Here is a 57,374-nt window from a genome sequence, read left to right on the forward strand (position 1 = left end):
CGCGAGAGCGCTGACCGTGGCACCAAGCTCTTGTCTTTCCTGGGCGACGTGACCGTCAACCGGCCGCACGGTCCGGGAACAGGCGCGATCGACCCGCGGTACAAGCTGCCGGAGATCGATCTTGGCGCACCGGCGCCGGCAGGATCGCGACAGAGCCTCCTCGAGCTGGGCCCCGAGGGCTTCGCGCGTGCGCTGCGAGCGCAGACCGCGGTCGCCGTGACGGACACGACGTTCCGTGACGCCCACCAGTCGCTCCTCGCCACGAGGGTGCGCACCCACGACCTCGCGGCGGTCGCACCGCACGTCGCACGGATGCTGCCAGGACTCTTCTCGGTTGAGGCGTGGGGCGGCGCGACCTACGACGTCGCGCTGCGCTTCCTGGGAGAGGACCCCTGGGAACGACTGAGCAAGCTGCGCACAGCGCTCCCCAACGTCGCGCTGCAGATGCTGCTGCGTGGTCGCAACACGGTGGGCTACACCCCCTACCCGACCGAGGTCGCGGAGGCTTTCGTCCGGGAGGCGGCCGCCACAGGTGTGGACATCTTCCGCATCTTCGACGCCCTCAACGACGTGGAGCAGATGCGCCCGGCGATCGAAGCCGTCCGGGCGACCGGGACCGCCGTCGCCGAGGTCGCGCTCTGCTACACGGGCAACCTGCTCGACCCGGCGGAAGACCTGTATACGCTCGACTACTACCTCGCTCTGGCAGACCGGATCGTCGCCGCCGGCGCCCACATCCTGGCGATCAAGGACATGGCAGGCCTCTTGCGGCCCGAGGCCGCGACCCGCCTCGTCCGGGCACTGCGCGAACGGTTCGACCTGCCGGTGCACCTGCACACCCACGACACCACGGGCGGGCAGATGGCGACCCTCATGGCAGCGATCGCAGCCGGCGTCGACGCGGTGGACGTCGCGAGCGCAGCGATGGCCGGCACGACGAGCCAGCCGTCGATGTCCGCTCTCGTCGCCGGGCTGGAGCACACGGAGCGGGCGACCGCGCTGTCGTTGGACGCGGTGTGCGATCTCGAGCCGTACTGGGCATCGGTCCGCACGCTCTACTCCCCGTTCGAGTCCGGCCTCGATGCACCGACAGGCCGCGTGTACACCCACGAGATCCCCGGTGGACAGCTCTCCAACCTGCGCCAGCAGGCGATCGCGCTCGGGCTGGGGGACCGCTTCGAAGAGATCGAGTCGACCTACGCCGCCGCTGACGCGATCCTCGGACGCCTCGTGAAGGTCACGCCCTCGTCCAAGGTGGTCGGCGACCTCGCGCTACAGCTCGTCGCACGAGGCGCCGACCCGGCGCAGTTCGCCGAGAACCCCCAGGACTTCGACATCCCGGACTCGGTCATCGCGTTCCTCGGTGGCGAGCTCGGCGACCCACCCGGTGGGTGGCCTGAGCCGTTCCGCACGAAGGCGCTCGCGGGGCGGACCGTGCGCGGGGGCGTGGTCGACCTGTCGGACGACGACCTGCAGGACCTGGCCGGTGCGTCGAGCGTGCGGCGTGATCGTCTCAACCACCTGTTGTTTGCCGGGCCGACGAAGGATTTCCTGGCGACACAGGCTGCGTTCGGCGACCTGAGCGTGCTGGACACGTCGTCGTACCTCTATGGTCTGCAGGCTGGTGACGAGCTGGAGATCGCTCTCGAGCGGGGGGTTCGGCTGCTCGTCGGGCTCGAGGCCGTCGGTGAGGCGGACGTCCGTGGGATGCGGACCGTGATGTTCACGCTGAACGGTCAGATCCGTCCGATCCAGGTGCGTGACCGGGGGATCGACGTGGACTCGAGCGACGTCGAGAAGGCTGATCCGGGTGCGCCGGGGCACATCGCTGCGCCGTTTGCCGGTGCGGTCACGCCGTGCGTCCAGGAGGGACAGCGGGTCGAGCCTGGTCAGACTGTCGCGACCGTCGAGGCGATGAAGATGGAGGCTGCGATCACGACGCCTGTCGGGGGAGTCGTGCAGCGGCTGGCGATCGGTGCCGTGCAGCAGCTCGAGGGCGGCGACCTCGTCCTGGTCATCACGTGAGAGGGGCGTCGCCTCGTGGTGCGGTGGCGCGCGATCTGCAGCGCGCCTAGCGTGAGTGCCACACACTGACGGAGGACACGATGAACGAGAGCTCGACGTCCGAGGCATTGCAGGCACCGGGTACAGGCGCAGGGTCCGGTTCGTCTGGTGATCGTGCGCGCCAGGTCGCGCACGACCTGCACGACGCGCACCCCGAGTTCGACGAGGTGCCGCTCTTGGAGGACGACGAGACCGTTCCGCCTCGACCGGAGGAAGAGGTCGCTGACATCGCTCGCCAGGATCGTGGCGTCTGAGCCGTCCGGGCGAGCGGTTGCTCAGAGGAGCGGGCTCAGCGGTGTGAGGACGATCTCGCCGAGCTTTGCGACGGGGGAGCGCTGCTCCCACTCTTCGAGGTGGAGCTGACGGCAGTTCGACAGGTCGACGGTGAAGATCTCTTCCATCTGCTGCGCGATGGTCTGGTCGTAGATCGTCATGTTGATCTCGTAGTTGCCTGTCAGGCTGAGCCGGTCGATGTTGGCGGTGCCGATCGTGGTCCACTCGCCGTCGACGGTCGCGGTCTTGGCGTGGACCATCGCGTTGCGGTAGAGCCAGATGGTCACCCCGGCGCGCAGGAGCTTGGAGTACAGGCCTCGTGAGAGCCAGTCCGTGAGGACGTGGTTCGAGGCTTCGGGCACGATGATCCGCACGTCGATGCCGCGCTGGGCGGCTGCGAGGATGACGTCGAGCAGCTCGCGGTCGGGGATGAAGTACGCCTGGGTCAGGTAGATGTGGCTTGTGGCGCGGCGGATGGCTTCGAGATAGATGTTGCGGATCGGGTAGACGCGACGCGCCGGGGCGTTGCGGGCAGCCTGGAATCCTGGGTCCCACAGGTCGGTGCCAGGGGAGGGGATGCTCGGGTGGCCGCTGCGCAGGTTGAGGTTCCAGAAGTCGATGAACGCGCTGGAGAGCTCCCAGGCGGCCGGTCCTTCGATCCTCAGGTGCGTGTCGCGCCACTGGGTCGCGTAGAGCGTGCCGATGTTGTACCCGCCGACGAACCCGATCGTGTCGTCGACGACGAGGATCTTGCGGTGGTCGCGACCGGTGTGCTTGATCGACATGAGCAGGACCTGGGGGCGGAACACCGGGTAGGGGAGAACGTGGATCCCGGCGGGGAACTGGAAGAAGCTGCGGGGGACCACGAGGTTGGCGAACCCGTCGTAGACGAGGAAGACCTCGACGCCGCGTTCGGAGGCTGCGACGAGAGCGTCCTTGAACCGTTGGCCGAGCGCGTCGCCCTTCCAGATGTACGTCTCGAGGAAGATGCGTTCTGTGGCGCCGTCGATCGCTCGGATCATCTCTTCGTACACCTCGACGCCGAACGTGAAGATCGTCGTGGACGTCTCGCCGACCGTCGAGTGCAGAGGCTTCTCGTGCGGGAAGGCAGCCTTGCGTGACTTGGTGCGCTTCTGCCAGTGGTCGAGTGCGACGATGGCGCCGGCGGCGGCCAGCGGAACGACTGCGTAGGCGATGAGCGTCCGCTTGATCGTCAGGCGTGCGAAGGTAGCGGCGCTGAGCTCGAGGTGGTCCACGGGACCGACCATAGACGCAAGTCGCGCGCTCGGCAGGGCGACGCACCAGGGGCCACCGAGGGGAGTCCTCAGAGACCTCCACAACACCGCATAATGTCATAAGATACATTATCGGCGTTTCAGCAATGCGGTCAAAAGGGGCGCTGAACAGGCCCGACAGCCCACGACGGCTGCCGGACGCCCACGCGCATCGCACGCTTCGTACGAAGCGCGCGATCACGCACTGTCACTGCACGCCAGGTTGCTGTCCGGACCGGCAGCAGGGCGACCGACACCCAAGGCCGCGGTCACCGGGCAGCAGGTACCTCGGGCGCAACGTCGTCGCAGTCGCTCCAGGCGCCCTCCGCCGTCGTGAGGTTTTCACCGAGCGTTCCCAGCGCCCCAGGAACCAACATGTAGAACGACCAGACGCCGCGCTTGTCCCGCTCGATCAACCCAGCGTCGACAAGGATCTTCAGGTGGTGCGACACCGTCGGCTGCCCCAGCCCCAGCGGGCCGGTGAGATCCGTGACGTTCGCCTCACCGTTCTCGTGCGCAGCGATCAACGACAGCATTCGCAGACGGGTCGGATCGCTCAGCGCCTTGAACGACCGTGCAAGCGTCGACTCCCCGCTCGTGAACGTCCGAGGCGCTCGCAGCCTCGCCGACCCAGAGGTGGCACCCGTGGGCGCGACGTCGTGTCCTTCTCTTCGCATTCGGACATCTTACGCATTGACCATTCTCGATGCGAACTTCGGTGCGTCATCCGGGCGCATCGTGTGTCTGGCCTGCTGTGGATGGTGCGCTCGACCCACAAGGACCTGTGACCAGCGGCGCAGCAGCTCGTCCGTGACAGGAGGATCGAGCCATGGCACACCACGAGAGCTCCGCACCATCACCGTCGCAGTCGTCGTCGACCAGAGATCCTGATCCCGCGTGGGAGGTGGCGTCGTGCGAGCCGCTCTCGGAGCGGCACTCCCCTGGTCTTCCGGGGAGCGCTCTGACCTCGTCGGACGAGATGCTCGATCATCTCGTGGGTCTCGTCGGGCCAGAGTCGGGTGGTCCTGCATCTGTGTGGATCTCGTTCGTCACCCAGGACGACACGATCTTGCCCGTCGCGATTCCGGTCGAGGATCTTCCGTCGTTTCCTGACGAGCGCACGATGGAGGGGATCTCGGCGCTGGTGCGTTCCGTGGTCGCGGAGAACTTTCCTGGTGCCGCGGCGCTCGTCGCGGTCGTCCGGGCTGGTGGTGGTGACTACGGGGCGCACGAGCGACGGTGGGCGGGAGCGCTGTGGCGGGCGTCCGAGGCCGGCGGGTGGAGCGTGCGTGCGATGGTCGCGGTGGGTGACGGTCGCGCGCGCGTCCTTGTCCGGGAACGGTGCCTGTAGGAGATCGTGAGCAACCTAACCGGTGCGAGGCGGCCCGCTCCCCTGTGCTGAGCGCTACCATGGGAGGGCTGTATGGGTCCGACCCATCGCCGAAGCTCGCCGACATCGTTGTGATGTCCCGGTTTCTGACGCGACCTGAAATCGCATTCACGATACCTTTACGGTCTCGTGGAACACGTGACCGGTTCCGAGCGTTGAACCATCGAGCGTCGAACACTGAGAACCTGTACCGCGATCGAGGACGTATCCGCCGATGAACCTATCGTCCGTGACGTCACCGTCCACACACTCTGGAGGCCCACATGGCAGACCGATCCTTGCGAGGGATGAGCATTGGTGCCAAGAGCATGGAGTCCGACGAGGGCGTCGATTTCGCCCCTCGGTTCCAGGCGCACTACGACTGCCCGAACGGGCACACGATCATCCTGCCGTTCTCGACCGAGGCTGACGTCCCGGTCGTGTGGGAGTGCCGCTGCGGCGAGGAAGCCCTCCTGCGCGATGCCGACCAGCCTGAGCCGAAGTCGGGCAAGCCGCCGCGCACGCACTGGGACATGCTCCTCGAGCGTCGTACCGTCAAGGAGCTCGAAGATCTTCTCGACGAGCGCCTGACTCTTCTGCGTGCTGGAAAGCTTCGCCGCAGCGCCTGATCGTCACGACCGACCGCGCCGCACGCTGTCGCGACTCACAGCCCCTGCTCTTCTCCGGAAGGCAGGGGCTGCGTCGTGCGCGCAGAACGACCACCGAACATCTGACGTACCTGGCGGGCACGCCGGGCCACGCCCCAGGTCGTGACCTTCCACAACGCTTCCTTGACGATCCCTCGGCTCATCTTCGACTCCCCTGCCGTGCGTTCGACGAACGTGATCGGCACCTCGACGATGCGTCCGCCGGCCTGAGCGACCCGCCATGCCATGTCGACCTGGAAGCAGTACCCCTGCGACTCGACGCTTCCGAGGTCGATCGTGCGCAAGGTGGAGGCCTGGAAGGCTCGGAAGCCTCCGGTCGCGTCGCCGAGGTGGAGGCCGAGCGCGAGACGCACGTAGGTGTTGCCTCCGCGGGAGAGCCACTCGCGGTGCCTGGGCCAGTTGACGACTGCGCCGCCGGGGACCCAGCGTGACCCGAGGACCAGAGCTGGTGGTGCTCCGCCCGCGAGCGGAGCGAGGAGCTCGGGAAGGTCTTGTGGGCGGTGCGACCCGTCGGCATCCATCTCGACGAGGGTCGCGTACCCGCGCTCGAGCCCCCAGGCGAACGCGGCGATGTATGCGGTCCCGAGGCCTTGCTTCCCGGTGCGGTGCATGACGAAGACCTGAGGGTCGTCGGCGCTGAGGGCGTCTGCGACGTCTCCGGTGCCGTCGGGGCTCGCGTCGTCGACGACGAGGACGTCCGCGTCCGGCGCGTGGTGGCGGACCCCGGCGACGATCGTGGGCAGGTTCGCACGTTCGTCGTAGGTCGGCACGATCACCAGGACGCGCTGGGGGTGCACCTGCGCGTGGGGTGCGTCGGTCAGGTTCTCGTGTGCATCTGTCATCGTGTGCTCGACTCCGTGGCGAGCGCGGTACGGACCGCGGGTCGTGGGACGGACGGTCGGCCGTCCCGGGTGGGGCGCCGGACGACAGCCAGGACGAGCAGGCCGAGCGCGAGGAGCATGACGAGGCGGGCGGGCCACGGCCCGAGGACCACTGCTGGGGTCATCGAGGTCCGCAGGGCGACGTCTGCGACCAGCTGTTCGGTGGTGAACAGTCCTGTGCGCTCGATGATCGTCCCGTTCGGTGCGACGACGGCGCTGACTCCGACGGTAGAGATCTGGATGGTCGTGCGTCCGGTCTCGATCGCGCGCAGCTGGGTCATCGCCAGCTGTTGGGTGGACTCGTTCGTCGGGCCGAAGGACGCGTTGTTCGTCTGGACGACGAGCAGCTCTCCCCCGGCCTGGATGGATTCCCTCACGAGCTCGTCGTAGGCGACCTCGAAGCAGATGATGTCGCCGACGATGACGTCACGCTCGAGCCGTGGAGACTCGAGTGTGATGATCCCGGGCGTCGTCCCCGGGAGCATGTCTGTGTGGACCAGGTCGACGGCGTCAGAGAACGGGCGGACGAGGTCGCGGATCGGGATGTACTCCGCGAAGGGTGCTGGGTGCTGCTTGGCGTAGCGGTCGACGACACCGACGCCGGCCTCCCACAAGAGGGCGACGTTGTACCGTCCGCCGTCGTCGGGGAACTCTTGGGCGCCGAGCAGGAGCGGCGCGTCCACGGCGCGGGCGGCCCCGTCGATCGCGGCCTCGGCTGCGGCATCGACCTGAGGGTCGATGTCGGTGCCGTTTTCTGGCCACAAGACGATGTCGAGGTATCCCGGGTCGACCTGCTCCAGGAGCGCATGCGTTCCCTGGACGTGGTTGTCGAGGACCTCGCGCCGGATGTCGAAGGCGTCCAGGCCGCCTTTGGCGACGTTCCCCTGGACGGCGCCCACCCGCAGGGTGCCGGCCTCAGACCGGGTGTCGAGCGGCACGATCAGCCCGACGGCGACGATCACTGCCGCGACGATGATCGTCGTGCCGAACGTGAGGACGTCGAGCCGGCGGATCCCGGCGAGCCCGAGGGCGAGCAGGACCGCGACGACGACCGCGGCGAAGGACACCAGGGGCATCCCTGCAACCCATGCGAGCCGACCGATCGGTGACTCTGCCTGGGAGAACGCGATCCTCCCCCACGGGAACCCGCCGAACGGGACGCTGGAGCGTGCGAGCTCGGCGCCCACGAACAAGACAGCGAAAGCACTCACGTGCAGGGTCCGGCTGCGCACCACCACCGGGACGCGACGCACGAACGTCCAGACGAGCGCGACGACCGCGACGAACAACGCTTCGAGGACGCTCAGGGCAGCCCACGGCACGTTCCCGACCGCGTACTGTGCCCAGCCGATGTGCTTGAGGAAGAACACGACCCCCCACACGAACCCCATGAGGAAGTTCCACCACGGGGCGTCACGACTCAGCGCGAGGTAGAGGAGGGACACGCCGGCGATCGCAGCGAGCCAGATGCCGGTGTCCGGGAACCCCAGATCTGTGAGCAGTCCGCCGCTCAGGGCAAACAGGAGGGTCAACCATCGGGGTGTGTGTTGCGCAAGCACCTGTGCAGGCTACGTCACTACGAGACGTGTTCGGGCCTCGGTCCGTCCGGCTGGTCGGTTCGCGTGTCCTTCGTGCCGTCGCACGCTGACGGGCGTGTGACGTTTTCTACTGAACACGCGAACCAACCGATGGTGCACGAACAACGACACCAGCACCGCGAACGGTGCCAGTCCCCTAGATGCCGGGTGAAGTGCAGTGCACACCGAGCAACCTACCCGCTTCTCGCCACGAGGTGTCAATGGCCGCTTCCTGCGGATCCGGGTCCCCGGACCGGTCAACGGCAGAAAACGGCGGGATGGCGAGCGGGTGAACTTTTGAACACGCCGATGGTTGGACAAATCGTGCCCGGGCGTGTCATGGCGCTCGCGGACGGCGTGGGTCGGGTCACTGGTCGAGAACGTCGAAGAGGGTGACGCCGTCGCGCATGGTGTGCAGGCACCGCGGTGCGGTGGCACCTTCGCTGAGGTCGGGCAGCAAGGGGGTCCCGGACCTCGCGTCGGTGCTCCAGGAGGACAGGCCTGGGGCGGCGGACTGGACGCCGAGGTGCTCGGCGCGCCACACGGCGAGGTGTGCGGGGCTGCCCACGCGCAGCTCGCCTGCACCGGTGTGGTCGAGGCCGGCGATGCGCCACCCACCTCGGGTAGCAGCACGGAACGCCGCTCGGGCAGAGATGCGCTGTGCTGGTTGGTGGTGAAGCATCGCGGCGCGCACGGTGGCCCACGGGTCGAGCGGGGTCACGGGCGAGTCGGACCCGAACGCTGTCGGGATCCCGGCTGAGGCCAGCGCCGCGAGCGGGTTCATCGCCGTGGCGCGCTCGCGGCCCAGGCGTGAGGCGTAGAGCCCGTCGGGGGCGCCCCATGCTGCGTCGAAGGCAGGTTGGAGGCTCAGGCGGATGCCGAGGGCGACGAACGTGTCCATCGCTGGGGCGTCGACCATCTCGACGTGCTCGAGGCGGTGCCCTAGGCGGCGCATCGCGCTGCGAACCTGCGCGGAGACGTCGGCTGCTGCGCGCAGACCGTCGAGGGCGGTGTCCAGGGCCCGGTCGCCGATGACGTGGAAGCCGCCCTGGACGCCTGCGGCGGTCACGGCCAGGACGTGATCACGCACGTCGTGCGCATCGAGGTGCAGCGTCCCGGACGTCGTGAGCTCGTCGCTGTAGGGGGCTCGCAGGGCTGCTGTCCGAGCTCCGAGGGACCCGTCGACGCACAGGTCACCACCGATGCCCTGGAGTCCGGGAACGGCTGTGACGAGCTCCTGAGCGTCGTCGGGGGTGCGGCACAGCTCCCCGCGGTAGCCGACGACGAGCGGCAGGGCGCTGCTGGGGTCGCGTGTCAAGGCCAGCAACGTCGCGAGCCCTTCCCGTGTGTCGATCCCGGGTGCACTGTTCTCGTGGACTGCCACCACTCCCCTGGCGGCGGCCGCCTGGAGGGCACGGACGTACATCGCGTCGCGTCGCTCGGCGGTGATGGCGCGTGCGTGGTGGCGAGCAGCGGTGTTGGCGTCGAGGGTGACGAACCCGTCGTCGTGCCATCCGGGCAGGCCGCGGAGCCCGGCGAGGTCAGCGAACCGGCTCGAGGCGACCCCGCAGTGCACGTCCGTGCGGGCCGCGTACACCGGTGCGCCGCCGGTTACGGCGTCGATCTCGGTCATGGTGAGCGGCCGCGGGTCCTCCCACGTGCTCTCGTCCCACCCGTGGGCGAGGACCACGTCGCCGCGGGGCGTCGTGCGGGCACGGACCGCGAGCGCGTCGAGGGCGCTCGCGCGCAGGGAGCGTCCGGGTGTGGGCAGTGCACCGGCTGAGAGGTCGAGTCCTTCGTCGGCGAACGCTGTCTCGAGGATGTGGACGTGCGAGTCGACGAACCCGGGGGTGACGAGGGCGCCGGCGAGGTCGATGACGCGGTCGGCGCGGTCGGCGAAACCGTCAGCGGTGTCGTCGGCCCCGAGCCAGGACACCACCCCGTCGTCGACGAGCAGCGCCTCAGCGAACGGGTCTGCGGGTGAGTGGATGATGCCGTTGCGGAAGAGGATCGAGGTCACGACCGCCACGATATGTCACGCCTACACGCTCGAGTACGCGACTACCCCGCGTCGTAGGGAGGCGATGGCTTTGTGTGCTGTGGTTCGCATCTGTTCCTGTGGTGCCGCTTTGGTCAGCTGGTCGAGGACGTCGATGACCTGCTTGCACCAGCGGACGAAGTCTCCGGCGGCGAGCTCGGTGTCTTTGAGGACGACGTCGAGGCTGCGTCCGGTGGACCAGCGGTGCACGGCTTCGACGAGGCCGAGGTCGAGCGGCCCGGTCGCTTCGATCCGGTGGGCGGCCTCGATGTCGTCGATCTCGGACCACACCTGCACCGTCGCGTCCAGTGCCCGGGCCAGGACGCCGGTGGGTCCGCCTGGGACGCGGGGTTCTGCTCCGGTGTCCCTGCGTGCTGAGTACACGAGGGTGGAGACGGCTGCCGCGAGGCCGGCGGGGTCGAGGGTCTCCCACGTGCGCCGTCGGATGCACTCCGAGAGCAGCAGGTCGCTCTCGGCGTAGAGCCTGCGCAGCGTCTCCCCCGGTGCTGTGACGAGGGTCTCGGAGTCTTCTCCGGGTACGAGATACCCCAGCGATCCGAGGATGTCGCAGATCCGGTCGAAGACCTTCGCGATCGATCCTGTCCGCCCCTCGATCCGGCGCAGCAGAGCACGGTGCTCGGCTTCGAGCTTGGTCCACCGTTCGGCCCACCGTGCGTGGTCTTCTCGGTCAGGGCACCCGTGGCACGGGTGAGCGCGCAGCTCGGAGCGCAGACGAGCGAGCTCTGCGTCGTCTCCTGAGGATCCACGACCTGCTGCCCCTGGCCGCACGCCTCCACGCCTGGTGTTCTTCCCTCTCCCTGCCCTGGCCCCACCAGCGTGGTCGTCGATCGATCCGAGCGCGGTGCGCAACGACCCGACGAGCTCCTTGCGAGCCGCGGGGTTGCGCGGGTTGAACCCCTTCGGGATGCGCACCTCGGAGACCGCCCGCACGCCCTGGGGCACGTCAGCGAGCGTGAGCTTCTTCACCTGGCGCTCGCTCGTGAGGATGGTCGGGCGCGGACCGTCGAAGCCCGAGTCCTGTCCTGGGTCGAGCACCACCGCATACCCTGCACGACGCCCCGACGGGATCTCGATGACCTCACCGCGGCGCAACCGTGACAGCGCCGAGACGACCGTGGCCCGCTGCTCGTTCGACGACCGTTTGGACAGCTCTGCTTCACGTGCCGAGATCCGGCGCCGCAGCCGCGCATAGTCACTGAAGTCGCCCTGGTCGCACTGCATCGCCCGCGCATACCCCTCGAGCGCCTCACCATGAGCGGTGCTCTGACGAGCGAGCCCCACCACGCCACGGTCGGCCTGGAACTGCGCGAACGACGTCTCCAGGACGTCCCGGGCGCGCTCGCGGCCTACCTGGGAGACGAGGTTGACGGCCATGTTGTAGGTCGGTGCGAAGCTGGACTTGAGGGGGTAGAGGCGTTTGGACGCCAGTCCGGCGAGGGCGGCGGGGTCGAGGCCGGGGTGGTCGACGACGACGGCGTGACCTTCGACGTCGATGCCGCGTCGTCCGGCGCGCCCAGTGAGCTGGGTGTACTCCCCTGGTGTGATGTCGACGTGGTTGGATCCGTCCCACTTGACGAGCTTTTCGAGTACGACGCTGCGGGCGGGCATGTTGATGCCCAGTGCGAGGGTCTCGGTGGCGAAGACGACCTTGACGAGCCCGGCGCTGAAGAGTCGCTCGACGGTCTCTTTGAACAGCGGGAGCATCCCGGCGTGGTGGGCGGCGACGCCGCGGCTCAGGGCGTCGAGCCAGCCCCAGTAGCCCAGGACGGTGAGGTCTTCGGACCGGATGGCTGCGCACCGGTCTTCGACGATCTCGCGGATGCGCACTTCTTGCTCGGGGGTGGTCAGGCGCAGTCCTGCTGCCAGGCACTGGGCGACGGCTCCTTCGCACCCGGCGCGGGAGAAGATGAAGAAGATCGCTGGCAGGAGGTCTGCTTCGTCGAGGGCGGTGACGGTCGCGAAGCGGGGTGGGCCGCGGCGCCCGGTGTGCTGGGGGCCGGCGGGGCGTTGCCCGCGCGGTCCTCCACGGCTGCCGCCCCGCCCGTGCCCCCCGCGCCCTGGGCTGGTGAACGCGTCGCTGCTGCGGTGGTCGCTGGCCTGTCGCATGATCGCGAGCAGGTCGGGGTTGATGGGTGGGTGGGTTCCGGGGTCGGTCGGGTCGACCGCGTGGGCGTAGAGATCCAGGAGCCCGCCCGGGTTGGTCCCGCGCCCGGAGACCACGACGTGCTGGGACAGTGGCACGGGCCGGTGCTCGCTCACGACGACGGCTGTGTCGCCGCGCACCATCTCGAGCCAGTCGCCGAACTCTTCTGCGTTGGAGACGGTCGCGGACAAGGACACGAGCTGGACGTCGGCGGCCAGGTGGATGATGACCTCTTCCCACACGGCGCCACGGAACCGGTCGGCGAGGTAGTGGACCTCGTCCATGACGACGAACCCGAGGCCGTCGAGCGTCGAGGAGCTTGCGTAGAGCATGTTGCGCAGGACCTCGGTCGTCATGACGACGACGGGCGCCTCACCGTTGATGGTGGTGTCACCGGTGAGCAGGCCGACGTTCTGAGCCCCGTAGCGACGCACGAGGTCGGAGTACTTCTGGTTGCTCAAGGCCTTGATCGGTGTGGTGTAGAACGCTTTGCGCCCACCGGTGACGGCCAGGTGGACGGCGAACTCACCGACGATGGTCTTGCCTGCCCCGGTGGGCGCTGCGACGAGGACACCTTGCCCTCGTTCGAGCGCCTCGCACCCCTCGACCTGGAACGTGTCGAGCTCGAAGTCCAGGGTGCGTGAGAACGCCCCGAGCTGAGACTTCTCGCGTGCTGCGCGCTCGCGGGCTAGGGCGTAGCGCTCGGCGGGGCTGGGGTCGGCGTTGTGGTGGGACCGTGCTGGGGTGACCATGCGTCCAGCGTAGGGGCGTGGCGCGGTCCACACCTCACGCGAGACCTCACGCGAGCAGGTGCAGGATCCCGGGGTGGATGTCGGCGCGCAGGGGGACGCGTCCGACGGGTTCTCCGTCGGCGAACGCGACGGGTGGGGTGGCTCCGGTGGTGGTGGCCTCGATCGTGACGCTGGTGGCGTGCGTGATGGTGACGGCGCGGTGGCGTGCGTGACGTCCGGTGTAGATGCCGGGGAAGATGCGCAAGATGCTCGTCCGGGACAGGGGGCCGGCGTGGACGACGTGCAGGAGCCCGTCGTCGACCTGGGCGTCGGGTGCGATGCGCAGCCCACCACCGAAGCGGGGCGCGCTGGAGACAGCGACGAGGGTAGCGAGCGTCTCGCGGGTGGTCCCGTCGATCGTGATGCGGTACCCGTAGGGGGCGAAGGTGCGCAGGCACGCCAGGACGGCGCGTAGGTACCGGCCGTGACCGCTGGGCCACCGGTAGGTGTTCGCCGTGGCGTTGATGGCGGCGTCGATGCCGACGGAGAGGGTCCCGGCGTACCACGTGCCGGTGAGCGGGTCGGGCGCTCGCGGGGTGGGAGGCCCGGGTGCTTTCTGGGGTGGTTGCTGGGGTGCGGTGATGGGTGTGGGGGGTGGTGGTGCGGTGACGTGGACGGCGTCGACGCATCGGGTGCCCGTGGTCAGGGCTGTGCACACGGTGCTCAGGGCGCGTTCGGTGTCGTGCAGGGGGAGCCCGAGTGCGGCGGCGAAGTCGTTCCCGGAGCCGACGGCGACGATGCCGAGCGGTGTGCGGGTCGCGACGACGGCGTTGACGCCGAGGTGGACCATGCCGTCGCCGCCGACGACGACGAGCGCGTCGATCCCGTCCGAGCACGCGTCGCGCGCCTGGGTGAGGGCGAGGGCACCGGTGGGTGCGGAGAGATCGATGACGTCGTGGCCGGCAGCTGTGAGGAGCTGTGCGGTGCGCTCCCCTGCCCGGCGCCCGCGTCCGTGCCCTGCGGTCGGGTTGACGACCAGACCGATCCGCCGGGCAGCAGATGGTCTCGCGGTGGGCGCGGAGCTCTGGGGTGGGTGGCTCTCGGGCGGGGGCACGCGATCAGACCTCGTACCCGGCGATCTCGGCGTCGAACGCTGCGGTGCGCTTGTCCGCCCGCCTGTCGTGCAGGACGCACACGCCCAGCGCCATGAAGTACAGCAGGCAGATGGGCAGGGCGACGAGGATCATCGTCAGGGCGTCAGGGGTCGGCGTCATGACGGCAGCGAACCCGAACGCGATGACGATCGCCCACCGCCACCCGCGCGCCCACGTCTCGGCGCGAACCATGCCGAGAAAGTTGACAGCCACCATGACGACGGGCATGACGAACGCGATACCGAACGCGAGCAGCAGACGCATGACGAACCCCAGGTACATCTGGGCGTCCTGAAGGTTCGTGGAGTCCTTGGGCAGGAAGTCGGTCAGGATCCGCACGGCGTGCGGCAGGACGAGCCATGCCAGGCCCGCCCCGGACAAGAACAAGGGCACCGCCGCACCGACGAACCCGACGGTGTACCGCTTCTCGCGCCCCGTCAGCCCCGGCGTGATGAACGCCCACAGCTGGTACAGCCACCAGGGGCTCGTTCCTAGGACGCCGATGAACACAGCGATCTTGATCTTCATGTCGAGCGCGGTCGCCATGCCACCGAAGTTGATCGAGACGACCTGGTTGCGGCGCGCCGCCGCATCGAGGATGGGCTGCTGCAGCAGCTGGAACACCGGGTCGTACAGGAACCACCCGGCGACCGCACCCACCGCCACACCGACCGCACCGAGGAAGAGCCGCTTGCGCAGCTCGAGCAGGTGCGCTCGCAGGGGCATGCGCCCCTCGCCGTCGCTGCGCCGGGTGCGTCCGGGCGCCGTGCGCGGTGTTCCTCGCGCCACCTCAGACCTTCGGCGGGGTCGTGCTCTCCGGCGAGGAAGCGGGACCGGTCCTCGTCGCAGGGTTCGTCGTGTCTAGCGGTATCGCCGGACCACCCGCTGCGGGTGCCCCGGGCACGGGGTTCGCCTGCGGCTGCTGGTACGTCTGCGGCTGGACGGGCGCAGGGGCGTCGTCCTCGTTGAGCTCCTTGATCTCCTTCTTGAAGATCTTCAAGGACTGACCCACGCTCTTCGCGAGGTCGGGCAGGCGCTTTGCACCGAAGAGCAGCAGGAGGATGACGATGAAGACGAGCCAGTGGATCGGCTTGAGTGCACCCATGGGTGAACCTCCGGTGTGTCAGGTGCTCAGGTGAAGTACGTGAACAACGATCGTAGACGCTCGTGCGTGCACCGAGCGTGAGCGCACCGTACCCACGCCTGGTGAACAGCAGATGACACGCTCGACCGCCCCGACCCCGACCGCCACCGCACCCGCGCGATCCCTGCGACCGTCGCGGGTCAACGGTCGATCATCCGCCATGCGGCATACCGCGACGCATGCTGCGACCGCCGCGAGAGCGCCCGACCCCGCCGCACGCCACGACGCTCCTGCACGAGAGCGACCAGCTCGCCACGCTCCCGCCCGACATCCACGCCACGGCCCACACCTGCAGCGCTCGCAGCGATCCGCTCCTGCACCCGACCCGGTGCACCTGCGGCCGCAACCCCCAACCCGTCCAGGGCACGCGTGAGCGCCTTGACCTTGCGCCACAGGGACCGCCCGAGGAAGAACGCCCCCGTGAGCGAGCCGACGACCAGGGCGCACCAGATCCAGAACCACATGGACGCGAGCCTAACGGTCCGTGCCCACGCCGCGACCGGCACCACCCGCACCACCACCCGCACCACCGGCCGGACCCTGGTCGGCGCTCGCGGGCTCGAGCATGTCGAGCGCGGCGTACTCGGCGAGGGCACGGTCGGCTGCGTCGGCGACGTCGCGCAGGACGTCGGGCGGGTCGACGGCCACGACCTCACGGGCGTTGCGCAGCAGGAGGTGGCGCAACCACATGGCGTTGCCGACCCGCAGCGTCACGACGAAGTCTGATCCGTCGAGGGTCCGCACGGACTCCACGGGCACCTGTTCGGCGATCCAGCGTGCACGGCTCGTGAACGTGATCTGCGCGACGGTCCCGGTCGTGGGCCGGTACGTACCAGGCGCGGGAACGCGCGTGGCTGTGCGGGTCCCGTGCTCGGGGAGCACGTCGGCGGACAGGATGCGGTCGGTGCGGAACGTGCGTTCTGCGTGCGCTGACGTGCACCACGCGTGCAGGTAGGTGAAGTCGTCGGAGGGCAGGAGGCGGATGGGTTCGACCACCCGGGTGGAGGTGACGTCGGCGTTGTTCACGTACTCGATGCGCAGGAGCCGGTGCGTGGCGAGCGCACGCGTCACGGCTGCCAAGACCTGCGGGGACGCATCGACCGCCACCCGCACGTCGAGCGCCGCCGCCCCCTCCCCCGACGCCGCAGTGAGCTTTGCCAGCGCCGAGCCGACGACCGCAGCCTGCTCAGGATCCCCCGCCTGGGCGACGACCTCGCTCATCGCCCGCAGGGCGGCGATGAGCGTGATCGCCTCCCGGGTCCCCAGCCGCAACGGACGCGTCATGCCGCGCGAGCTCGTCAGGTGCACGATGCCCCGTTCGATGGAGTCGGCATCGAAGTCGATGAGGTCCTCAGGCCAGTACCCCGGCGTCCCCGAGATCCACAACGTGTCCACGTCCGCAAGGATCTGCTTCGCGCTCACCCCGAACCGGCGCGCCAGGTCCTCCACCGGCACCGGACCGCTCGTCTCCAAAAAGCTCACCAGCCCGACCAACCGCACGAACCGTTCCGACGCCCGCTCAGCCACGGTGATCCCCCTCGACGCGCTCAGAACCCTCGACCGCCCCAGCACCGGTCACCCCAGTACCGTCCGCCCCGTGCCCACCCGACCCGCGCAGGCTCGCAGCCCTGCGCAACCGGTCCAGCACCGCCACCCGCAGCGCGCCCGGCTCCACCACCACGACCGCATCACCGTAACCAGCGATGTCGTCCGCCATCACCTCGAACGACGAATACGCCACCGCAACCATCTCCCGCCCCGCCACCGCAACACCCGACACCGCAGGCACACCGTGCGCTCGCAGTGCGCTCGCCCGCTCAGGCAGGAGCGCAAGGAGTGCGACCTCATCGAGCTCGGGGGCTCTGCGCCCGACGAGCGCGTCGACGTCGATCGTCGTCGGGACCTCGTACGCGCCCTCGTCGCCGCGTGCGCGCACGAGCCCCTCGATGCGGTTGAGACGGAACGCCCGGGGGGCGTCCCGGTCCTGGTCGTGCCCGAGCAGGTACCACCCACCTGCACGGACTGCGACCTTCCACGGTTCGACGCGACGCACCCGCACCTCGCCCGTGCTCGCAGCCCGGTAGGTGAACGTGACCACCCGGCGAGCGACGATCGCGTCGAGCAACGGCTCGTACGCACCCGCACCGGCCCGCACCCGCGGCGCCAACCCAGCCACCGAGTCCGTCCCCTCTCCCCCGCCCGGCACAGCACGCAGCTTTGTCACAGCACGAGAGGTGTCCACCTGCAACGCGCTGTCCTGCCAGAACTGCGCCGCAAGAGAGAGCACACCCAGCTCAGCAGGCGTCAGATCGATCTCCGCGAGGGCATACGCATCCTTGTCGATGCGATACCCCGCATCCTGAGCGTGCCCACCACCGTCGACCGTGACGATCGGCACACCCATCTCACGCAACACATCCTTATCCCGCTCGAACATGCGTTCGAACGCTTCAGGGGTCGGGGCATCGTCATACCCAGCAACCGACGAACGAACCTGCGCCTTCGTCATCCGCGCAGGAGCATTCATCAAAGCGATCACCAAGTTGAGCAGCCGAGCTGCAGGGGGCGTCTGAGGAGGCATCGCCCTAACGCTAGCGTCGAGTAGCGTTGGCGCGGTGATGACGCGACGCACAGCACGGGTGGTATCGCTCGGGCGACGCTGGGACGGTGCACAAGAACTCACCGTCGAGCTCGACCACACCCCACCAGACCCACCACCGCACCACACCGTGCGCGCCCTCGCCTACCCCACCCTCGTCGGAGACCCCCACCCCGGCGACACAGTCCTGCTCAACACCACCGCACTCGACCGCGGCCTCGGAACCGGCGGCTACGCCCTCGTCATCGCCGTCCTCCCACCACCCGACCAGCACCACACCACACCCACCACCCAGCCCGACACCCGACCCAGCGCCGGCCACCTCGTCAAAGCCCGCTACACACCCCACCAGACCATGGTCCTCGGCGTCGACGAACAAGAATCACCCCACCACCACCTCCTCCGCGACGCAGACACCCTCGACAACATGCCCGTCATCGTCGCCGACCTCCACTCCGCACTCCCCGCCATCATCGCCGGCGCACGCCACACCGCCCACGAACACGGCAGACCCACCCCCCGCATCACCTACGTCATGACCGACGGCGGCGCACTACCCGCCTGGTTCTCCCGCACCATCTCAGGCCTCCGCGACGCCGGATGGCTCGACGCCTGCATCACCGTCGGCCAAGCATTCGGCGGCGACCTCGAAGCCGTCACCACCCACACCGGCCTCCTCGCCGCACACCTCATCACCCACGCCGACATCACCATCGTCACCCAAGGCCCCGGCAACCTCGGCACCGGCACCCGATGGGGCTTCTCCGGAACCACCACAGGCGAAACCATCAACGCCACCAGCACCCTCAACGGCCACCCCATCGCCTCCCTGCGCATCTCCGGCGCCGACCCCCGCCCCCGACACCACGGAATCTCCCACCACTCACTCACCGCCTACACCCGCGTCGCCCTACGCCCCGCAGACATCCCCCTCCCCACCCTCGCCACCACCCCCACCACCTTCACCACCACAGACCACGACCCCCACCACCTCGACACCCTCATCCACCACCAAGCCACACCCCTCACCACCTGCCCCGCCCACCACACCCTCATCCCCCTCGACGCCACCCCAGCGCTCGCAGCCGCACTCGAACACACCCCCGTCCCCCTGTCCACCATGGGACGCGGACTCACCCAAGACCCCGCAGCATTCCTCGCAGCCGCGCTCGCCGGCACCCACGCAGCCACCCTCCTGAGCTAGAGCACCCCCACACCGATGAACACCACAACCACACCCGCGCGCACCACCCCGCACACACCGCTCACCCCCCTCCTGCTCACACCCCTCCTCATCCTCCTCATCCTCATCGGATCAGCCCTCTCCACCCCCTGGCAGACAGACCGCACCACCGCCTCAGACCCCGTTCCACGCCCCACCCCGACCGAGAACGCCACACCACCACGCACCCCACCACCCACCAGCGAGACCGACGACCCACCCCTCGACCCCACCACCACCCTCCTCATCCTCGGCACAGCCCTCACCGCCGCGATCATCGCCTACCTCCTCTACCGCACCGTCAAGAAGATCCGCCACACGACACTCCCCCAACAAGGCCGACCACACACCGCACGATCACCCGGCGACACCACCGAGCACGCAGCCGTCACCACCACCCCCGAGCTCCGCACCGGCATCGAGACCGCAACCGCCCGCCTCCACGGCGCAACCACCTCCACCGACGCGATCATCGCCGCATGGCTCGCCCTCGAAGAAGCCGCCGAAGCCGCCGGCACCACACACACCGCCGCACAAACACCCACCGAGCTCACCGTCGCCGTCCTCACCACAACCCCAGCCTCACCCGAGACGATCACCAACCTCCTGCACCTCTACCACCGCGCACGCTTCACCACCACACCCCTCACCCCCCACGACGTCGTCGACGCCCACACCTACCTCGCCGACCTCGCCCACGCCCTCACACCCACCACCACCAACCCAGAGACCACCACCCCATGAGGCGCCTGCTCACCTACACCGCCATCGAGCTCGTCACCCTCACCCTCCTCCAGCACGAGCTCAACCTCGACCCCACCCACCTCGCCATGCTCACCCTCAGCACCCTCGCCCTCACCATCACAGCCACCCCCACCCACGCACCCACCACACACCCCCGCTGGCCCCGCACCAGCCGCGACCGCCGCCCAGGATCCCGCGACGACGTCGCCTCCCTCGCCTGGACCTTCTTCGGCCGCGACGGCACCATCACCGCCCAAGCACTCCGCACCACACGCACCATCGCCGCCACCCGACTCCACGCACACGGCGCCAACCTCTACGACCCCGACGACACCACCACCTGCCGCACCCTCCTCGGCCCACACGCCCACCACCACCTCGACCCCACAACCCCCACCACCACCCCACGCCCCAGCGTCACCGAGCTCGCCCGCATCATCACCACCCTCGAAAACCTCACACCACCCACCGACACACACCCGCACACAAGGACCACCACCACATGACCACCCAACCCCCCACACCCACACCACTCACCGTCCCCGAGATCGCACACCACACCACCCGCATCCTCACCGAGGTCTCCACCGTCGTCGTCGGCATGACCGACGCACTCCGAACAGCGCTCGCAGCGATCCTCGCCGGCGGCCACGTCCTCTTCGAGGACGTCCCCGGCCTCGGCAAGACCCTCGCCGCGCGCAGCCTCGCCACCGCACTGGGACTCGACTTCGCGCGCCTGCAGTGCACGCCAGACCTCCTGCCGTCAGACATCACCGGGTCCTCCGTCTACGACCCCGCCACCCGGACGTTCGAGCTCCGGCGCGGCCCCGTGTTCACCGGGCTCTTCCTCGCCGACGAGATCAACCGCACCGCCCCCAAGACGCAGTCGGCACTCCTGGAAGCCATGGCCGAGCGCCAGGTCACCATCGACGGGACCACCCACCAGCTCGCGCTCCCGTTCCACGTCATGGCCACGTCCAACCCCGTCGAGTACGAGGGCACCTACCCGCTGCCCGAGGCCCAGCTCGACCGCTTCATGGTCCGCCTCGCCGTCGGCTACCCCGACGCCGCCGGCGAGACCGACATCCTGCGTCGCCGCCTCGACCGCCAGCACGAGACAGCGACCGTCACCGCGGTCGTCGACTCCCAGACCGTCCTCGCGATGCAGTCCGGCATCGAGCAGGTGCCCGTCGACCCCGACGTCGTGCGCTACTGCGTCGACCTCGCCGCAACCACCCGACACCTCGCGGAGCTCGAGGTCGGCGCCTCCCCCCGCGGCTCCCAGACCCTCCTGCTCGTCGCCCGCGCCCTCGCCGTCATGGACGGACGCGACTACGTCCTGCCCGAGGACGTCAAAGCCGTCGCAGTCCCCGTCCTCGCCCACCGGCTCACCCTCAGCCCCGGCTCCTGGGCCAGCGGACAACGCACCGACGACCTCGTCCGCAAGCTCCTCGACCGCGTGCCTGGACCCACCACCGTCCCCGACCGCCAGCCCACCTCCGCCCGATGACCCCACCCTCACCCTCACCACCGTGGCGCCGCGACAGCTCCCTCCTCCTCATGGCCGTCACCGGGATCGCGTTCGCCACAGCAGGGCTCCTCCTCGCGCGCCCCCACCTCGTCGCCATCGCCACACCGCTGCTCCTCGGCGTCACCTGGAGCGCATGGAACCGCCCCGACGGACCAGTCCATGTCACCACCAGCTCGACCACCACGACGCTGCGCAGCGACGAGCTCGACACCACCCTGACCATCACCGCACCCCCAGGCGCCACCATCGCCCGCGTCCTCGTCGCCAGTCCCGGCACAGCCCGCACCGAGACCATGGTCCACATCGACAGGACCCGCGACCTGCGCGTCACCACACCCTCCGTCCGGACAGGGACCCGCGAGCTCTTCACCACCGACCTCATCGCCACCAGCACCCACGGCGGATGGCACAACGGCATCCACCACGTCCAGCCCGAGCACGTCCTCGTCCTCCCTGCAGCACACCGCACCACCGCGCTCCCCGTCTCAGAGCACCTGCGCGGCCTCACCGGCGAGCACCGCTCACGCCGGCTCGGAGACGGCAGCGAGCTCCGCGACATCGCCCCCTACAACCCCGGCGACCCCCTCCGGCGCATCGACTGGCGCGTCACAGCACGTCGATCCCCCGACGCCGACCACCTCTACGTCCGACGCACCTACGCCTCCGCCGAAGCCTGCGTCGTCCTCGCCGTCGACTCACGTGACGACGTCGGACCCGAGATCGCCACCTGGGGATCCTTCGGCGCAGTCCGCCCCGACCAGCAGACCTCCCTCGACATCGCCCGCGAGGCCGCCGCCACCATCGCCCGGGCCGTCATCGACGCAGGAGACCGCGTCGGCCTCGAAGACCTCGGACGCCTCCACACCCCCGTCCCGCTCGCCGGCGGCAAACGCCACCTCCAACGCATCTACCACGCGCTCGCGCTCTCCCAGCCCCACGGTGCACCGCGCATCCGCGAACGCGCCCCACAGGTCCCCCACGGTGCACTCGTCTACCTCTTCTCCACCTTCCTCGACGACAGCTCCGTCACCATCGCCCACCAGTGGCACGCCCACGGACACCGCGTCATCGTGATCGACACCCTCCCCACCGAAGACTTCTGGGGACTGAGCGAACGAGAGCATCTCGCCTGGCGCCTCACCGAGATCGCGCGACAAGACCGCCTCACCGCACTCATCAGCAACGGCATCACCGTCTTGCGATGGACCGACCCCACCACCCGCGCCGCACTCCAGGCCACGGCCCGTGAACGCAGGCCCCGACGATGAGCCGCACCCCCCGCACCGACGTCGGGCCGTCCACCCACATCCACACCGGCCCCACCGTCCCTGCCTGGACGCTCCACGCGGGCCTCGCCGTCGCGGCAGCCGGAGCCGTGTGCGCCGCAGCCGCAGGGACGACGCTCGACACGTCCTCGCTCCTGCTCCTCCTCGCAGGCCTCCTCCTCGCCATCGCTCACGCCGCCCGGCGACCGACCCTCGTCCCGACAGTCGCCGCACTCGTCGCGACAGGCCTCGCCTGCATCGTCGTCCTGCCGGCCGCCGACACGTGGCGCATCCCCCTGATCATCGTCTGCGTCCACGCACTCGTCAGGCTGTCCTGGTTCACGTCCAGCTCTAGGCCCGGCGGACGCATCGAGGTCGACGTCCTGCGCCGAGAAGGACGCACCTTCCTCGTCCTCGACCTCGCAGGCCAAGCCGTCGGGCTGCTCGCACTGGCCCTTACCGAGCTCGACGCCGACGGTCGGCTCGGACACAGCGGAGCGCTCGGCATCGTGGGAGCCGTCGCGCTCTTCGGGCTCGCTGTGCTCGTGCGTGGCCCGCGTTCGCGGGTCGCGTAACTTCTGCGCCGAACGGGGTCGACGTGCACGATGGGAGCGTGGCAATCCACCACCTCGAACTCATGGAGGAAGCACTCATGGCGACCCGCAAACAGCTGCCCAAGTACACCGTCCCGACCCTCACGCCCGACGAAGGCGCCCAGGTCGCCGAGGTGCTCCAGCTGCGGCTCCACGCGCTCAACGATCTTGCACTGACGCTCAAGCACGTCCACTGGAACGTCGTGGGCCCGCACTTCATCGCCGTCCACGAGATGCTCGACCCGCAGGTCGACGCCGTCCGCGCGATGGTCGACGCGATCGCTGAGCGGATCGCCACCCTCGGCGCAGCCCCCAGCGGCACGCCAGGTGCGATCGTCGCCGCGCGCACGTGGAACGACTACTCCCTCGGTCGCGCCACAGCGATCTCCCACCTCGGCGCGCTCGACGAGGTCTACCAGGGCGTCATCACCGGCCACCGCACGGCAGCGACGGACGTCGAGGAGCTCGACGACGTGACCAACGACCTGCTCGTCGGGCACCTCCACGAGCTCGAGCTCTTCCACTGGTTCGTCCGAGCACACCTCGAGTCCGCCGGCGGTGCACTGAGCACGGCAGGAGCGACGACAGAGAAGGACGCCGCACAGCAGGCGACGAGCGCTACCGAGTAGCGAACCTCGCTCCACGAGAGAGGCCTTCGTCCAGCAGGATCACCTGCCGGACGACGGCCTCTTCCGTGCCCGCGGGGGTACGCTCGCCCGCGTGACCTCAGCGACAGAGCCTGCCCTCAGCGGGCGAGAGCTGGAGCTCCAGTCGACCGTCGCGGGCCACGCGGCCTTCGACCTCGTGGTCAAGCGGTCCCGCTTCGTCACCTCGCTCACCCACGTCGCCAGCATGGACGAGGCCGAAGCCACGATCGCGGAGGCCCGCCGGGACCGCTGGGACGCCCGTCACCACTGCGTCGCCCTCGTGGTGGGGCCGCACGCCGAGATCGCACGGTCCACCGACGACGGCGAGCCTGCGGGCACAGCAGGCATGCCTATGGCCGAGGTGCTCCGCCGCCACGAGCTCACCGACGTGGTGGCCGTCGTCGCGCGGTACTTCGGCGGTGTGCTCCTGGGCACCGGTGGCCTCGCCCGCGCCTACGGCGCAGCGGTCGAGGGTGCGGTCAGCGCAGCGCAGGTCGTGCGGCGTCGTCTCGTCGACCGCGTGACCGTCTGCTCACCGCACGAGAGCGCCGGGCGCACCGAGCACTTTCTGCGGGACTGGTCCACGGCGCACGAGGCCGTCGTCGTCGGGGTCACCTACACGGGAACGGCGGTCCTCGAGATGCTCGTCCCGCCCGACGTCCGGGCGCGGCTCGACTCCGACCTCGCGTCGTTCAGCGCCGGGAGGCTCACGACGGAGACCGTCGGCCCCGAGATCATGGACGTCCCCACGCAGTGAGCCCCAGGACGCAGACCCCACCGCTCGCGTCCGGTCACCACGACCATCCACGAGCACCGAGCTCCAGCTCCTGGTGCATCCGGTGCTCCTCGTCCACAGACCATGGAGCAGGCAGCGCGCCGGGCTGCGGGCGAGCGTCGTCGTTCGGCGGCGGGACAGGTTCCGCAGCGTCGAGCCCAGCGAGCCGGCACGCCTCGGACAAGAGCGCGTCATACGCATACTGAGACGCTCTCAGGTGGTGCGCGACCGCGATCTCGTGCGCCCCCCGCTCGAGCGACTGGATCTCTCGCGTGATCGCCGCGAGCCGGAGCTGGAGCCGGAGCGCGACGAACGGGTCGGGATCACCGGGGGCGAAGAGACGCTGGTGCATGCTGCGCGGCAGGAACGGTCGGGAGATCCCAGCCCGGAGGCGCGTCGATCTTCTGGACGACCAGTCGCGTGTCACGAGGTCGACAGCCCACCAGAAGCACACGACGACGGACACGAGGATGGAGATCGACAACATGGGTGTTCCTCCGCGCTGAGGTGGCTCCAGCGTAGGCCAGTCTCCCGAGCGTCGCCGAGCAGCAGATCGACTCAGCCTCGTACCGGAGACCACCGAGCGCCGTAGCGCCGCGTCAACCCGGTCGGCTGGAGCTCTGCGAGTGCTCTTGTCGTCGCACAGACGTGGTCCGCGGTGCGTCGTGCGTGAGCGTCGTCGTCTGCCGTGAACCGGACGGTGATCCGTGCCTCGCCCGACACGACGGCGACGTCGAACGCTTCGACCGTCGCGAGCTCACGAGCGGCGGCCGCGGCAGCGGGCAGGAGGTCTGGCGGCGCGACCCCTCGAGCAAGACGGCCGATGGTTGCGGTCACACGGAACGAAGGCACCCGAGCAGACTAGGCCAGGCGCTCGGACGCGTCGCTCTCGTCGTCGGTACCGGGCTCGTCCGGCACGTCCCCGGACTCGCTGGGGTGGAGGTGCGCCCACCAGGCGCGTCGGAGCTGCTCGAACCGGGTGGGCAACGGGTCCCTGAAGCCTGCATGGCGTGCGTTCGTCCGGTGGACGAACCGTCGCCACGACAGCACGAGCCCCTGCTTGGTGATCGGCAGGCCGGCGATGACGGTCACGCCGTTGTCGTGGGTGTGGTGGACGGTGAGCAAGAGGGCTCTGGGCACCGAACCCTCCAGCTCGGCACAGAGCTCCTGACGGACGACGAACCAGCGCCGCAAGACGAGACCCACGTCAGGGTCCAGCGGGTGCACCCGCGCTGTGCGGTGCTTGCCGTGCGTGACCACCACGCTCCCCTGGTCCGCCGAGAACGAGTCCATGGTGCAGCGCAGGAGGTCGCCGTACCGTGCACCGGTCGCACGCGAGAGCCCGACGATGACAGCGAGCCGCACGGTCTCGGGTTTTGCGTCTGTTCTCAGTGCTTCGACAGAGAGCTCGCGCCACACCCACTCGGCTTCGGCGTGCGTCACGGGAGGTCTCGGGTATCGGGATGTCCCTGCTTGTTCTGGTGGTGCGTTCATCGTCTGAGTCTCCCTGGAGCGCACGTCAGCGCTTGGCACACTATTTATATCAGAAGAGAAGCTATGAGAGTGATCGAGGTCACGGGAATATGCGCGCCACCTCTGTAGTTGAAGGCTAAACTAGATGCAAACGCATCGATCGCAAACAGAGGAGAACGCCATGCAGTTCGGAATCTTCACCGTCGGAGACGTGACGACGGACCCCACCACCGGGTACTCCCCTACCGAGAACGAACGCATCAAGGCGACCATCCAGATCGCGCTCAAGGCCGAAGAGGTCGGTCTCGACGTCTTCGCCACCGGAGAGCACCACAACCCTCCGTTCGTCCCCTCCTCCCCCACCACCACCCTCGCGTTCATCGCGGCACAGACGTCACGGATCCTCCTCTCGACCTCGACGACCCTCATCACCACCAACGACCCCGTGAAGATCGCCGAGGACTACGCGACGCTCCAGCACCTCGCAGACGGCCGGATGGACCTCATGCTGGGGCGCGGCAACACCGGGCCCGTCTACCCGTGGTTCGGCAAGGACATCCGTCAGGGCATCCCGCTCGCAGTCGAGAACTACGCACTCCTTCACCAGCTGTGGCGCGATGAGGTCGTGAGCTGGGAAGGCACGTTCCGGACCCCGCTCCAGAGCTTCACATCGACCCCTCGCCCGCTCGACGGCGTCGCTCCGTTCGTGTGGCACGGCTCGATCCGGAGCCCCGAGGTCGCCGAGCAGGCTGCCTACTACGGGGACGGCTACTTCCACAACAACATCTTCTGGCCGGTCGAGCACACCGCACAGATGGTTCAGCTCTACCGCGCCCGGTTCGAGCACTACGGTCACGGCACAGCCGACCAGGCGATCGTCGGGCTCGGCGGTCAGGTCTTCATGCGCAAGAGCTCCCAGGACGCCAAGCGTGAGTTCCGGCCGTACTTTGACAACGCCCCCGTCTACGGTCACGGCCCCTCGATGGAGGACTTCACCAAGCAGACGCCCCTGACAGTCGGCAGCCCGCAGGAAGTCATCGACCGCTACGCCACCATGCGTGAGCACGTCGGGGACTACCAGCGCCAGCTCTTCCTCATGGACCACGCCGGGCTCCCGCTCAAGACGGTCCTCGAACAGCTCGACATCCTCGGCGGCGAGGTCGTCCCCGCTCTGCGCAAGGAGTTCGCCATCGGCAGGCCCGCGCACGTGCCCGACGCGCCCACGCACGCCTCCCTCGTCGCACAGGCCGGCGGTCCCGTCGCGCACGCCGTGCACGGGGTCGACGACGTCACCGGCGCGTCGCCCGTCGACGCCCTCGCGCACGAGGGGCTCCGATGAGCGCCGACGTCCTCTCCCCCGCCGGAGAGCGCCCACAGGCCTCCACAGGCCGGCATGCCACGGTGGCAGCTGCACCCGACTCTCACGTCGCAGCACGCTCGTGGGAAGCACTGTTCCGAGCCCAGGTCACCCTCATGCGGCGGTTCGCCGCCGAGGACGTCTGGGCCCCCTTGACCGTGCGGGAGTACGACGTGCTCTTCACGCTTTCCCGGGCACCCGAGCACGGCCTGCGCCTGCACGAGCTCAACGAGGACATGCTCCTCAGCCAACCGTCCCTCAGCCGCATGGTCGACCGTCTGGAGGCGCACGGTCTCGTCTCGAGACGGCCGTCCGTGGGCGACCGTCGCGGGCTGCTCATCGTGCTGACCCCGCAGGGCGCCCAGCTGCAGAAGTCCATCGGTCGCAAGCACGTCGAGAGCATCCGCGCGTACGTCGAGCCCGCGCTGACGCTCGAGGAGCTGCGCACCCTCGAGCACCTGTGCACCAAGCTCCGTTCAGCGCAGACAACCATCGCGACCCGTACCCCTCACACACCCGCCCAGGCGGAGGAACGAGCATCATGACCACACGCACGATCGTCGCTGTCACGGCCGGACTGAGCCAGCCGTCGTCGACCCGCCTGCTCGCCGACCGTCTCGTCGCCGCCACCGTGGCAGCGATGGACGCATCGGGCGACCCGGTGACCGTCCGCACCATCGAGCTGCGCGATCTCGCCCACCAGATCACCGACAACCTGCTCACGGGGTTCCCCGCACCAGAGCTCGCCGACGCGATCGACGCGCTCACCCGAGCCGACGGGATCATCGCCGTCACACCGATCTTCACCGCGTCCTACTCGGGCCTCTTCAAGTCGTTCTTCGACATCGTCGACTCGTCCGCGATCACCGGCACCCCGGTGCTGCTCGGTGCGACGGCAGGCACAGCCCGGCACTCTCTCGCTCTCGAGCACGAGATGCGTCCGCTCTTCGCCTATCTTCGAGCGCTCATCACCCCGACCGCGGTCTTCGCCGCCTCCGAGGACTGGGGCAGCGGAGACGGGACCACCACGGGGCTGCACCAACGGATCACGCGAGCCGCAGGAGAGTTCTCAGGACTGGTTCGTGGGAGCGGTGTGGCACGTGTGACGACGGACCCGTTCGCGAATCTCATCCCTTTTGCGCAACAGCTTGCTGGGAAGTGACCCGACCCCTTTACTCACGGCAGATCGCGAGTAAGGTTGCGCCTGCGAGAGCGTCCGGAGTCTGAGACGTCATTCTTCGCACCCCCGCCACACCCCCCACCGCACAACGTCCTCGGCACCGCGCACCCTCGGCACCGCCCCCACCGCACGTCATCTTCAAGCAGGGACCCCTTGACTCTCAACATCTGGCTCAACCGCACCTACGCCACCAACTACTGGTTCCTCCAGATGCTCAGGAACAATCCGGATCATGCGGACGTGCGACTGTTCGCCACCCACACCGACGAGACGTCCCCCGTCCTGCGCGCAGCCGACGTCGCACTCATGGAGCCGTCCCTCGGGGGCGAGGACTACGTCGACTGGGCTCTCGAGTTCTGCCGTACCCACGCGATCGACGTGCTGCTCCCCGGCAGAGGGATCCGGCGGATCGTCGCGCGCAGCGAGGAGTTCGAGGCCATCGGGGTCAAGGTCCTCGCCTCACCATCGGCGTCGATCGCCTTGCTCGACGACAAGGACGCGGCCTACCGGTCGGCGCGCGGCCTCGGGATCCCCGTCCCGCCGTGGCGCACCGCCCAGGGCGCCGACGAGCTCGAAGAAGCCTATTCGTCGCTGCGCGACGAGCTCGAGCCCGACGAGAAGATCTGCATCAAGCCGATCAGCGGGGTCGGCGCCGAGGGATACCGTCTCCTCGACGACCGACCGATGAGCGTCTCAGACCTGCTCGCGGCCCCGGCCCACCGTGCCCGCCTCGACGAGGTCACCGCTGCGTTCCGCGCCGCCGAGGCCGCGGAGCGTGAGGTCCCACGTCTCATGGTCATGCCGTACATGGCGTCCCCGGAGATCAGCGTCGACTGCCTCTCCACGACGTTCGGCGAGACGCTCGTGGCGCTCCCCCGTGCCAAGGCAGGCCGTCGCAGGACGTTCCTCGCCGACACTCCCGAGGCAGCGCGGATCGCCCACCGCGTCGTGGACTCCTACCAGCTCGCCTACCTCACCAACACGCAGCTGCGGTGGTGGCGCGGAGAGCTGACGCTGCTCGAGGTGAACACCCGCCCGTCGGGTGGCCTCTATGCCTCGTCGCTCACCGGCGTGAACCTCCCGTGGGCCGCGATCCAGCTCGCGCTCACCGGGCAGACGACTCTCGAGGTGCCCGAGCTCGGTGCATCGTTCGTCACCGTAGAGACCCTCGTCCCGCTCCCCCGCGAGACAGCCGCACCAGCACTGCTGCGGAACGTCAACCCTGGGCTCGTCAAAGAGCCGTCCGTCGACGACCTCGAGGCCAGCGCGCGAAAGCTCGCCGACCTCCTGCCCTGACGAGGGAGGAGACCGACGAGCCGGGTCGAGCAGGTCTCAGAGGTCGAACTCTGCCGGGGCGATGCCCACCGCGAAGCACGCGTCCTTGACCGCCTGGCGCTCGTCGTCGTCGAAGTCACCGTCGGCTCCACCGATGATGATGCCGATCTGCACGACGGCGCGCGCCTGGTCCTGCTTCGGCTTCAGCCTCGAGATCGCGGAGACCGCCTCGACCTTGCCGAAGTCGTAGTCGCGGTCGAGCTTGTCGCAGTAGAAGTCGAACTTCTGGCGCAGGTCGTCTGGCGCGAAGACGGACAAGACGTCGTTGCTCATGATGAGACCGGCGGTCTTGCTGCGCTCCGAGGGATCGATCTTGCCGTCGGCCGCCGCGATGAGTGCGCACATCGCCATGCTCGCGTTCGCAAAGTCCTTGTTGGCGAACTGCTTGGCCTTCGTCTTGAGCTGTCCGTTCATCTCGGTCGTCTTCGACTTGAGGTTGTCCCAGAACGCCATCAGTTCTCCTTCGCTCGGTGTTCAGCAGGGTGGGGACCCGTGCCGCTCGATGGTGAGATCCTATCCGGGCGCTCACCGCACGCCGCGCTGCGTCGTCACGTGCACCTGCAGGGACGCGCGTCGGACACCCGAGGATCGAGAAGCCCATGACACAGACCCGCAGCGCCGGTGGACGCAGTCCGCAGACGAGATCGCAACGGCTCGACAGCCTGCCGTTCACCGCCGAGCACCGCCGGCTCGTCGTCGGCTCCGGGACGGGGTGGGCTCTCGACGCGATGGACGTCGGGCTCATCTCCTTCGTCATGGCCAGCCTCGCCGTCCAGTGGGGGCTCACCGACACGGAGCTCTCGTGGATCGCGTCGACCGGGTTCGTCGGGATGGCGCTCGGAGCGAGCCTCGGCGGGCTCCTCGCCGACAGGTTCGGCCGGCGTCAGGTCTTCGCCCTGACGCTCCTCGTCTACGGCACGGCGACCGGTGCGTCAGCGCTCTCCGCATCGGTCGGGATGCTCGTCGTGGCACGTCTCGTCGTCGGGCTCGGGCTCGGCGCCGAGCTTCCTGTCGCGTCGACGCTCGTCAGCGAGTTCGCACCCGCGCGCATCCGCGGCCGTGTCGTCGTCGTGCTCGAAGCCTTCTGGGCCGTCGGATGGTTGCTCGCGGCGCTCATCGGCTTCCTCGTGATCCCGCTGAGCGACGACGGGTGGCGGTGGGCGCTCGCTCTGGGCGCGGTGCCGGCCGTGTACTCGGTCGTCGTCCGCCGTACCCTGCCCGAGTCGGTGCGGTTCCTCGAGAGCGTCGGCCGCCACGACGAGGCCGAGAAGACCGTGCTGCGGTTCGAGGCATCGGCCGGCGTCACGGCCCAGCCCACGGATCCACGAGTCTCCCCCGATACACCCCCCGATGCCGCAGACCCCGGCCACGGGACCGGTCCGGTGGCGCCGCCACGGCTCTGGTCGCCGTCGCTGCGCCGACGGACGGCGAGCCTGTGGACCGTCTGGTTCGGGGTGAGCTTCGCCTACTACGGCGCCTTCATCTGGCTGCCGACCCTGCTGCACGCATCGGGCTTCTCGCTCGTCCGGTCGTTCGGGTACACGCTCGTCATCACCGCCGCCCAGCTCCCCGGCTACGCAGTCGCGGCCGTCCTCATCGAGCGGTGGGGCCGGCGTCAGACCCTCGCTACCTTCCTCTCGGGATCCGCCGTCTCGGCGATCCTCTTCGGGACTGCGGACAGCACCGTGGCGATCCTTGCCGCAGGCATGCTCCTGTCCTTCTTCAACCTCGGTGCATGGGGTGCGTTGTACGCCGTCACGCCGGAGATCTACCCGACGAGCATCCGTGGCCGTGGTGCAGGCTCTGCAGCGGCCTTCGGACGGATCGCATCGATCGTCGCCCCGTTGTGCGTGCCGTTCCTCCGAGACGCTGGCGGCACGCAGGTGGTCTTCGTCGTCTTCGCGGCAGCGTTCGTCGTCGCTGCGCTAGGCGTCCTGGGCATCCCGGACCGTCGTGGGCGTCCTCTGGACGAGTGAGGTGGTCCTGTGGTCGCGCGCGACGCCGGGCTCGAGGAGCCCTGCCGCGTGCAGCGCGTCGTGGAGCGCGACCGGGGTGAGCACGCCGAGCTTGGTGTAGACGCTGTCCAGCAGCACCTGGACCTTGCGGGGGTCCAGTCGCACGAGGTCCGCGGTCTGGGCGACCGTGCGGAGCAGGCTGGCGTGCCGCGCCACCTCGATCTCGCGAGCGGTGAGGATGGTTCGCAAGGCGATGTTCGAGCGCCGGGACGCGATCCACGGCCCAGCACCTCCTCCGAGGATGATGAGGTCTCCGGTCCGGCCCTCCCAGGTGCTCGCGGCGTCCACGCCTCGTGTCTCCCGGACGTGCTCCGCGATCCTCGCCGAGACGTCGGCAGCAGCAGAGAACATCCCGTACTGCTCGAGCTCGCTGACGATCTCGACTGATCCCTCGTAGTCGCCCTCCATCGCTGCGACCGCGTTGCGGTAGAGCATGCGCGCGAGATGCCCCCCGCTGAGACGGTCCACGCGCGCCAGGTCGTCGATCACGAGGTCTGGGCGCCCCAGCCGGACGACGACGTCGAGGAGGAAGGCTGCCAGGGTCGTCTCGCCACGGGCGAGGACGTTGCGACCACCGATGCACGCGATGTTCAGCGCCTCCGCGAGCCGTCCGTCGGCGTGAGCCTGCCGGGCCTCGGACCACAGGAGGAGCGCATCGACGCGGGGGGCGAGCCGCATCTGCGGGGTGAGGTGATCGAACGCAGACCGAGCCCCTGCGGCATCTCCGACGGCGACCGCGGCCGCGACCGCGAGCGCGTAGGCGACGGGCTCGTCCTCGTGCTCGAGAAGACCGTCTGGCTGCTCGGCGGCGGCCTCGCGGAAGTATCCGCAGGCGTCGAGCGCGAGCTCCTGTGCACGGGGGGCGCTCCCACCGAGCAGCTCGAAGAATCCCAACGACGACGCCCAGAGCCCAGCGCGCATGGGTGGTTCGTCGGGGTGCCCGAGGCGTCTGTCGACTCGTGTGCGGGCTGTCATGAGGTCGCCGCTCAGCGCTGCGAGGGACATCTCTACGAATTCGAAGTACGCCGCCGCGTCTGGTCGCTCGTCGACGAGAACGGGTGTGAGGGAACGCCCGGCCTCGATGGCTGTCCGGGCGAGGATGAGCGGTCCGGTGGTGATCCCGCGCATCGCCTGCGTCATCACGCTGTCGAGGCGTTCGATGCTCGAGGTGCCGGTGCCCTCGCCGAGGCTGGCGTCGAGGATCGTCTGCCAGAGGTCGCGGGTCTCCGCGATGGTTGCTCGGCCCGCTGCGGAGGTTGCGCGGCGTTGGAGGGCGTCGATGTGCGCGACCGCGGCGCGTGGGTCGCTGTGCCTGCTCCCCCAGTTCACGCCCATCCAGTGAGCGACTGATCCGAGCTCTGCGTCCGTCAGTGCGGTCTGGGACGCCGCGAGAAGTTCTTTGTCTGCGGTGGCGATGTCTCCGAGGACCGTCGAGACCGTTCCGAGGACCTCGTGAGCGAGGTGCGAGGGGACGCGGTGGAGCGCGACGCGGGCGAGGCGACGAGCGAGCGTGTACTCGCGTTCTTCGAGCGCCCAGGCGGCTGTCTGTGCGAGGAGCTGGGGTGCGATCGATGCTCCGGCGTCGACGTCGATAACCACCGCGCGGTAGAAGGCTGAGCGGTCGTCGACACCTGGGTGCGTGCGCAAGATCGTCACGGCGTCTTCCTGGGCCGCGCGCCATCGTTCTGCAGAGGCGTTGCGACGTGCGACCGCTGCGTAGACCGGGTCGGCGAACCGCATCTGGCTGGCGGGAGCGGGAGAGACGACGACGATGCCTTCGAGCTCGAGCGCATCGACGAGGTGGGGCTCGAAGGCGCTGGCCGGCAGCGGCTGGCCGGCGGCGAGCACCTCGATCACGTCGATCTGGTCGGCTGGTACGGAAGCGAGGTGGAGCGACGTGGCGTCGTTCACCCGGGGGCCGGGGTCGAGATACCCGGTGAGCTCGTGCGCTGTGCCGTTCCAGACGAGCACGCCCGACGCTGTCGAGGCGTCGAGCGACTCCCGCAGGGCACGTGGGTTGCCGTGGGCGTGGGCGACGACGGTGCGCCTGGACCGCGGCGAGAGGGGTCCGCCGAGGTAGGTGATCGCGAGGTACGAGATCTCGGACGGGCTGAGGGGGGTCACGGGGGTCACACCGAGAAGGTCGACCGAGCGGAGCTCGATGAGCTCTGGCGGCAACGGCTCGCTGTCCGTGACGCTGAGCATCATCCGGCACCCGCCGTGGCGGACCAGCGCGACGAGGGGCTGGAGCAGCTGGACGTCGAGACCGCCGACGTCGTCGACGAGGAGCACCATGCGTTCGCTGGCGCGCGCGCGCAGGGAGTCGAGCACGTAGGCCATGTTCTCGATCGCCTGCGGGCTCGTGGTGCGCCCTGAGACGCGGTAGACCTTGTACCCGCGCAGGACCATCGCTTCCCCGACGCGCTGGAGCAGCCAGGTCTTGCCGGATCCGACCGGGCCGGTGAGCAGCGTCGTGCGGTACCGGGCTCCGGGCTCGAGAGCACCTGCCAGCTGCGCTACGAGGTCGCCCCTCGTGATGAAGCGCCAGCTGGAGTGTGTCATCGGCAGAATGTACCAAGTCTTGTGGCAAGCATTTCGATAACCCCGGCCGAAGACGGGGTGAACTCGCCGCTGCCCTGTCCACCGACCGTGCCTCGGACCTCGGCGCTGCCCCGCCCGCGAGCGCTGGCACGGCCTCGTGGGGTGGGTGCCGGATGGTGGTGGGGGGCTGGTGGGGTGGGTGATCGTCGCGGGTGGGTGGTGGTGCTGGGTGGTTGGTGTGCGGTCGACGGGGACGGGGACGCGAACTACTGTGAGGCCGATCACTCACCCCTGCTGTGGTGCGGTTGTGCATCGTGCACGGTCGGCGGGCAGGACGTTGCCGGGAGCGCGCATGAGCACCATCGACCTGTCAGAGATCGACGAGCCGGGCACGCCTGGTCTCGGTGGGGACGAGGTGGTCCGGCGGGTCGGTGTGGTGGCGCGTTCGCTCGCTGAGGAGTCGGGGCTCCAGCCGATGTTGGACCGGACGGTCGAGCATGCAGTCCAGCTTCTTGAGGGGTGTCATTCGGCGGGGATCTCGCTGGTGGTGGCGCGGGGGCGGATCGAGACGGTGGCGCTGACGGACGATCTGGCGCGGCGTGGCGACGAGCGTCAGTACGAGCTGGACGAGGGGCCGTGCTTGACGGCGGTCCGTGATGCGGAGATCGTGTGGGCGCCTGATCTGGCGAACGACGCGCGGTGGCCGCGGTGGGCCCCGTGGGCGGTGGAGAACCTGGGTGTGCGGAGCATGCTGTGCATCCAGCTGTACACGGCTGTGGACAAGCACGGGGCGTTGAACCTGTACTCGCGGGACCGTGATGCGTTCCCGCTGGTGGATCATCCGGTGGCGACGATGTTTGCGACGGTTGCTGCGATGTCGTTGAAGAGTGCGCGCACGACGGAGGAGCTGCAGTCTGCTCTGCACACGCGCAACATCATCGGTCAGGCTCAGGGGATCATCATGGAGCGGTACTCGGTCGGTGCGGAGCAGGCGTTCTCTGTCTTGAGCCGTGTGTCCCAGGAGACGAACATGAAGCTCAGCGTCGTGGCGACCCAGGTTGCTGCGCAGCGTGTGATCCCGGGGCTGGCGTGAGCGTCGTGGGGATCGTCGACAACGCGGTGTATGCGGACGGGGTGCGGGTCGCGGAGCCGGCGTCGTTGGCGTCGACGTTCGAGGCTTTGCGTGCTGAGCGTGGGCGGTCGACGGACCCGATGGCGTGGATCGGTCTGTACCGGCCGGACCAGGAGCAGGTGCAGGCGGTCGCGGACGAGTTCGACGTCCATCCGTTGGCGGTGGAGGACACGATCAAGGCCCACCAGCGGCCGAAGCTCGAGCGGTACGGTGACGTGCTGTTCACGGTGCTGCGGACGGCGCGGTACATCGACTCGGACGAGCGTGTGGAGTTCGGGGAGCTGCACGTGTTCACGGGTCGGGACTTCGTGGTGACGGTGCGTCATGCGGAGTCTCCGGACCTGGCGAGGGTCCGGGCGCGGATGGAGGGGAACCGGGATCTCTTGCGGCACGGTCCGCACGCGGTGCTGTACGCGATCCTCGACGAGGTCGTGGACGAGTATGCGCCGGTGGTCGCGGGGCTGGAGAACGACATCGACGAGATCGAGGACGAGCTCTTCGGTGGGAGCCCGGACGTGTCTCGGCGCATCTATCAGCTCATCCGTGAGGTGATGGAGTTTCAGCGGGCGACGCATCCGTTGCTGGACATCCTCGAGGCGCTGGACGCGGGCGCGGTGAAGTACGGGATGGAGGAGGAGCTGCGGCGCAACCTGCGGGACGTGAAGGACCACGTCGTGCGGGTGGTGGATCGGGCGGACGCGTTCCGGGCCGTGCTGCAGAACTCGCTCACCGTGAACGCCACTGTCGTGGGTGAGCGGCAGAACGAGGAGATGCGTGCGATGACGGAGGCGAGCCTCGTGCAGAACGAGGAGGTCAAGCGGATCTCTGGCTGGGCGGCGATCTTGTTCGCTCCCACGTTGGTAGGGACGATCTACGGCATGAACTTCGAGCACATGCCTGAGCTCACGTGGTTGTACGGGTACCCGGCTGCGCTGGGGTTGATGGTTCTCGGTTCGGTGGTGCTCTATCGGGTCTTCAAGCGCAAGCAGTGGCTCTAGCCGCACGACGAAGGGGATCTCCCGGACGGGAGATCCCCTTCGTCGTGCGTGGTGAGCGTGGTGTCAGGCGTGCCCGACGCCGTCGTTCGTGGTCCACGGGTCGCCCGCAGGTGCAGCCGGGGCAGGTGGTGTGCTCTGGCTGTGGTCTTTCGAGGTGACGTTCTTCACGGCCTCGGTGACCTTGCCCTTGAGCACTGCTCCTTGGTCTTTGGCGACCTCGGTCGCCTTGTCCTGGAACGTGGTCACGGTCGACTGGACCGAGTCGCTGGCCCACAGGTCCTTGGCGTGGCCCTTGATGACCTCGAACTGACGCCGACCTGCACGAGTTCCCAGCACATAGCCGATCCCTGTACCGACGATGAAAGCAGCTTTGGACTTCATGGAGTGTCTCCTCCGTGTCGAGGGGGTGAAGTCTCGAGCCTAGGTGGAGGACCTGGACCTCGCACGGCGAGGCCGGGCGGGTGCCTGGTCTCGCCGTACGGGAGCAGTCATGGCCGGCCGAGCGCCCGGTAGGTCCATCCTGCAGCGCGCCAGGCGATCGGGTCGAGGACGTTGCGACCGTCGAGGATCCTGCGGTGGGCGACGAGCTCCGCGAGGGCCGTGGGATCGAGGTCGCGGTACTGCTGCCACTCGGTGAGCAGGAGCACGACGTCCGCGCCGGCGGCGGCTTCTTCCGCGGTGCGCACGTACTCGAGCCCGGGGACACGACGCCGGGCGTTGACGACCGCTTCGGGGTCGGTGGCCACGACGCGCGCTCCGAGGGCGTGCAGCGAGGCTGCGACGTCGAGCGCCGGGGAGTCGCGGGTGTCGTCGCTGTTGGGCTTGAAGGCGAGCCCGAGGACGGCCACGCGTGCGCCGGCGACCGGCTGGTCTCCGAGCACCTCAGCAGTGAGGTCGACCATGCGCTGGCGGCGGCGCAGGTTGATCGCGTCGATCTCGTGGAGGAAGCTCACGGCCTGGTCGGCACCGAGCTCTTCAGCGCGTGCCATGAACGCCCGGATGTCCTTGGGCAGGCATCCGCCGCCGAAACCGAGCCCGGCGTTGAGGAACCGGCGTCCGATGCGGTTGTCGTGCCCGATCGCGTCGGCGAGCTGGGTGACGTCTCCCCCGGCGACCTCGCAGAGCTCGGCCATCGCGTTGATGAACGAGATCTTCGTCGCGAGGAAGGAGTTGGCTGCGACCTTGACGAGCTCGGCTGTCGCGAAGTCGGTGACGATGCGCGGGGTCCCGCCAGCCAGTGCCCCGGCGTAGACGGCGTCGAGCGTCGTGACGGTCTGCTCACCGGTCGCGTCGCCGACGCCTCCGGTGACGCCGTAGACGATCCGGTCGGGGTGGAGGGTGTCCTTGACGGCGAACCCTTCACGGAGGAACTCGGGGTTCCACGCGAGCGTCGCACCGGGGACGACGGCGGTGAGCTCGGCCGCGAGCCGGCCTGCTGTGCCCACGGGCACGGTCGACTTGCCGACGACGACGTCCCCGGTCTTGACGCGAGCAGCAACCTCCCGGAACGCCGTGTCGACGTACGTGAGGTCCGCGGCGAACGAGCCTGCCTGCTGCGGCGTCCCGACGCACACGAAGTGCACGTCAGCGTCACGGATGGCATCCATGTCCGTGGTGAACCTCAGTCGGCCGCTCGCGTGCGTCTCAGTGAGGAGCTCGGGCAGCCCTGGTTCGAAGAAGGGGGCCTTGCCCGCGGCGAGCGCGTCGATCTTCTCTTGGTCGACGTCGACGCCGACCACCTCGTGGCCGAGCTTGGCCATGCATGCGGCGTGCACCGCACCGAGGTATCCGCAACCGACAACTGAGATCTTCATAGAGCGCCCCTGCTTCTGTGTTCGAGTGGTCCGTGCTGCTGGTGGTTCGTCTTGCGTGCGTGGGTGCCTGCCGACCGGCGGGCACCGACGTGGTCTGAAGGGCTGGTCGCCCGGGTGGTCAGGCTGTCGCCTGCGCGGTCCGTGCGGTCCGTGCGGGCCACAGGTCCCACGGGAACGCCTCAAGGAGCGGCGCCGGGTCCCAGGACATCTCGGCCGGCACGGTCCGGGCTGCGAGCGCGGTGTCGAGGTCGTCGAACGTGTGTACGTCTGTGCGTCCTGTGCCGGAGAAGTAGTCGTCGTACTTGAACGACGGTTCGGCGCGGGAGCGGACGAGGGCGACGGGGATGTCGAGGGCCTCGGAGATGACGAGGCCGTGGAGGGAGGAGGAGACGACGCGTTCGCTGCGGGCGAGGCGCTCGATGACGTGGTCGAGCGGTCCGCGGGGGTCGACGAAGGCGGGGTGGTCCTTCCAGTCGTCGACCTCGTTGAGGTTCGGGATGACGGCGAGCGTGTGGCGCTTGTCTGCTGCCCATGCTGTGACCCTGGGGTCGAGGTGCGGGAGGAGGAGCGCTGGGTCTCCGTAGACGTCGGGGACGTCGATGCCGCGTTCGGTGAGGAACTTCTGGGTGTGCAGGCCTCGGACGGCGCGGACGTCGAGGGAGGTGAAGCGGTAGACGTCGGGGGCGATCTTGCCGTTGACGCCCGTTCCCCAGACGGTGTCGCCTGTGCGGGCGAAGTGCATGACGGAACCGATGGTCAGGAGGTGCCCGGTGCGGGGGCTGCGTCCTGGGGGCAGCCGGCGCGGCACGGGGTAGGACGTGAGCCCTCGGGTGGTGCGGACGACCTTCTCGACGACGTAGGGGCCGAGGAGGTCGCCGAAGTTGTCTTTGCGCGGTCCCGTGGCGGTGAGCCTGCCGAGGCTCCCGCCGGTGCGGGTCTCGCGGGGGTTCCAGTGCACGAGCTTGACGGGTCTCATCGGCGTAGACCTTTCCGGAGTGTTGAGACGACGCTGCGCAGGTCGCGGCGCACAGCGGGGACGGCGGCGACGGCGAGTGCGACGACGAGCGCGCACACCCCGAGAAGTGCGGTGAGCTCGAGGACCGGGCCGAGGTAGGTCTCGAGGAGGTGTGCGGCGCCGCGTGCGACGACGACCATGACGGCAAAGATCGTCAGGGGTCGTGCTGCGCACAGGACGAGGGCTTTGGTGGGGATGCCGGCGCGTGGGACGGCCCAGATGGACAGGACGAGCCAGTTGACGGCGAGGCCTGCTGCGACGGCGGTGGCGACTCCGACGACGCCCCAGCGCAGGCCCAGGACGATGAGGCCGATCATGAACAGGCGGGTGATGACGGAGAACTTCAGCTGGAGGGCTGTCTTGTTCTTGGCGAGGAAGATCCAGTAGTAGACGTAGCCCATCGTCTGGAAGATCCCGCCGACGGCGAGGATCGAGAAGAGCAGGGGGGTGAGTCCCCACCCGGGGCCGAGGACGAGCTCGAGGAGCGGGTAGGCGACGGCCACGGCGACAGCGAAGGCGCCGCCGAGCCCGTAGGTGAGGATCATCTGGGCGCGCACGATGTAGGACTCGAAGAGGCGGGGGTCGCTCACCCGGGACAGGACGGGCAGGGCGACGCGTGTCATGGGTGCGGCGATCTGCTGGAGCGGGAGCCGGAAGAGCTGGTAGGCGCGGTCGTAGAGGCCGACGTCGAAGGATCCGAAGCTGCGTCCGAGGAGGACGGAGTCGATGTTGGCGCTGACGTAGTTGACGACCTGGACGCCCATCGTGTTGGTGCCGAAGGCGACGAAGCGACGGATGCTCGTGCGGCGGCGTGGGAGCCCGGGGTGCCATGTCGAGGCGAGGGTGAGCCAGACGAGCGCGGCGGCGGCCGCGACGAGCTGCTGCAGGACGAGGCTCCAGACGCCGATGCCGAGGACTGCGCCGGTGACGGCTGCGGTCAGGGCGAGTCCTTGTGAGCCGACGTCGACCCAGGCGAGGAGCTTGAACCGGAAGTCGCGGGAGGCGTTGGCGGCGAACTGTGCCTTGGCGGCCTGGAGGATGAACACGGTGGACAGGAGCCGGACGACGTTCGCGAGCTCGGGTGCGTCGTAGAAGTCGGCGATGAGGTCTGCTGCGAAGAAGACGACGGTGGCGCTGACGAGCCCGATGAGGACGTTGGTCCAGAAGATGTTGGTGCGTTCGGCGCCGTTGACCTCCTCGGCCTGGATGGAGGCGAGGGACAGGCCGAAGTCACCGAGGAGCAGGGCGATGCCGACGACCGCCATGACCATGGCGTAGAGGCCGAAGTCGTCTGGGGTCAGCAGGCGGGAGAGGATGACGATGCCCAAGGTCTGGATCATGAACTTGAGCCACTGGCCGCCGATGGTGGCGACGGCGCCGCGGACGGCGGTCTTGGAGAGGGTCATGGTCGGGCTCCTCGTGGCACGGGGCGGGCGGCGCGTGCCGGCGTCGTCGTGCGCGCTGCCCCGGGGGACGAGACCGTGGACGTGGCGGGTGCGTCGTCGACGACCGGGCGTGTGCGCTGGACCTGGCCGAGGAGCACCCCGCAGACGAGGAAGAGCGTCTCGGCGACCGGCTGCTGCACGACTGCCCACCCGCTGAGGCCGACGACGGTGATGCCGAGGAGCAGGACGAGGATCCCCCGTGCGTGGTCGCCGACCTGTCCGTCGGTGCGGACCCTGCGCAGCGCGACGCCGAGCGCGTACACGAACGGGAGGAAGAAGAAGGCTGCGCCGACGATCCCGAGCTCGGCTGCCGTGAGGAGGAACATGTTGTGCACCGGGTAGCCGGTGAGGGCGACGATGGGCTCGTGCCCGCCGACGGCCGTGACGTAGTTGTTCGGCCCGGTGCCGGTCCACGGCTGTGCAGCGATCTGCCGGTATCCCGCTGCGAGGAGCTCGGGGCGGTCTCCGCCCTCGCTGTCGACGGCGAAGCGCGTGAGGAGGCTGTCGAGCACGGGGACGAACACGGCGACTGTCCCCAGCGGCAGGAGGATCTTCTTGCCGAGGTTGCGCGTCGAGGGCAGGAGCAGCGCCCACGCGAGGATGACGACGACCATGGCGAGGATGTTGGCGCGGCTGAGCGTCGGTCCGGTCATCGCGAAGAGCACGAGGGCCGCGGCATAGCTCATGGCTCGCGTGCGCCCGGCGGTGGAGCGGCTCAGCGGCAGGAGCAGACCGAGGAAGATCACGCCGAGCTTTCCGAGCGTGGCCGGGTGGCCGAACAACCCGCTCGCGCGCTCGACGTCCCCCGCGCCGGAGGCGAGCTGGGACGCGACGCTCAGGCCCAGGACGCACGCCACGAGGAGCAGGACGAGCGCGACGAACCGGCCCGAGGCCCCGTCCGGGTCCAGACGCGCCCCGAGGTGGAGGCCCACAGCCCACGCGCAGGCGCACGCCAGGACGTGCAGGAGACCGGAGGACACGTTGGGCGACGCAGGCCACAGCACGAGCGCGCCGAAGCCGCAGAAGACGACGACGGGCACGGCGAAGCGGGCTGACCGGGGCAGCTTGCGCTCGACGAGCAGGACGAGAGCGAACCCCAGGAGCAGGGTGTTGTACGTCGTCAGTGCCGGGACCGCGCTGCTCACGCCCACGGTCCAGCCGAACGGCACGTCGCCGAAGCCCAGGAGGCGCACGGGCAGGAACGTCAGCGCCACGAAGAGGGCGGCGACAGCGAACCGGTAGCGGCCCATCGTGAGCACGACGCACATGACGGCGACGGCCCCGACGACCAGGAGGACGAGCTTAGGATCCATGGTTGGCCTGCTCGCTGCGTCCGTCCACGAGCTGCGCGTACCAGCGCGTCATGGACCGCCCCAGCGTCGACCAGTCGAGCGCCGAGAGGTCGGCGTGCTCCTCGGGCTGCTCGCGCGCCCACGCAGCCGTCTCCTCGAGGACCTCGGGCGTCAGCGGTGCGTCGTAGATGACGACCCAGCGGGACCCGACCATCGCCTGGAGCTCGACGAACGTCTCGGTCCGCGGCACGAGGACCGGGCGGTCCAGCGACAGGGCGAGCAGCGCGCTGCCCGAGTTCGTGACCTTCTCGTACGGGAGCACCACGACGTCTGCTGCGCTGACCATCGTCGACATCTCCTCGTCCTCGAGGTAGCGCAGCACGAGCTGGACCCGGTCGTCGGTGTCGGCGCTCTCCTGGAGGTAGGGCGCGCTGTCGTCCTTCACCGACCCAGCGACGAGCAGGTGCGCTGATCGAGACTGCACCCCAGCGAAGGCGTCGAGCAGCTGCCCCACACCCTTGTACCGACGGATCTGCCCGACGAACGCGAAGAGGACCCCGGCCCCGCGCAGGTCGAGGCGCTCACGGGCCGCAGCGCGCGGCGACGGGGTGACGACGTCCCGGTAGTGCCCGTGCGGAAGCACCACGTACGGCCGCTGCGCCAGGTACGGGAGCCGCTCGTACGCCTCGGTGCGCGACGCCTCGGACATGAAGTGCACGCCGGAGACGACCTTCTGGAGGTGAGCGAAGAAGCGCGCCTCGACCTCGGCGTTGTTGCCTTCGTGGTTGGCGAAGTTGTGCACGGTCCACACGACCCTGGTCCCTCGGGCACGAGCGAGCAGGAGCAGGGTACGGAGCATGAGCGAGCGCACCCGCGCACGGACGGTGCCCTTGCGGGAGAACTGCGCGTCGGGCCAGTGCCAGTGCCACACGTCTGCCCGACGAAAAGGGGAACGCTTGAGGTTGAACTCCCGCACGACCCAGCCCTGACGCTCGAGCCCTTCGGTGAGGAGCGCCTGGAACGGGTTCTTGGCCCGGTTCTGGCGAGCGGGCCACGACTCCACCACGCGGGGCCCGGTCATGCCGAGGCTCCTACGGTCGTCGCGGTGAGCGTGCCGCGCAAGAACGCGGCGAGGTCGCTCGAGCGCTCCCGTCCGGCGAATGCCGCGAGCGCGCGGGCGTGCTGTGCGGTGCGGTGGTCGGCGTCGGTGAGGCGAGCGATCGCGTCGCGCCACTCCTGGGGCGTTCCGGCGGGCTCGACGGGGCCGAGCGCGGCGAGGTCGCTGAAGACGGAGAGCCGGGAGGAGACGACGGGGCGGCCGCGCGCCCAGGCTTCCCACACGACGATGGGGTTGAGCTCGTACCGGCTGGGCATGAGGACGGCGTCGCACCAGTCGAGCTGCTCGTCGAGCCCGTCGGTGCGTCCGAGGTAGCGGACGTCGTGCCGGTCGGCGACGCGTGAGAGGTCGGCGAGCAGCGTCTCGCGCAGCGGTCCGTCGCCGGCGACGTGCAGGGTGACGGGGTGCTCGACGGCGTCGAGGATCTCGACGATGCGGTCGAGGCCCTTCTGCTCGGTGAGGCGGCCGGCGAGCAGGAGCCGGAGGTGGCCGTCGTCGAGGGTGGCGCGCGGGGGTGCGGCGGGGCCGGACGCGGCGATGAGGTTGGCTTCGGCGCGGGCGGCGCCCTGGACGGCGAAGCGGCGGTCGCGGATCTCCTCGACGGCCCGCTCAGAGGGAGTGGTGACGAGCTCGCAGCGGCGGGTGTACCGGCGCACGAGGATGTTCTCGAGGGCTCCGAGGCGGTCTGCGTCGTCGGTGGAGGGCAGCTGGTGGAAGCTTGCGGCGAGGTGGGCGTCGCGAGGGATCGCTCGGAGCGCGAGGCCGAGCACGAGGTGGCTGCCGCGCATGAGGGAGTAGATCCGCGTGCGTCCGTGCAGGACGGGGCGCACACGCTGGGCGGCCTGGAAGACGCCGAGGGGTGTGCGGGGGGCGTCGAGCATGATGAAGCGGTGGCTGCGCTCGGCGACGGACTCGAAGTCGCGGCAGCCGCCGAAGAGCACGACGACGTCGGCGGTGCCTGCCCCGACGTCGGCGAGGACGGACGCGAGCGCGTACTGCGCTCCCCCGCCCTCGAGCCAGGGGACGACGACGAGCGGACGGTCCGTGTCGTCGGAGGCGGGTGCGCTCGCGCCTGCGGCGCGGTGTGTGCCGGTGACGCGCTGCTCGATGCGGTCGATCGCCTTGAGGCTGATGCCGAGGGCGCCACGGCGCGCTGCGTCGAGGTACCGGCGGTGGGCGACGCTGGTGCGGGCGCCCATCATGGCGGCCCCGCCGCGGATCGCCCGCTGTGTCATCGACGTGATGTCGATCCCGTCGGCGTCGGCGTAGTGGCGCCGGATGGCTTCCTTGCACTCGAGAGCGGTCTGCGCAGAGCGTGATGCCTTGCCGACGAAGATGCTGTACTCGCACGCTGGCGTGTCGTGCTGGACGATGCCGCCGACGCGCGAGAGCCGGATGACGGTCTCGTAGTCTTCCGCGTACCGGGGGCGCAGGGCGGGCGGCTCGGCGACCTGGGACGCGAGCAGGGCGCTGCGGCGGACCACCTGGGCGGCGGGCGGCCACGGGCCGACGCCTCGCTGGAGGAGGTCTGCGGTCGTCACCGGCTGCCCCGGGGTCCCGTAGAGGGAGCGCAGGGAACGGTGGCCGTCCGGGTAGACCGCCACGACGCTCCCGGCGACCGCCGCGAGGGTCGGGTCGGCGTCGATGATCTCCACCGAGCGGCGCACGCCGGGGGCGCAGAGGCTGTCGTCTGCGTCGAGGAACACCAGGAGGTCGGTGTCGCACGCGTCCAGACCGCGCAGGCGGGCAGAGGCCGCGCCGGCGTTGTCCTGGCGGATGACGTGCGCGCCGCACCGGGCTGCGACCGCACCGGTGTCGTCTGTGCTGCCGTCGTCGACGACGATGACGCGGTCGGCCACGCCTGCTGTCGACGCGATGGCCCGCTCGATGGTGCTCCCGGCCTCGTAGGCCGCGATGATCACGGTGACGGCGCTCATGGGGCGACCACCGTCGCGGGGACGAGCGCGGCGACGGCGCTGGCGACCTCGGCTGAGCGCGAGGCGTACTGGGACGTCGCGCCGACGAGCAGCGCGTCGTAGCGTCGTCGCTCGTCCTCGTCCTCGAGGAGCGCCGTGACCTGGCGCTGCACGAGCGCCGGGTCGAAGCGCCGGACATTGTGGACGAACTCAGCGAGGCCGAGGTCGGCGAAGGCCGCGAAGCCCTTGCGCTCGTAGGACAGGTGGATGACGTAGTGCCCAGCCTTGAGCGCCATGAGCGCCGCGTGCATGCGGACGGCGACGATGACGCGGACGCCTCCGTCGTCGGACGGGACCATGAGGTCGTCGAAGCCCAGCGTCGTGCGGGGATGCATCGATGCCATCGCGGGGCGGTCGTCGTTCTTGCCCGCGGTGCTCTGGACGTACCCGTCGAAGGTGCCCATCCGGCGCGCGAGGTCGGCGAGCGGGGCAGGGATGCCGCCGTCGACGTGCCGCACGGAGAGGATCGGCGCGGCGTCGGGCGTCAGGCGGGCCGCGTCGCGGCCATCGCTCGTGATCTCGCCGAGGGCGAGGTCGGAGGTGCGCACCACGTTCGGCAGCGCGAGCTCGGCGACGGTCCGGTCGTCGCGGGCGAAGACGACGTCCACCGAGCGCAAGAGCCGGCGCATCGCAGGACGCGAGCCGAGGCGCAGCGGACCGATCGACTGCGGCAGGTACACGGTCGGCGCCTTGGTCCGGGCTGCGGCGAACAGCTGCGGACCGTGGATCAGCCCCGCCTTGAGGGACTCGACCAGGTGACCGAACCGCAGGTAGCCGCCCCCGACGCCGACGACGAGGTCGAAGTCGCCGAGGTGGCGCAGCGTCTTGAGGTAGGCGCGCCGGTACCCCGTGCGTCGCAGGCCGGAGTCGAGGACGCGCACACCCATGCCGTGGAAGCTGTCCGGGTGGTTCGCCGCGACGGTGATCTCGACGTCCTCTCCCAGTGCGCTGCGCACGATGTCGAGGGCGAGCTCGACGAGGAGGCCGTCGCCGCGGTTCGCGGCGCTGTAGCCGTGCAGGATGATCGCTCTGCGCGGGCGGCCGGGGGTTCCAGGGCGTCGGGCGGCGGACACCGCCTGGTCGTAGGTCCGGGCGAGGCTCTCGCGGTGCTCTTCGGGATTCATGCTCTCCTCGAGCTCGCACGTCAGTGCGAGGATCGTTGCTCGTGCGTCGGGGTCGTCGAGAGCCCGGCGGATGATGTGGACGGCTTGGGCTGCATCGTCGAACGACGCCAGCCGGGTGTGCGCGGTCGCCGCGATGGCGCGCACGACGGTCGGTACACGCAGGGCGGCCGCGTCGAGGACGCTCAGCGGGAACCCCTCGTAGGCGGCAGTGTGGACATACAGCGCAGCGCCTCCGAGCAGGTCGACGAGATCGGCGTCGCCGACCCAGCCGGTGACCTGGACGCCGGCAGCCTCGAGCTCGTTGCGCTGCTCAGCGTCCCCGTCGCCGATCCACCGGAACGTGATGCTCGGGTCGAGGGCGCGCGTGCGCCGGGCGATCTCGGCGAACAGCCCAGGGTCCTTCTGCGGGGAGATGCGCCCGACCATGACCACGGTGCGCCTGGGAGCGAGCTCCCCCGCCCCAGAAGACGCGGGCCGGCTGACCGTCGCGGCGTTCGGGACGTGCTCGACGTCGACAGCTCCCGTCGAGCGTGCGAGCGCCGCCTCGTGGGGCGTGAGAGCGACCGTGACCGTCGAGCGTGGTGCGAGCGCCGTCTCGACGAGACGGTAGGCAACCCGCAGCGCAGCCGGGCGGGCCGGGTCCTCGAAGACGTAGCAGTGCGGCTGGTAGACGATCGGGACAGGTGACGGCAGCGCACGCGTGTAGATGCCGGCCCACGACGAGTGGGCGAACACGACGTCGGGCGCGATCGAGCGGACCTCTCGGCGGACGGCGAGGATCCGGGCCACCAACGACTCCGGGAGCGTACGGACCTCGTCGAAGTCGTCGGGGGCCTGGTCTGCTGTGAGCGGCGAGCACAGCACGTGCGTGTGCTCGGGTGCCGCTCGCGCCGCCATGACGGCTGCTCGCAGGACCCCGCCACCGGTGCACTCGGTCACATGAAGGATCTTCATCGGAGCGGTCGCCTCTCGTTCGGTCCCAGCGCGCCGGGACGACGTCTCGTGATGCCCATGGTCAGTACGCGCCGTCGGACGCGACGACTGCTCGCGCGGTGCGCAGCAGGATCATGACGTCACCGATGAGCGTCCAGTTCTCGACGTAGTACACGTCCATCCGGATGCCCTCCTCGGGACTCAGCTCCGAGCGGCCCGACGTCTGCCACAGGCCCGTGAGCCCAGGCTTGACGAGCAGGCGTCGGTGAGCCTTGCGGTCGTACAGCGCCACCTCGCGGTCGATCTGCGGGCGAGGACCGACGAGGCTCATCGTGCCCAGCAGCACGTTGAAGAGCTGCGGCAGCTCGTCGAGGGAGTACTTGCGCAGCACCCGGCCCACCTTCGTCACGCGCGGGTCGTTCTTGGGCTTGTAGAAGAGGCCCACCTCCTCGATGCCCTCGGCTGCCAGCACCTCGTCGAGGCGCAGGTGCGCGTCCGCGACCATGGAGCGGAACTTGAGCATCCCAAAGGTCTTTCCGCCGACGCCGATGCGTTCCTGACGGTAAAAGATGGCCCCAGGGCTGGTAAATTTCACGAGCAGCGCGATGGCCACGAGAACCGGTGAGAGCACCAATGTGATGAGCAGCGCACCCACGAAATCAAATAGTGTCTTCATCACATACTTGAAGCCAGTGAAATGCGGTTCGTCGACATAGACGAGCGGAAGACCGTTGACCGGTCGCGTAATGACGCGCGGACCAGCCACATCACGCAGAGCGACCGTGAGCGCGAGATCGATCCCGGTCCCCTCGAGGTCCCAACCGAGCGTCCGGACGGTCTCGGAAGTCATCGAGTCGGACCCGACGACGGTCACCGCGTCGACGCCGAGGCGCTGTGCGATGGAGGCTGCGTCGGTCATCGCGCCGAGGACCGGGACGCCCGCGACGGTGTCCGGACCGGTCTCAGACTCGGGGACGCAGAGCCCGACGACGCCGAAACCGGCTTCCGTCTTGTCCTGGAGGTCGCGCGCGAAGATCTCCGCCTTGGCACGGTGGCCGACGACGAGAACCTTGAACTGAGCCCCGCCATGAGCACGTCGACGGCGCAGCCAGTGGCGCCAGAAGAGCCTGCCGACGAGCAGGAGACCGAGGCCGAGCGGCAGTGCGATCGCCAGATAACCACGGCCGATGTCCATCCGCAGGAGGTAGGCGATGACTGCGACGGTCGCGAACAAGCGCCACGTCCAGGACACAACTCGTTGATATTCCGCGGGTCCGGTGCCCACGACACGCCGGTCCTGGCTGCGCCCGACCACGAGCGCAGCGATCCATGCCCACATGAGCACGATCGAGACGACGAGGTAGCTGGGGGCAAAGCTGCCACCCACCCGAGCCGAGCCGTCCGCGTCGAACCGGATGACGTACGCCGTGAAGACGGCGATGTAGATCGCCGCCGCGTCGGTGATGAGCACGCGTGTCGCGTACTGCACCCACCATCGAGGAGCGACGACGCCTGCTGACGTCGTCGAGCCCTCGTGCTGCTCGTTGTCCCCGGCACGGTCGTGCCCTGGGCGAAGCTCAGCCGGTACGGCAGTACCCGACTTCCTCCGATGCATGACTGATGACATCGATACCCCCCTGCGAGCGCCGATGCATGGTGCGCTCTATCTACTCGCCGTCGATCATCGCGAGTCCGAAATGTCTGATGAGTACTGAGTACTCGGATTCGTCACCGTAGTGCCGTCATGTCCCCTTCCTGAGGTACTTTGGACAACGCTAACGGTGCCACACATGAGAGCATGGTGGAAGCCGGATTGCTTTACATCACAGTCAATGCAGGGGGAATTCGTGGAACTTCAGGACTATCTCGCGGTGCTTCGCAAGCGGTGGATAACAATCGCACTGGTCACGGCCTTAGGAATCGCTGTCGGAGCCGCAGCAACACTGTTGGCCACGCCGACGTACAAGGCTCGGTCTCAGGTGTTCGTCTCGGTCATGACCGGTGAGACCTCGTCTGACCTGCTCCAGGGCAGCAGCTTCACGCAGAAGCAGGTCAAGTCGTACACCGCGCTCGTCACGAGTCCTCGGGTCCTCATCCCGGTGATCGACGAGCTCGGCCTCGACACCACGCCAGAAGCCCTTGCGAACAGCGTCTCGGCCGACTCTCCGATCGACACCGTGCTCATCAACATCACGGCGACGAACGACGACGCGGAGCTCGCGAGCTCGATCGCGAACGCCACCGCAGAGAGCCTGTCTACCGAGGTCAGCGCCCTGGAGAGCCGCGCAGACGGGGTCTCCCCGGTTCAGATCAGCTCCGTGCGCACCGCGACCGTCCCGCGCTTCACCGCGACGCCGAACACGCGTCTCAACCTGGCGCTCGGCCTGGCGCTGGGCCTTGCGGTCGGCGTCGGTATCGCCGTGGTGCGGCACCTGCTCGACACGCGCATCCGCGATGAGTCCGATGTGAAACAGGTCACGAGCAGCTCCATCATCGCGTCGATCGCGTTCGACCCCGACGCACCGAGCCACCCGCTCATCGTCCAGACGCACCCCCACAGCCAGCGGGCCGAGGCGTTCCGCCGGCTGCGCACCAACCTGCAGTTCCTCGACGTCGACGGGCGTCCTGGCACCATCGTGGTCACGTCGTCGCTGCCTGGAGAGGGAAAGTCCACGACCGCGATCAATCTTGCGATGACGCTCGCCGACGCGGGCTCGCGCGTCGTCCTCGTGGACGCCGACCTGCGGCGCCCTTCCGTCGCCCGGTACATGGGCCTCGAAGGAAATGTGGGGCTCACCACAGTCCTCATCGGACGGGCCACGGTCGCCGAGGTTGTCCAGCCCTGGGGCGACGGGAACCTTCACGTGCTGCCCTCGGGTCAGGTGCCTCCCAACCCCAGCGAGCTTCTCGGTTCGACGTCCATGTCCACGCTGCTCGACTCTCTCGCCGCCGAGTACGACGTGGTCCTCGTCGACGCACCGCCCTTGCTGCCGGTCACCGATGCGGCGATCCTCTCTAGGCTCGCTGGCGGGGCGCTCGTGGTCGTCGGGGCGGACACCCTCGACCGCCACCAGCTCGCGGAGTCCATGGCTTCGCTGGAGAACGTCGGCGCGCGGGTGCTCGGTCTGGTGCTCAACCGCGCGGTGCGGACTCCGAGCGACGCGTACGCCTACTACGACTACACGCCCGTGGATCACGACAGCACAGACGCCAAGAAGAAGAACCGGGGCGCGAAGGGCGAGGAGAAGCGCTCGGCTCGTCCGGACCAGGGCAAGCCCAGCGGGACCGCCGGGTCGGGGGACGTCCCGCGGCGCATGGCTGACGCCGACCACCGGTCGTCGGTCGACTCCGTGCTCAGCGCCGCCGACGGCAGCCAGCGCACCGAGACGTCGCCGCGCACGCGGCCGTCGAGCGACCACGCCTGACTGCTCTCGCGGTCGCAGGACGCACCGCAGTGCGACGGGGTCGGTCAGGGCAGACTGTCCCTGACCGATCCCGTTCCTGAGGAGAACCGTCATGACCAGCCCTTTCACCGTCCTCACCGTGTGCACCGGCAACGTGTGCCGCTCCCCCGCCGCCGAGCGTCTGCTGGCCGCGCGGCTCGGCACGGACTCCGGGATCACCGTCTCGAGCGCCGGGACGGGAGCACTCGTCGACGCGAGCATCCCCTCCCCGATGGCTGCCCTGCTCTCTGCCGCGGGCGGGTCTGCCGACGCGTTCGCCGCCCGGCAGCTCACCGAGCAGTTCCTGCGCGAGAGCGACGTGATCCTGGCGCTGACCCGCGCCCACCGTTCACGGGTCGTCGACCTCTGGCCCGGCGCCGTCCGTCGGACGTTCACGCTCCGCGAGCTGGCGCGGCTCGCTGCGGCAGTGGGACCCGAGGCCCTTCCCGCAGGCAGCGCTGCCGAGCGCTTCGTCGCGCTCCTGCCCCTCGCCGCAGCGAGCCGCGCCACGCTGCCCATCGTCCGTCCCGACGACGACGACGTCGTCGATCCGTACCGGCGCAGCGACGCCGTCTATGCGACGTCGTTCGGTCAGCTGCGCCCGGCGGTCGAGACCATCGCTGCTGTCGTGCGTGGCACGGCACCGACCGTGAGCGCCGGCTGAGCCGGAGGGTCGTTCCTCGCGCGGGCGGCTGCCTGCGCTCGTACGCTCGGTCGATGACTTCAGCAGACACGACGACGACCCTGCCCGGAACCTCTGCTCCGCTCGTCCTCGTCACAGGTGCGACCGGCTACATCGGAGGGCGGCTCGTGCCTCGGCTGCTCGCCGCGGGCTTCCGGGTACGGGTCCTGGTCCGCACACCGGCCAAGCTGGCGGCCGTGCCGTGGCGCGACGAGGTCGAGGTGGTCGAGGGCGACCTGACGTCTGTCGAGGACACGACCGCGGCGTGCGCGGGGGTGCACACGTTCTACTACCTCGTGCACTCGATGGGATCAGGCAGCGACTTCGAGGAGACGGAGCAGCGGACGGCGCGCCTCGTCGCGCGTGCCGCTGCCGACGCGGGTGTCGAACGGGTCGTGTACATCGGCGGTCTCCACCCGGACGGAGTCGAGCTCTCGACGCACATGCGCTCGCGCACCGCGGTGGGCCAGGTGCTGCTGGACGGACCTGTTCCCGCGGTGGTCTACCAGGCAGGCGTGGTCATCGGGTCAGGGTCGGCGTCGTTCGAGATGATCCGGCACCTCACCGAGAACCTGCCGCTCATGCCCGCTCCGAGCTGGGTGACGAACCTCATCGAGCCGATCGCGATCCGTGACGTCGTGCACTACCTCGTGCAGGCTCCGCAGATCCCGGGCGACGTGAACCGGACGTTCGACCTGGGGTCGCGAGAGGTGCTCACCTACGCAGCCCTCATGTACGGATACGCACGGGAGGCCGGGCTGCCGTGGCGCAAGATCTACGCGTTGCCTATACCAGCACCACGGCTGGCCGGATGGTGGGTGGCGCTCGTCACGCCGATCCCGCACTCGATGGCTGTCCCGCTCGTGCAGTCGTTGCAGCACGACGCGGTGACGGACGAGCACGACATCGACGAGCTCGTCCCCCAGCCGCCGGAAGCCTTGACCGACTACCGGTCGGCGGTGCGGCTCGCGCTGGGCAAGATGGAGGACGGCGAGGTCGAGACCTCGTGGTCGAGCGCATCGTCGGGCAAGCCGTACGAGCCGCTGCCGAGCGACCCGGAGTGGGCTGGCCGCACGGTGTACGTGGACGACAGGTCGAGGTCGACGGACGTCGCACCCGAGAAGGTGTGGGACGTCATCGAAGGCATCGGTGGGGACAACGGCTGGTACTCGCTCCCGGCGGCCTGGGTCGTGCGCGGCGTGGCGGACAAGCTGCTCGGTGGCGCGGGGCACAACCGGGGACGGCGCAACGCGAGCCGGCTGGTCGTCGGTGACGCGGTGGACTGGTGGCGCGTCGAGCGGCTCGAGCGCGGCCGGCTCTTGCGCCTGCGTGCCGAGATGAAGGTGCCGGGCGGAGCATGGCTAGAGCTGACCGCCGAGCCGTCCGACTCGGGCGGGACGATCTACCGGCAACGAGCGATCTACATGCCTCGGGGTCTCGCAGGCAAGCTCTACTGGTGGGCCATCTTCCCGTTCCACGGGCTGATCTTCCCGTCGATGGCGAAGAACATCATCGCGCGCGCCGCACAGGGCAGCGCGTCCGGCCGCGACGCGCAGACGGCGCAGTGAGCCTGGAGGCTGACGGCGGCGGCCTGCTCTTTCTCGCTGTCGGGCTCGCGACGCTCGCGGCCGCGCTCCTGCCACGGATCCTCGGACGGGTCCCCGTGTCGGTGCCCATGGTGTTTCTTGCCGCCGGGATGGTCGGTTTTGCACTGCTGCCTCAGCTCCCGAACCCGGACCCGCTCGTGCACGACGACCTCGCGCTGCACCTCACGGAGGTGTGCGTGATCCTCTCCCTCATGGGCGCAGGTCTCGCCCTCAACCGGCCGGTCGGCTGGCGACGCTGGTCGACCACGTGGCGCCTGCTCGGGATCACCATGCCGCTGTCGATGCTCGCCGTCGGGCTGCTCGGGTGGGCGGCTCTCGGCGTCGGGGCGGCGAGCGCGGTGCTGCTCGCCGCCGTGCTCGCCCCGACCGACCCGGTGCTCGCGACAGAGGTCCAGGTGAGCGAGCCGGTGGCTCGTCCCGACGCTGTGGACGACGAGGCGCGCTTCGCGCTGACGTCGGAGGCCGGCCTCAACGACGGTCTGGCGTTCCCCTTCACGTACGCGGCGATCGGGATCGCGGTGGCCGGGGTCGCGCCGGACGGGTGGCTGGGGCACTGGTTGCTCGTCGACGTGGTGTGGCGTCTCGGGGTCGGTGTGCTCGGCGGCCTGGCGGTGGGGTGGCTGTTCGGAAAGCTCTTCTTCTCGACCGTCTCCGAGCGGCTGCGCCTGACGGAGTCCGCGGAGGGATTCGTGGCTCTGGCAGCGACGTTCCTCGCGTACGGGGCGACAGAGCTCGCGGAAGGGTACGGCTTCGTCGCGGTGTTCGTGTGCGCGTGCAGCATCCGGGCGGCGGAGCGTGCGCACGGGTACCACGCCGTGCTGCACAGCTTCGTCGAGCAGATCGAGCGGCTGCTGACCGTGGTCGTTCTCGTCCTGCTCGGAGGTGCGGTGTCGCGCGGTCTGCTCTCCGGCATCGGGTGGCGCGAGGTGGGCGTCGCCGCCGCGGTGATCCTCGTGGTCCGCCCGGTCGCCGGGTGGATCGGGCTCTCTCGGGGGAAGACCGGCCCGCGGGAGCGTGGGGTCATCGCGTTCTTCGGGGTGCGCGGTGTGGGGTCGTTGTACTACGTGGCGTACGCGCTGCACTCGGCGCCGTTCCCCGACGCTCGGGACCTGTGGGCGATCGTCGGGCTCGTCGTCGTCGGGTCGATCGTCGTGCACGGTGCGCTGGCGACGCCGGCGATGGCTGCCCTCGATGCACGCCGGGCGCGCCGAGCCCCGACGAGCGACGACGGGAGCGTCGAGCGGACCCCGGTGTGACGCGCCGAGGAGCCACAGGGCGCGCCCTGTTCCGGATGCCGCCGCGACCGGCCTCCCGTAATCTGCCCGCATGGAACAGCCAGGTGTGCAGCAGACCCGTCCTTCCCGATCCCTGTGGGCCGACTCGTTCGGCCGGACGGCGGTCCGCAGCGCCCAGTCGCTCATCGTCCTGACGCTGGCCGGGTGCGTCGTCTACGCGCTCGTCCAGCTCAAGCTCGTCGTCATCCCGGTGCTCGTCGCGACCATCGTCGCCGCCGCCGTCAGCCCTGTCGTGACGTTCCTCAAGCGCAAGGGCCTGCCTGCTGCGCTGGCGACGTGGGCAGCGATGATCACGGGGCTCGGGACGCTCGGCCTCACCCTGTGGCTCGTGTGGCGCAACATCCGTGACGAGTCCGAGCAGCTCGTCGCGTCCGCGACCGAGGGGCTCGACGAGCTGCAGACGTTCCTCACAGACGGGCCGCTGGGGTTGAGCGACGCGCAGATCACGGAGGCACGCGAGTCCGCGCAGGACCTGCTCGGGAGCGAGAGCGTCCAGAACGGAGCGCTCGCCGGGGCGACGGCAGCGGCAGAGGTCCTCACCGGACTGCTCCTCGGTGCAGTCATCCTCTTCTTCTTGCTCAAGGACGGTCGTCGGATCTTCGAGTTCTTCCTGCGCCCGCTCGACGCGCGGCACGAGAAACGAGCCGAGCGGATCGGTCTGCACTCCGTGCGCGTCCTCGGCGGGTACGTGCGTGGGACGGCGCTCGTGGCGCTCGTCGACACGGTCGTCATCGGGGCTGCGCTGCTCATCCTCGGGGTGCCGCTCGCGCTGTCGTTGGCGACGATCGTCTTCCTCGGGGCGTTCGTCCCGCTCATCGGCGCGACCGTCGCCGGTATCCTCGCTGCCCTCGTGGCGCTCGTGGCGAACGGACCGGTGACGGCGCTCATCGTCATCGTGGTCGTCATCGCGGTCAACCAGCTCGAGGGCGACTTCCTCGCGCCTGTCGTCATCGGCAAGGCGCTGTCGCTCCACCCTCTCGTCATCCTTCTCGCGCTCACGGTCGGGACCATCCTCGCGGGCATCGTCGGGGCGCTCTTGTCCGTCCCGATCGCGGCGGTGGGCTGGACCATCGTCACGGAGTGGAACGCGTCGAACCAGGAGTCCGACGACGTGCCGGCGATCGACGAGCAGCACGACCTCGACGACGACAGCGTGACGGCGTAGGGCCTTCGCCACCGAGCGAGGACAGGAGTCGCTCGTTACAGTCGCGTATGCCCATCACCATCCGTTCCATCGAGACCGCTGTCCCGCCGACCGTGCTGCGCCAAGACGAGATCCGGGACGTGTTCGCGGGGCAGCCTGACCTCAACCGGCTCGGTGGTCGTCTGGTGCGCGCTGCGTTCGACGTGTCCGGGATCGAGACGCGTCACACCGTCGTCGACGAGCTCGATCACGCCTCGGCGGGGCTGCCGCGCACGGACAGCGAGCCTCCTGTCTTCTACGACTCCGCGAGCGGCGAGATCCTGTCCCCGAGCACCGGGACGCGCAACGACGTCTATACCGACCGGTCGCCCGCGCTCTTCCTCGCAGCGGCCCGCACCGCCCTCGACGCGGTCCCGGACCTCGACGCCGACGACGTCACCCACGTCGTCACCGTCTCGTGCACCGGGTTCTTCGCGCCCGGCCCCGACTACGCGATCGTGCGCGGCCTCGGTCTGCGGCCCTCGACGCAGCGCTATCACCTGGGCTTCATGGGGTGCTACGGCGCGTTCCCCGCGCTGCGTGCCGCCCGGTCGTTCTGTCTCGCCGAGCCGGACGCGGTCGTGCTGGTCGTGTGCGTCGAGCTGTGCTCGTTGCACCTGGCGTCCTCGAACGACCCGGACACGATCGTCGCCTCATCGGTCTTCGCCGACGGCGCTGCCGCCGCGGTCGTCACCGCTCGCCCTGCTCCAGCCGGAGAAGCGGTCCTCGACCTCGACGCGTTCGAGACGGTCCTCACCCCGGTCGGGGAGAAAGACATGGCATGGACCATCGGTGACCACGGCTTCGAGATGGTGCTCAGCCGGTACGTCCCCCACATCATCGAGGAGCACATCGCCGGTGCGCTCGCTCCTCTCCTGGCGAGCGTTCCCGGGCTCGCAGACCAGCCGTACGGCTCGATCCCCCGCTGGGCGATCCATCCCGGCGGGCGCAGCATCCTCGACAAGGTGCAGAGCACGCTCGACCTCTCAGACGACCAGCTCGACCCGTCGCGGGAGACGCTGCGCACCTACGGGAACATGTCGAGCGCCACGATCCTCTTCGTCCTGCGGCACGTGCTCCACGACCAGGACCCCGGCGCCGGAGGAGAACGCGTGTGCGCGATGGCGTTCGGCCCCGGCCTCACGGTCGAGACGGCACTCCTCACGCACCGTGTCGTCGACGAGAGCGAGGACGGCGAGTGAGCAGGACGACCGCGACCGCTCTCCCCCGCCCTCCGCTCGCCCCCGACCTCACGGACCGGGAGGTCCACGCCCACGAGCTCATGGACGACCCGGGGTGCGACCTCGACACGCTGCGCCGCACGTACGCCCTCTTCCGGCCGGTCAACCGTGTCGTGGCCGGGTGGCGACACGTCTACGTCCGCCAGCTCCGTCCCCTGCTCTCGCGCACCCGTCCCACGACGATGCTCGACGTCGGTTCCGGCGGCGGGGACGTCCCCCGTGCGATCGCACGATGGGCCGCACAGGACCGTCTGCGCCTCGACATCACGGCTGTCGACCCAGACGAGCGAGCCCACGCGTACGCCTCCGCGCTGCCTCCTCTCCGCGGACTGACGTTCCGCCGGGCCCTGAGCACCGACCTCGTCGCTGCCGGCGACCGGTTCGACCTCGTCACGTCCAACCACGTGCTCCACCACCTCGACGGTGCGGGGCTGACCACCCTCCTCGCCGACAGCGAGGCCCT

At 69.4% G+C, this 57,374-nt stretch carries 52 protein-coding genes (2 of these 52 only partly in view); 26 read left to right on the top strand and 26 right to left on the bottom strand.

Features of this window, described 5'->3' with window-relative positions; translation table 11 throughout:
- Positions 1–2,025, top strand: partial view of a pyruvate carboxylase gene (locus ATL42_RS04940; protein WP_098454394.1) — the 3' portion only. Its footprint begins 1,374 nt before the window's first position; the window shows 2,025 of its 3,399 coding nt (coding positions 1,375–3,399); its start codon lies off the left edge, out of view; its stop codon occupies positions 2,023–2,025.
- 80 nt (positions 2,026–2,105) lie between these two features.
- Entirely contained in the window at positions 2,106–2,318 is a 213-nt protein-coding gene (locus tag ATL42_RS04945; RefSeq protein ID WP_098454395.1) for a hypothetical protein, read from the top strand.
- A gap of 21 nt (positions 2,319–2,339) precedes the next feature.
- Here the strand turns inward: ATL42_RS04945 and ATL42_RS04950 are convergent, their stop codons facing one another.
- Complete coding sequence (locus ATL42_RS04950; protein ID WP_098456346.1) at positions 2,340–3,593, bottom strand: phospholipase D-like domain-containing protein; 1,254 nt, start codon at positions 3,591–3,593, stop codon at positions 2,340–2,342.
- A 287-nt stretch (positions 3,594–3,880) separates the two neighbouring features.
- Positions 3,881–4,288 (bottom strand): ArsR/SmtB family transcription factor, encoded by a 408-nt coding sequence (locus ATL42_RS04955; protein WP_098454396.1) that lies wholly within the window; start codon positions 4,286–4,288, stop codon positions 3,881–3,883.
- A gap of 152 nt (positions 4,289–4,440) precedes the next feature.
- On the opposite strand from ATL42_RS04955, the gene ATL42_RS04960 reads away from it, so the two are divergent.
- Positions 4,441–4,962 carry a hypothetical protein gene (locus ATL42_RS04960; protein WP_098454397.1) on the top strand — a complete coding sequence of 174 codons (522 nt, stop codon included), beginning with the start codon at positions 4,441–4,443 and terminating at the stop codon, positions 4,960–4,962.
- 302 nt (positions 4,963–5,264) lie between these two features.
- Positions 5,265–5,609 (top strand): RNA polymerase-binding protein RbpA, encoded by a 345-nt coding sequence (locus ATL42_RS04965; protein ID WP_098454398.1) that lies wholly within the window; start codon positions 5,265–5,267, stop codon positions 5,607–5,609.
- 35 nt (positions 5,610–5,644) lie between these two features.
- Here the strand turns inward: ATL42_RS04965 and ATL42_RS04970 are convergent, their stop codons facing one another.
- The 10 genes from ATL42_RS04970 to ATL42_RS05015 form a co-directional block, all read right to left on the bottom strand.
- Positions 5,645–6,490, bottom strand: a complete 846-nt coding sequence (locus ATL42_RS04970) for a polyprenol monophosphomannose synthase (RefSeq protein ID WP_098454399.1) — start codon at positions 6,488–6,490, stop codon at positions 5,645–5,647.
- Positions 6,487–8,088 (bottom strand): apolipoprotein N-acyltransferase, encoded by a 1,602-nt coding sequence (gene lnt, locus ATL42_RS04975; protein ID WP_098454400.1) that lies wholly within the window; start codon positions 8,086–8,088, stop codon positions 6,487–6,489. The genes ATL42_RS04970 and lnt overlap by 4 nt, the downstream gene beginning before the upstream one ends.
- Before the next feature lie 385 nt (positions 8,089–8,473).
- Entirely contained in the window at positions 8,474–10,126 is a 1,653-nt protein-coding gene (locus ATL42_RS04980) for an amidohydrolase (RefSeq protein ID WP_098456347.1), read from the bottom strand.
- Positions 10,127–10,147: 21 nt separating this feature from the next.
- Positions 10,148–13,060: a DEAD/DEAH box helicase gene (locus ATL42_RS04985; protein ID WP_098454401.1), complete on the bottom strand. Its 2,913-nt coding sequence runs from the start codon at positions 13,058–13,060 to the stop codon at positions 10,148–10,150.
- Between the two features lie 46 nt (positions 13,061–13,106).
- Positions 13,107–14,153, bottom strand: a complete 1,047-nt coding sequence (locus tag ATL42_RS04990; RefSeq protein WP_098454402.1) for a diacylglycerol/lipid kinase family protein — start codon at positions 14,151–14,153, stop codon at positions 13,107–13,109.
- A 4-nt stretch (positions 14,154–14,157) separates the two neighbouring features.
- Positions 14,158–14,982: a twin-arginine translocase subunit TatC gene (gene tatC / locus ATL42_RS04995; RefSeq protein ID WP_425443183.1), complete on the bottom strand. Its 825-nt coding sequence runs from the start codon at positions 14,980–14,982 to the stop codon at positions 14,158–14,160.
- A gap of 1 nt (position 14,983) precedes the next feature.
- A complete protein-coding gene (gene tatA / locus ATL42_RS05000) occupies positions 14,984–15,298 on the bottom strand; it encodes a Sec-independent protein translocase subunit TatA (protein ID WP_098454403.1) in 315 nt (104 codons plus the stop codon).
- A gap of 179 nt (positions 15,299–15,477) precedes the next feature.
- Positions 15,478–15,801 carry a hypothetical protein gene (locus tag ATL42_RS05005; RefSeq protein WP_143556696.1) on the bottom strand — a complete coding sequence of 108 codons (324 nt, stop codon included), beginning with the start codon at positions 15,799–15,801 and terminating at the stop codon, positions 15,478–15,480.
- Positions 15,802–15,811: 10 nt separating this feature from the next.
- Positions 15,812–16,864: a helix-turn-helix transcriptional regulator gene (locus tag ATL42_RS05010; protein WP_098454405.1), complete on the bottom strand. Its 1,053-nt coding sequence runs from the start codon at positions 16,862–16,864 to the stop codon at positions 15,812–15,814.
- Entirely contained in the window at positions 16,857–17,741 is an 885-nt protein-coding gene (locus ATL42_RS05015) for a helix-turn-helix transcriptional regulator (protein ID WP_342748108.1), read from the bottom strand. Before ATL42_RS05015 ends, ATL42_RS05010 begins: the two co-directional genes overlap by 8 nt.
- Before the next feature lie 211 nt (positions 17,742–17,952).
- Between ATL42_RS05015 and ATL42_RS05020 the strand changes: the two genes are divergently transcribed.
- From ATL42_RS05020 to ATL42_RS05055, 8 genes are all read left to right on the top strand, one after another.
- A complete protein-coding gene (locus ATL42_RS05020) occupies positions 17,953–19,140 on the top strand; it encodes a DUF3866 family protein (protein WP_425443184.1) in 1,188 nt (395 codons plus the stop codon).
- A gap of 15 nt (positions 19,141–19,155) precedes the next feature.
- Positions 19,156–19,902: a DUF4129 domain-containing protein gene (locus ATL42_RS05025; RefSeq protein WP_098454408.1), complete on the top strand. Its 747-nt coding sequence runs from the start codon at positions 19,156–19,158 to the stop codon at positions 19,900–19,902.
- Positions 19,899–20,408, top strand: coding sequence for a hypothetical protein (locus tag ATL42_RS16370; RefSeq protein WP_098454409.1), 510 nt, complete (start codon positions 19,899–19,901; stop codon positions 20,406–20,408). The genes ATL42_RS05025 and ATL42_RS16370 overlap by 4 nt, the downstream gene beginning before the upstream one ends.
- Positions 20,405–21,412: an AAA family ATPase gene (locus ATL42_RS05035; RefSeq protein WP_098454410.1), complete on the top strand. Its 1,008-nt coding sequence runs from the start codon at positions 20,405–20,407 to the stop codon at positions 21,410–21,412. Before ATL42_RS16370 ends, ATL42_RS05035 begins: the two co-directional genes overlap by 4 nt.
- Positions 21,409–22,701 carry a DUF58 domain-containing protein gene (locus ATL42_RS05040; protein ID WP_098454411.1) on the top strand — a complete coding sequence of 431 codons (1,293 nt, stop codon included), beginning with the start codon at positions 21,409–21,411 and terminating at the stop codon, positions 22,699–22,701. The genes ATL42_RS05035 and ATL42_RS05040 overlap by 4 nt, the downstream gene beginning before the upstream one ends.
- On the top strand, positions 22,698–23,273 hold the full coding sequence (locus tag ATL42_RS05045) for a hypothetical protein (RefSeq protein ID WP_098454412.1): 576 nt from the start codon (positions 22,698–22,700) through the stop codon (positions 23,271–23,273). The genes ATL42_RS05040 and ATL42_RS05045 overlap by 4 nt, the downstream gene beginning before the upstream one ends.
- 77 nt (positions 23,274–23,350) lie before the next feature.
- A complete protein-coding gene (locus ATL42_RS05050; protein ID WP_098456349.1) occupies positions 23,351–23,920 on the top strand; it encodes a Dps family protein in 570 nt (189 codons plus the stop codon).
- Positions 23,921–24,011: 91 nt separating this feature from the next.
- Positions 24,012–24,695 carry an IMPACT family protein gene (locus ATL42_RS05055; RefSeq protein ID WP_245862141.1) on the top strand — a complete coding sequence of 228 codons (684 nt, stop codon included), beginning with the start codon at positions 24,012–24,014 and terminating at the stop codon, positions 24,693–24,695.
- Between the two features lie 34 nt (positions 24,696–24,729).
- Here the strand turns inward: ATL42_RS05055 and ATL42_RS05060 are convergent, their stop codons facing one another.
- The 3 genes from ATL42_RS05060 to ATL42_RS05070 form a co-directional block, all read right to left on the bottom strand.
- Positions 24,730–25,200 (bottom strand): hypothetical protein, encoded by a 471-nt coding sequence (locus tag ATL42_RS05060; RefSeq protein WP_245862143.1) that lies wholly within the window; start codon positions 25,198–25,200, stop codon positions 24,730–24,732.
- A gap of 71 nt (positions 25,201–25,271) precedes the next feature.
- Positions 25,272–25,565: a hypothetical protein gene (locus ATL42_RS05065; RefSeq protein ID WP_098454413.1), complete on the bottom strand. Its 294-nt coding sequence runs from the start codon at positions 25,563–25,565 to the stop codon at positions 25,272–25,274.
- Positions 25,566–25,574: 9 nt separating this feature from the next.
- A complete protein-coding gene (locus ATL42_RS05070; RefSeq protein ID WP_245862146.1) occupies positions 25,575–26,156 on the bottom strand; it encodes a tyrosine-type recombinase/integrase in 582 nt (193 codons plus the stop codon).
- 211 nt (positions 26,157–26,367) lie between these two features.
- Here ATL42_RS05070 and ATL42_RS05075 point away from each other — a divergent pair, with 211 nt between their 5' ends.
- From ATL42_RS05075 to ATL42_RS05090, 4 genes are all read left to right on the top strand, one after another.
- Entirely contained in the window at positions 26,368–27,525 is a 1,158-nt protein-coding gene (locus ATL42_RS05075; protein ID WP_098454415.1) for an LLM class flavin-dependent oxidoreductase, read from the top strand.
- Complete coding sequence (locus ATL42_RS05080; RefSeq protein WP_098454416.1) at positions 27,522–28,088, top strand: MarR family winged helix-turn-helix transcriptional regulator; 567 nt, start codon at positions 27,522–27,524, stop codon at positions 28,086–28,088. Before ATL42_RS05075 ends, ATL42_RS05080 begins: the two co-directional genes overlap by 4 nt.
- The gene (locus ATL42_RS05085) at positions 28,085–28,705 is read left to right on the top strand and encodes an FMN reductase (RefSeq protein WP_098454417.1); all 621 of its coding nucleotides are present in this window, start codon (positions 28,085–28,087) and stop codon (positions 28,703–28,705) included. The genes ATL42_RS05080 and ATL42_RS05085 overlap by 4 nt, the downstream gene beginning before the upstream one ends.
- Before the next feature lie 171 nt (positions 28,706–28,876).
- Complete coding sequence (locus tag ATL42_RS05090) at positions 28,877–30,019, top strand: ATP-grasp domain-containing protein (RefSeq protein WP_169925340.1); 1,143 nt, start codon at positions 28,877–28,879, stop codon at positions 30,017–30,019.
- A 36-nt stretch (positions 30,020–30,055) separates the two neighbouring features.
- Here the strand turns inward: ATL42_RS05090 and ATL42_RS05095 are convergent, their stop codons facing one another.
- Entirely contained in the window at positions 30,056–30,511 is a 456-nt protein-coding gene (locus ATL42_RS05095) for a tellurite resistance TerB family protein (RefSeq protein ID WP_098454419.1), read from the bottom strand.
- A gap of 146 nt (positions 30,512–30,657) precedes the next feature.
- On the opposite strand from ATL42_RS05095, the gene ATL42_RS05100 reads away from it, so the two are divergent.
- Positions 30,658–32,034, top strand: coding sequence for an MFS transporter (locus tag ATL42_RS05100; protein WP_098454420.1), 1,377 nt, complete (start codon positions 30,658–30,660; stop codon positions 32,032–32,034).
- Here ATL42_RS05100 and ATL42_RS05105 read toward each other — a convergent pair.
- Positions 31,984–34,635 (bottom strand): ATP-binding protein, encoded by a 2,652-nt coding sequence (locus ATL42_RS05105; protein WP_098454421.1) that lies wholly within the window; start codon positions 34,633–34,635, stop codon positions 31,984–31,986. The two genes, ATL42_RS05100 and ATL42_RS05105, sit on opposite strands and share 51 nt — an antisense overlap.
- 331 nt (positions 34,636–34,966) lie before the next feature.
- Between ATL42_RS05105 and ATL42_RS05110 the strand changes: the two genes are divergently transcribed.
- Positions 34,967–35,707, top strand: a complete 741-nt coding sequence (locus ATL42_RS05110) for a GAF and ANTAR domain-containing protein (RefSeq protein WP_098454422.1) — start codon at positions 34,967–34,969, stop codon at positions 35,705–35,707.
- Between the two features lie 5 nt (positions 35,708–35,712).
- The gene (locus ATL42_RS05115; RefSeq protein WP_098456352.1) at positions 35,713–36,744 is read left to right on the top strand and encodes a magnesium and cobalt transport protein CorA; all 1,032 of its coding nucleotides are present in this window, start codon (positions 35,713–35,715) and stop codon (positions 36,742–36,744) included.
- Positions 36,745–36,807: 63 nt separating this feature from the next.
- On the opposite strand, the gene ATL42_RS05120 is transcribed toward ATL42_RS05115, so the two are convergent.
- The 9 genes from ATL42_RS05120 to ATL42_RS05160 all read right to left on the bottom strand — a co-directional run bounded on the left by ATL42_RS05120 (position 36,808) and on the right by ATL42_RS05160 (position 49,075).
- Entirely contained in the window at positions 36,808–37,125 is a 318-nt protein-coding gene (locus ATL42_RS05120) for a hypothetical protein (RefSeq protein ID WP_098454423.1), read from the bottom strand.
- 107 nt (positions 37,126–37,232) lie between these two features.
- Positions 37,233–38,558, bottom strand: a complete 1,326-nt coding sequence (locus ATL42_RS05125; RefSeq protein ID WP_098454424.1) for a UDP-glucose dehydrogenase family protein — start codon at positions 38,556–38,558, stop codon at positions 37,233–37,235.
- 118 nt (positions 38,559–38,676) lie between these two features.
- Complete coding sequence (locus ATL42_RS05130; protein WP_098454425.1) at positions 38,677–39,534, bottom strand: polysaccharide pyruvyl transferase family protein; 858 nt, start codon at positions 39,532–39,534, stop codon at positions 38,677–38,679.
- Positions 39,531–40,979, bottom strand: coding sequence for a lipopolysaccharide biosynthesis protein (locus ATL42_RS05135; protein ID WP_098454426.1), 1,449 nt, complete (start codon positions 40,977–40,979; stop codon positions 39,531–39,533). The genes ATL42_RS05130 and ATL42_RS05135 overlap by 4 nt, the downstream gene beginning before the upstream one ends.
- Entirely contained in the window at positions 40,976–42,331 is a 1,356-nt protein-coding gene (locus tag ATL42_RS05140; protein ID WP_098454427.1) for an O-antigen ligase family protein, read from the bottom strand. Before ATL42_RS05140 ends, ATL42_RS05135 begins: the two co-directional genes overlap by 4 nt.
- Positions 42,321–43,391 carry a glycosyltransferase gene (locus tag ATL42_RS05145; RefSeq protein WP_098454428.1) on the bottom strand — a complete coding sequence of 357 codons (1,071 nt, stop codon included), beginning with the start codon at positions 43,389–43,391 and terminating at the stop codon, positions 42,321–42,323. The genes ATL42_RS05140 and ATL42_RS05145 overlap by 11 nt, the downstream gene beginning before the upstream one ends.
- The gene (locus ATL42_RS05150) at positions 43,388–45,364 is read right to left on the bottom strand and encodes a glycosyltransferase (protein WP_098454429.1); all 1,977 of its coding nucleotides are present in this window, start codon (positions 45,362–45,364) and stop codon (positions 43,388–43,390) included. Before ATL42_RS05150 ends, ATL42_RS05145 begins: the two co-directional genes overlap by 4 nt.
- Positions 45,361–47,481 carry a polysaccharide pyruvyl transferase family protein gene (locus tag ATL42_RS05155; protein WP_098454430.1) on the bottom strand — a complete coding sequence of 707 codons (2,121 nt, stop codon included), beginning with the start codon at positions 47,479–47,481 and terminating at the stop codon, positions 45,361–45,363. Before ATL42_RS05155 ends, ATL42_RS05150 begins: the two co-directional genes overlap by 4 nt.
- A gap of 61 nt (positions 47,482–47,542) precedes the next feature.
- Positions 47,543–49,075, bottom strand: coding sequence for a sugar transferase (locus ATL42_RS05160; protein WP_098454431.1), 1,533 nt, complete (start codon positions 49,073–49,075; stop codon positions 47,543–47,545).
- A 232-nt stretch (positions 49,076–49,307) separates the two neighbouring features.
- Between ATL42_RS05160 and ATL42_RS05165 the strand changes: the two genes are divergently transcribed.
- The 7 genes from ATL42_RS05165 to ATL42_RS05195 all read left to right on the top strand — a co-directional run.
- Positions 49,308–50,885, top strand: a complete 1,578-nt coding sequence (locus ATL42_RS05165) for a tyrosine-protein kinase domain-containing protein (protein ID WP_098456353.1) — start codon at positions 49,308–49,310, stop codon at positions 50,883–50,885.
- 91 nt (positions 50,886–50,976) lie between these two features.
- The gene (locus tag ATL42_RS05170; RefSeq protein WP_098454432.1) at positions 50,977–51,567 is read left to right on the top strand and encodes an arsenate reductase/protein-tyrosine-phosphatase family protein; all 591 of its coding nucleotides are present in this window, start codon (positions 50,977–50,979) and stop codon (positions 51,565–51,567) included.
- A 53-nt stretch (positions 51,568–51,620) separates the two neighbouring features.
- Entirely contained in the window at positions 51,621–53,153 is a 1,533-nt protein-coding gene (locus ATL42_RS05175; protein WP_098454433.1) for an SDR family oxidoreductase, read from the top strand.
- Positions 53,150–54,448 carry a cation:proton antiporter gene (locus ATL42_RS05180; protein ID WP_245862149.1) on the top strand — a complete coding sequence of 433 codons (1,299 nt, stop codon included), beginning with the start codon at positions 53,150–53,152 and terminating at the stop codon, positions 54,446–54,448. The genes ATL42_RS05175 and ATL42_RS05180 overlap by 4 nt, the downstream gene beginning before the upstream one ends.
- 70 nt (positions 54,449–54,518) lie before the next feature.
- Positions 54,519–55,652: an AI-2E family transporter gene (locus ATL42_RS05185; protein WP_098454434.1), complete on the top strand. Its 1,134-nt coding sequence runs from the start codon at positions 54,519–54,521 to the stop codon at positions 55,650–55,652.
- Positions 55,568–56,872: a type III polyketide synthase gene (locus tag ATL42_RS05190; protein WP_281254272.1), complete on the top strand. Its 1,305-nt coding sequence runs from the start codon at positions 55,568–55,570 to the stop codon at positions 56,870–56,872. The genes ATL42_RS05185 and ATL42_RS05190 overlap by 85 nt, the downstream gene beginning before the upstream one ends.
- A protein-coding gene (locus ATL42_RS05195; RefSeq protein ID WP_245862153.1) for a class I SAM-dependent methyltransferase crosses the window boundary here: on the top strand, positions 56,869–57,374 show its 5' portion. The gene runs 265 nt beyond the window's last position; only the first 506 of its 771 coding nucleotides appear in the window; the start codon lies at positions 56,869–56,871; the stop codon falls past the right edge of the window. Before ATL42_RS05190 ends, ATL42_RS05195 begins: the two co-directional genes overlap by 4 nt.

Source organism: Sanguibacter antarcticus (genome assembly GCF_002564005.1).
GTDB lineage: Bacteria > Actinomycetota > Actinomycetes > Actinomycetales > Cellulomonadaceae > Sanguibacter > Sanguibacter antarcticus.

What these genes read in the sequence shown, in the direction of transcription:
- ATL42_RS05125 (WP_098454424.1), bottom strand. Translation starts at nt 38,558, where the DNA reads ATGAAGATCTCAGTTGTCGGTTGCGGATACCTCGGTGCGGTGCACGCC.
- ATL42_RS04945 (WP_098454395.1), top strand. Translation starts at nt 2,106, where the DNA reads ATGAACGAGAGCTCGACGTCCGAGGCATTGCAGGCACCGGGTACAGGC.
- ATL42_RS05085 (WP_098454417.1), top strand. Translation starts at nt 28,085, where the DNA reads ATGACCACACGCACGATCGTCGCTGTCACGGCCGGACTGAGCCAGCCG.
- ATL42_RS04985 (WP_098454401.1), bottom strand. Translation starts at nt 13,060, where the DNA reads ATGGTCACCCCAGCACGGTCCCACCACAACGCCGACCCCAGCCCCGCC.
- ATL42_RS05120 (WP_098454423.1), bottom strand. Translation starts at nt 37,125, where the DNA reads ATGAAGTCCAAAGCTGCTTTCATCGTCGGTACAGGGATCGGCTATGTG.
- ATL42_RS05110 (WP_098454422.1), top strand. Translation starts at nt 34,967, where the DNA reads ATGAGCACCATCGACCTGTCAGAGATCGACGAGCCGGGCACGCCTGGT.
- ATL42_RS16370 (WP_098454409.1), top strand. Translation starts at nt 19,899, where the DNA reads ATGAGGCGCCTGCTCACCTACACCGCCATCGAGCTCGTCACCCTCACC.
- ATL42_RS05105 (WP_098454421.1), bottom strand. Translation starts at nt 34,635, where the DNA reads ATGACACACTCCAGCTGGCGCTTCATCACGAGGGGCGACCTCGTAGCG.
- ATL42_RS05175 (WP_098454433.1), top strand. Translation starts at nt 51,621, where the DNA reads ATGACTTCAGCAGACACGACGACGACCCTGCCCGGAACCTCTGCTCCG.
- ATL42_RS05035 (WP_098454410.1), top strand. Translation starts at nt 20,405, where the DNA reads ATGACCACCCAACCCCCCACACCCACACCACTCACCGTCCCCGAGATC.
- tatA (WP_098454403.1), bottom strand. Translation starts at nt 15,298, where the DNA reads ATGGGTGCACTCAAGCCGATCCACTGGCTCGTCTTCATCGTCATCCTC.
- ATL42_RS04965 (WP_098454398.1), top strand. Translation starts at nt 5,265, where the DNA reads ATGGCAGACCGATCCTTGCGAGGGATGAGCATTGGTGCCAAGAGCATG.
- ATL42_RS04955 (WP_098454396.1), bottom strand. Translation starts at nt 4,288, where the DNA reads ATGCGAAGAGAAGGACACGACGTCGCGCCCACGGGTGCCACCTCTGGG.
- ATL42_RS05045 (WP_098454412.1), top strand. Translation starts at nt 22,698, where the DNA reads ATGAGCCGCACCCCCCGCACCGACGTCGGGCCGTCCACCCACATCCAC.
- ATL42_RS05060 (WP_245862143.1), bottom strand. Translation starts at nt 25,200, where the DNA reads ATGTTGTCGATCTCCATCCTCGTGTCCGTCGTCGTGTGCTTCTGGTGG.
- ATL42_RS05100 (WP_098454420.1), top strand. Translation starts at nt 30,658, where the DNA reads ATGACACAGACCCGCAGCGCCGGTGGACGCAGTCCGCAGACGAGATCG.
- ATL42_RS05155 (WP_098454430.1), bottom strand. Translation starts at nt 47,481, where the DNA reads ATGAAGATCCTTCATGTGACCGAGTGCACCGGTGGCGGGGTCCTGCGA.
- ATL42_RS05015 (WP_342748108.1), bottom strand. Translation starts at nt 17,741, where the DNA reads ATGGGTGTGCCGATCGTCACGGTCGACGGTGGTGGGCACGCTCAGGAT.
- ATL42_RS05160 (WP_098454431.1), bottom strand. Translation starts at nt 49,075, where the DNA reads ATGCATCGGAGGAAGTCGGGTACTGCCGTACCGGCTGAGCTTCGCCCA.
- ATL42_RS05150 (WP_098454429.1), bottom strand. Translation starts at nt 45,364, where the DNA reads ATGAGCGCCGTCACCGTGATCATCGCGGCCTACGAGGCCGGGAGCACC.
- ATL42_RS05050 (WP_098456349.1), top strand. Translation starts at nt 23,351, where the DNA reads ATGGCGACCCGCAAACAGCTGCCCAAGTACACCGTCCCGACCCTCACG.
- ATL42_RS04960 (WP_098454397.1), top strand. Translation starts at nt 4,441, where the DNA reads ATGGCACACCACGAGAGCTCCGCACCATCACCGTCGCAGTCGTCGTCG.
- ATL42_RS05005 (WP_143556696.1), bottom strand. Translation starts at nt 15,801, where the DNA reads ATGTGGTTCTGGATCTGGTGCGCCCTGGTCGTCGGCTCGCTCACGGGG.
- ATL42_RS04970 (WP_098454399.1), bottom strand. Translation starts at nt 6,490, where the DNA reads ATGACAGATGCACACGAGAACCTGACCGACGCACCCCACGCGCAGGTG.
- ATL42_RS05140 (WP_098454427.1), bottom strand. Translation starts at nt 42,331, where the DNA reads ATGGATCCTAAGCTCGTCCTCCTGGTCGTCGGGGCCGTCGCCGTCATG.
- ATL42_RS05095 (WP_098454419.1), bottom strand. Translation starts at nt 30,511, where the DNA reads ATGGCGTTCTGGGACAACCTCAAGTCGAAGACGACCGAGATGAACGGA.
- ATL42_RS05185 (WP_098454434.1), top strand. Translation starts at nt 54,519, where the DNA reads ATGGAACAGCCAGGTGTGCAGCAGACCCGTCCTTCCCGATCCCTGTGG.
- ATL42_RS05075 (WP_098454415.1), top strand. Translation starts at nt 26,368, where the DNA reads ATGCAGTTCGGAATCTTCACCGTCGGAGACGTGACGACGGACCCCACC.
- ATL42_RS05025 (WP_098454408.1), top strand. Translation starts at nt 19,156, where the DNA reads ATGAACACCACAACCACACCCGCGCGCACCACCCCGCACACACCGCTC.
- ATL42_RS05130 (WP_098454425.1), bottom strand. Translation starts at nt 39,534, where the DNA reads ATGAGACCCGTCAAGCTCGTGCACTGGAACCCCCGCGAGACCCGCACC.
- ATL42_RS05080 (WP_098454416.1), top strand. Translation starts at nt 27,522, where the DNA reads ATGAGCGCCGACGTCCTCTCCCCCGCCGGAGAGCGCCCACAGGCCTCC.
- ATL42_RS05040 (WP_098454411.1), top strand. Translation starts at nt 21,409, where the DNA reads ATGACCCCACCCTCACCCTCACCACCGTGGCGCCGCGACAGCTCCCTC.
- ATL42_RS05170 (WP_098454432.1), top strand. Translation starts at nt 50,977, where the DNA reads ATGACCAGCCCTTTCACCGTCCTCACCGTGTGCACCGGCAACGTGTGC.
- ATL42_RS05145 (WP_098454428.1), bottom strand. Translation starts at nt 43,391, where the DNA reads ATGACCGGGCCCCGCGTGGTGGAGTCGTGGCCCGCTCGCCAGAACCGG.
- ATL42_RS05135 (WP_098454426.1), bottom strand. Translation starts at nt 40,979, where the DNA reads ATGACCCTCTCCAAGACCGCCGTCCGCGGCGCCGTCGCCACCATCGGC.